Consider the following 55335-nt stretch of genomic DNA (forward strand, 5'->3'; position numbering starts at 1 on the left):
CTGGACCCTCACCCCCACCACCGCATAACGACAGAGGGGCATCCCCACCCGGGGACACCCCTCCACCAACAACAAGATCTTCAGGAGACTTCTAGGCACGCCGGCCGCGGCTGCGGCACTGGCTCCGCCAGTCACACGGCCAGTGGCTCCGCCCGTCGCCCCACCGGTCACACCGGCAGGGGCTCCGCCAGGAACGGCGCCACCGCGGCGACGAACTCCTCGGGCCGGGCACCGTGCACCAGGTGCCCGGCCTCGACGGTGACCAGGCGGCAGTCCGGGATCAGCCGGGCGAGTTCGGCGATCCGCTCCTGGGGGACGGAGCTGGCCGGGCCGCCCGCGACCGCCAGGGTGCGGGCGGTGATCCTCGCCAGCCCGTCCCGCCAGGCCGGGTCGGGGTTGTCCAACTGGGCCTTGACGGCCCGGACCATCGCCCAGTCGAAGTGGACGTCCTCGTCCGGGTCGTCCGGCACCGCACTGGCGGGGCGCGGGTACAGCGCGGGGATCTCCTCCAGGACCAGCCGGCCGATCCGCCGCGGTGCGGCCTGGGCGAGGAGGCAGGCGACGGCGCCGCCCATCGAGTGGCCGACGAGGTCGACGCGGTCCAGTCCGAGGGCGTCGAGGAAGGCCAGCACGTCGTCCCGCATCTCCTCCAGGCCGTACCGGGCGGGCCGGCCGCTGTCGCCGTGGCCGCGCAGGTCGAGGGCGTACACCCGGTGGCCGGGGGCGAGGTCGGGGAGCACGGTGTCCCAGTCGGAGGCGCGCTCGCCGAGGGCGTGCAGGAGCACCAGCGGCGGGCCGTCGGGGCATCCGCTCTCGCGGTAGGCGAGCACCGTCTCGGGCAGGTCCACGGTCTTTACGTCGATCATGGTGACCACCGTACGCGCCGACGACCCGTCAGCGGACGGGTGTTCGCCCTCGGCTCAGCGCCGCGGGCTCGTCCTCGCGCTGCTCCCGGCCCGTGGCGCGGCCGGCCAGGACGGAGGCCAGGACGGCGAGTCCGGCCACCGCCGCGCACACCAGGCTCGTGGTGAGGTAGGCGGAGCGGTGCCCGCCGCCGCCGGCGGTCTGCCGCAGGTAGACGCCGGACAGCGCCGAGACGGCGACGGCTGCCGCGATCCGCTGCGCCATCTGCAGGATCGCCCCGCTCACCCCGGCCGCCTCGGCGGGTGCGTGGCGCAGCACGTAGGCCTGGTTGGTGGAGCCCATCAGACCGATCGAGGCGCCGCCGAGGAACTGCAGCAGCGCCAGCAGCCAGGGCAGCGCGGCGGCGGGCGCCCCGTGCGCGAGGAGTCCGCTCGCCAGCATGGTCAGCGCGGAGCCGGCCATGCCGACGGTGACGGTGCGTCGGCCGAAGCGCTGGACGACCCGCCAGGCCAGCGCCGAGGCGACGCCCATGGCCACGGCCGAGGGCAGCGCGACCAGCGCGGCGCCCATCGGGGACAGCCCGAGGCCGTCCTGGAGGAACATGGTCAGCACCAGCGAAGCCGCGAGCGAGGCGCCGAACTGGGCCATCGCCGTCGCCGTGCCGAGCGCGTACGGGGCGGAGCGGGTGAGCGCCGGGTGGATCAGCGGATGGCCGCCGGTGCGGGCGTAGCGCCGCTGCCACCAGGCGAGCGCGCCGAGCAGCAGGAGCGCCGCGACGGCGAAGGCCAGCCAGCCGGTCCAGCCGGGCGGCCGGACGAAGGGCAGCATCAGGGCGAGGGTGAGCGCGCCGACCAGCAGCAGGCCGACCAGGTCGAGGTCGGCGTGCCTGGTCCTGGGGCGGGGCCTGGGGAGGTGGCGGGCCGCCAGGGCGACGGTGGCCAGGCCGAAGGGCACGTTGAGCAGGAAGGTGAGTCGCCAGCCGTGCTCGGGGCCCGCCGCCGCGAGCACCGCGCCGCCGATCGGCGGTCCGAGGGCGAAGGCCAGGCCGCCGGTGACGGCGTACATGCCGAGGGCGCGGGCCCGGAGTTGGCCCTCGAAGACGTCCTGGAGGGTGCCGATCATCTGGGAGTTGACCAGGCCCGCGCCCGCGCCCTGGAGCAGCCGGGCGGCGATCAGCACCCCGGGCTCGGTGGCGGTCGCGGAGACCAGGCTGACCAGGGTGAAGAGGGCGAGCCCGGTGACGAAGTACCACTTGCGGCCCTTGACGTCGCCGAGCCGGCCGCCGGGGATCAGCGCGAGGCCGAAGGCCAGCGAGTAGCCCGCCACGATCCACTGGAGGTCGGCGGGCCGGGCGTGCAGGCTCTCCCGCAGGGCGGGGACGGAGGTGTTGAGGACGGACTGGTCGAGCAGGGTGGTGAAACCGCCCGCGACGCAGACCAGCAGGACGCGGCGCCCGGCGGCGTCGAAGCGCTCCTTCGTCATCGGGCCGGTGGCGGCGCTCACTGCTCGACCACCACCAGCGCGTATCGGGCCTCGCCGGGGCCGAGGCTGCGGAAGCGGCTCGCCCCGGAGACGTAGCGCAGGCAGTCGCCGGGGCAGAGCCGCTGCGCCTCGCCGTCCACGGTCAGCTCCAACCGCCCTTCGAACAGCCAGAGGTGGTGCTCCCGGCCGGGCACGCAGACCCGGTCGTAGGCGATGTCGGCGCCGGCCGGCAGCCGGCCCTCGACGATCTCCGCCCGCAGCGAGCCGTGCGGCGGCGAGACCGACCGGCGGACGAACCCGGTCGTCCCGTCCCGCCACACCTGCTGCTCCCCGGCCCGCACCAGCGGCGCCGGGCCCGCCTCCACCTCCGCGAGCAGCCGCGACATCGTCCGCCCGTACACGGCGCACAGTCGGCCGAGCAGCGCGGCCGTCGGGCTGACCTCCGCCCGCTCCACCCGCGACAGCGTCGACCGGCTGACCTCCGCCTGTCGCGCCAACTCCTCCAGCGTCCAGCCGCGTTCGAGCCTCAGCTCGGCGAGCCGCTGTGCCAGCCGCTCGTCGGCGGCCGTGTCGATTCCCATATTCGCGATGCTATCCCGGATACGGGAATCGTTCGCCGGAATTTCGGCGGCACCCCGACCGGGCCGTCCGGTCGCGTGTCCGGCGGCCCGTGCGGCCCTCCGTGCAGCCCTCCGTGCAGCCCTCCGTACGGCCCTCCGTCCGCCGGGCCCGGACGGCGGGGATCTTTGTGGCTTCCGCCAGTACGACGCCCTGCCGGCCGTGGGGTTGACTGCCCGACAGAGGCTGCGGCGCACCGGGGAGTTCCCTCCGGGCGGAGCCGCAGCCACGGCCGCGACGGGAGGACCACACGGTGGGTGTGCAGCAGTACGACGAGATCGGTGAGGCGTTCGAGGGGTTCAAGTCCCTGCCGTTGATGCGGTACGGCGAGGTGCCGAGCTTCCTGGGCATGGTCGGGGACGTCAGCGGAAGGTCGGTCCTCGACCTGGCCTGCGGCACCGGCTTCTACAGCAGGGAGCTCAAGCGGCGCGGCGCCACGGACGTCCTCGGGGTCGACATCTCCGTCGAGATGGTCGCCGCGGCCCGGGAGTTCGAGCGGCGCGAGCCGATGGGCGTGCGGTACGAGGTCGGGGACGTCGCCGAACTGCGGCCCTTCGCCCGGCGCTTCGACGTCGCACTGGGCGTGCAGTGCCTCAACTACGCCGAGGACATCGCGACGATGGAGCGGATGTGCCGCGCCGTCCACCGGAGCCTGGTGCCGGGCGGGGAGTTCTTCGTGCTCGCCCAGAACCCCGACTACCGGTTCGACTGTCCGTCCCTGGAGGCGTACGGGTTCCGCTGCGAGCCGACCGGCGAGGAGGTCGAGACGGGCCCGCGGGTGCGGATCACCGCCCTCCTCGACCCGCAGCCGATCAGCATCGTCACCACCGCCCCGCGCCGCGAGGTCCTCGAGGGCAGCCTGCGGGCGGCCGGGTTCGGCGAGTTGGAGTGGGTGCCGCTGCAGGTGTCCGAGGCCGGCTTCCGCGCGTTCGGTGCGGACTTCTGGGCGGACCTGTTCGCGCACCCCCCGCTGGAGTTGCTGCGCTGCCGCGCCTGACGACCGGTCGGGCACTCCGGCGACACGACCGTCCCCCGTGCGGAACCGGCCCTCCAGCCCAGGAGTCTCCTGACTGGGGAGGGCTCGGCCCCGGCGCGCCACTGATCATATGATGTGCGGCGAATCGCGGCCGGTCAGCGGCCGCAGGGCGAGGGGGACGATCGTGTTCGGCATCATCCGACCGTGTAGGCACCGGCTGTCCGAACGGTTGCAGACCTCCTGGATGGCCCACCTGTGCGGGCTCTGCCTCGCACTGCGCGACGACCACGGACAGCTCGCCAGGACCGCCACCAACTACGACGGCCTGATCATCTCCGTCCTGGTCGAGGCCCAAGCCGCCCGGGAGGACTCCTCCTGGCGGCGCACCGCCGGGCCCTGCCCGCTGCGCGGCATGCGGACCGCCTCCGTCGCCAAGGGCGAGGGCGCCCGGCTCGCCGCCGCCGTCTCGCTCACCCTCGCCTCGGTGAAGATCCGCGACCACGTCGAGGACCGCGACGGCGTCTTCGCCCGCCGGCCCGTCGCCGCCGGGGCCCGCGCGGTCACCCGGCGCTGGGACCGGCGGAGCGCGGGCAGCGCCTCGGCCGTCGGCTTCGACACCGGCGTCCTACTCGAAGCGGCCTCCCGGCAGGGCGGACTGGAACGATCGCTGCGGCCCGGCGGATCCGTCCTGCTGGTCACCGAGCCCACCGAGACCGCCACCTCCGCCGCCTTCGCCCACACCGCCGTGATCGCCGGACGCCCCGGCAACGCCGCCCCGCTCGCCGAGGCCGGGCGACTGTTCGGCCGTCTCGCCCACCTCCTCGACGCCGCCGAGGACCAGGCCGCCGACGCCGCCTCCGGCGCCTGGAACCCGCTGACCGCCACCGGCACCGACCGCGCCGAGGCCGAACGGCTCTGCCGCGACGCCGTCCACGGCATCCGGCTCGCACTGCGCGAGGCCGAACTGACCGACCGCGCGCTCGTCCACGTCCTGCTCGCACACGACACGGAGCGCGCCGTGGACCGGGTCTTCGGAGCCCGGCACGCGGCCGAGTGCCGCACGACGGGCGCCGCGCACGGCCCCGGGGGCGAGCACCCGCATGACGCGCCGCCGCGCCAGGCGCCGCCCGGCCAGCACCCGGGCCAGGCGACGATCCCCCCGTGGGTGCCGCAGGGCCCCGGCTTCACCCCGCCCGGCGCGAAGCCGCCGCGCCCGCGCAACCTGCTCGCCGGGTGCGCGGTGTGGGCGCTGATGGCCTGCACCTGCCAGCTGCTCTGCTGCGACCACAACGACCCGTTCAGCCGCCAGCGCCGCGAGGGCTTCTGCCAGCGGAACGACTGCTGCGACTGCTGCGACCCGAGCTGCGGCGACTGCTGCCAGTGCTGCCAGTGCTGCGACGGGTGCGACTGCTGCAGTGGCTGCGACTGCGGGTGCGACTGCTGACGTCGCGTCAGTGTCGCTGGGCCGTCGGCGCTTCAGGCCCGTCACCGCTGCGGGTCCGTCACCGCCTCCCGATCCGCCACCAGCGATTGCTCCAACCTCGCCAGCAACTGCCGGAACCTGTCGGCGTCCTGCTCCGTCATCCGCCCCTCGGGCACCGTTCCCGACCGCTCGGCCACTCCGTCGTCCATGCCCCGACCCTAGGCGGAGACGATCAATGCCCGATAAACGCACCGGGCGCAGCCGTCACGGGCGCACCATCCGCACCGCGCACCGCTTGGCGGGTCCGGGAGTCGGTGGTTCAATGCGTATCGTTAGGAAGGTTTCCTAACGTGCAGTCAAAGGCCGGAGCACGCCCCCCTCCCACCGAGAGGACGACTTCCCCATGGGCCGTAGCACCACCAGGACACTGATCGCCGGGGCGGCGCTCGTCGCCCTCATGCTGCCGCTCGCCTCCGCGCCTGCGGACGCCACCGGACCCGCCGGCGGACCCACCACCCGACCCTCTGCCGGACCCGCTGCCGACCACCCCCGCCAGGCCGCCTTCCAGCACCCCGGCGTACTGGTCGGCGCCCAGCAGATCGCCTTCGCCAAGAGCAAGGTCGACGCCGGCACCGAGCCCTGGAAGTCCGCGTACGCCGACCTGCTGGCGAGCAAGTACGCCTCGCCGGGCTGGAAGCCCAAACCGCGCGCGACCGTCGAGTGCGGCTCCAGCTCGAACCCGAACAACGGCTGCTCCGACGAACGCGACGACTCGATGGCCGCGTACGCCCAGGCCCTGCAGTGGGTGCTGACCCGCGACACCCGCCACGCCGAGAAGGCGATCCAGATCATGGACGCCTGGTCGGCCGTCATCAAGGAGCACACCAACAGCAACGCCCCGCTGCAGACCGGCTGGGCGGGCAACAACTGGGCCCGCGCCGCCGAACTGGTCCGCCACACCGGTGCGGGCTGGCCGACCGCCTCGGCGAACCGCTTCGCCACCATGCTGCGCACCGTCTACGTGCCGGAGCTCACCCCCGGCAGCCCGCGCAAGAACGGCAACTGGGAACTGATCCAGACCGACGCCCTGATGGGCATCGCGGTCTTCCTGGACGACCACGGCCTCTTCGACCAGGCCGCCGACCTGTGGCGCAAGCGCCTGCCCGCGTACGTCTACCTCTCCACCGACGGCGCACTCCCGGTGCCGCCGCCGCGTGCCGGGATCGCGGGCCGGTCGGCGCTGGTCACGTACTGGAACGGCCAGTCCACCTTCGTGGACGGGCTGGCGCAGGAGACCTGCCGGGACTTCGGCCACACCGGCTGGGGTTTGGAAGCGGCCGCCCAGACTGCGGAGACCGCCCGGCTGCAGGGCCTCGACCTGTGGGGCGAGGGGCGCCAACGGCTGGTCAGGGCACTGGAGTTCCACACCGCGTACGAGAACGGCGCGAAGGTGCCCGACTGGCTGTGCGGGGGCTCGGTGAAGACCGGCCTCGGCCCCGCCGTGCAGCTCGCGTACGACGAGTACCACCTGCGCGAGGGCATCGCGATGCCGCAGACCGAGAAGTACGTGGCCGCCCACAGCCCGTTCGGGGCGGACTACTTCATCGGCTGGGAGACGCTGACCCACACCGACGCGCCCTGAGCGGTGACTGCTCCGGCTCCTCACCGAGGCCAGCCTTCCGTCCGCAGAGCAGGCGTTCCGGGAACCACGCCCCCTGACCGTGACTATCCGGCCGGCGCGGCGTCCAGCAGCAGCCGGGCGGCGTCCTTGGCGTCGACGGCGGCCGTCGGGTCGCCGTGGACGGCGGCGGTGGTGATGGCACCCTCGGCGAGCAGCGTCAGGTGGACGGCCGTGGCGGGCGGGGCGCCGGCGGCCTCGGCCAGGCCCGCGAGGTAGCCGCCGAACTGCTCCTTGTGGTGCCGGGCGGCGGCCACGACGGCCGGCGTGGTGGCGCCCAGTTCGCCGAGGGAGTTGACGAACGCGCAGCCCCGGAAGCCCGGTTCGGCGAACCACCGGCCGAGCCAGTCGAACACCGCGAGCACCTGCTCCCGGGGCGTGCCGCCGGTGCGCGAGACGTACACGGCGAGACTCGCCCGCCAGCGGCCGTCGCGGCGCAGCAGGTAGGCCTCGACCAGGTCGCTCTTGGACGGGAAGTGCTGGTACAAGCGGCGCATCGTCATGCCGGAGGCGGCTCGGACGGCGTCCATGCCGACCGACTGGATGCCCTGCCCGTAGAACAGTTCCTCGGCCGCGTCGAGGATGCGGGCCCGCGGGTCTTCGTGCTCCATCTGCCGTGCCCTTTGCGCGAGAACGATAGTTCTCCTATCGTAGCCAGCGAAGTGAGAACGCTCGTTCTCACGAGCGGAACGCCCATTCCCGAGGAGTCCACGCATGGCCGAACAGCGCGACGGACAGCGCCCGCCCCTGCCCCCGTTCACCGAGCAGACCGCCCGGCAGAAGGTCCGGGCCGCCGAGGACGCCTGGAACACCCGCGACCCGAAGCGCGTCGCCCTCGCGTACACGCCCGACAGCCGCTGGCGCAACCGCGCCGAGTTCCTCACCGGCCGCGAGGCGATCGCCGACTTCCTCACCCGCAAGTGGCGCCGCGAACTCGACTACCGCCTGATCAAGGAGCTCTGGGCCTACGACGGCGACCGGATCGCCGTCCGCTTCGCCTACGAGTGGCACGACGACGGCCGGTGGTACCGCTCCTACGGCAACGAGAACTGGGAGTTCGCCCCGGACGGCCTGATGGCCCGGCGGCATGCCTCCATCAACGACCTGCCGATCGCCCCCGGGGAGCGCCTGTTCCACTGGCCGCCCGGCCGCCGCCCCGACGACCACCCGGGGCTCACCGAGCTCGGCCTCTGACGACCACACCGGGGACGGACCGGCGGACCCGGCGGACCGGGAACACAGGGGCTGGCCCGCCGGGTCGACCCCGTCAGCGGGCGGCGGGACGCTGCTTCTCCGCCTCCTGGACCAGCATCACCTTCCGCAGCAGCCCGGACAGCACCCGCCGTTCCTCCTCCGACAGCACGCCCAGCAGCCGCCACTCCTCGCGGCCGACCACGTCGAGGGCTTCCTGCCAGGCGGCACGCCCGGCGTCCGTGAGGACGATGTCGACCTTCCGGCGGTCCTCCGTCGAGGGGGTGCGCACGACAAAGCCCCGCCGCTCCAGGGCCTCCAGCCGGCCGCTGATCGACGCCGGGGCGAGGTTGAGGTCGGCGCGGAGGTCGGAGGGGGCGGCGTGGCCTCCCCGGCCGGCGAGGACGCGCTCACCACCGACGTCGTCCGGGCCGTCGCCCAGGTGCTCGTCGGCCTGGAACTGCTCGGCGGGCACCCCGGCCTGACACCCATCGCGATCGCCTCGGCCGTCGGAGGCATCGCCTCCGCCTTCGCCATGCCCACCGCCTCGCCGCTGATCGCGGCCGTCGTCCCGAGCGAGACGCGGCTACGGGCCAACGCGCTGCTCGGCACCGCCACCGGCGCCGCCCGCCTCGGCGGCCCGGCCCTCGCCGGAGTACTGGTGTACACCGCCGGGCCCGGCTGGGCGTTCGTCCTGGACGGCGCGTCGTTCGTGCTGAGCGCGGCGCTGCTCACCCGGCTCACCGTCCGGCGCGCCCCCGTCGACCACGCTCCTGTCAGCCACGCCCCCGGCAGTGACGATCCCGACGCCCACGCCCCCACCGGACCGCGCTCGCTGCGCCGGGACCTCGCCGAGGGCTGGAGCGAAGTGCGCTCCCGCGACTGGTACTGGACCAGCCTGATCGCCCACGGGGTGTGGAACGGCGCGAGCGCGGTGCTGCTCACCCTCGGGCCGCTGATCGCCGCCACCCGCCTGGGCGGCGACGGCGCCTGGGTCGCGCTGACCCAGGCCGGGGCGATCGGCCTGCTGGTCGGCTCGTTGCTCGCCGGGCGGCTCCGGCCGCGCCGCCCGGTGCTGGTCGGCAACCTCGCTCTGGCGCTGTACGGGCTGCCGCTGCTCGCTCTCGCCGTCCCGACGCCTGCGCCGGTCGCCGTGGCCGCGCAGGCGGTGGCGATGGCCGGACTGGGCTTCCTGAACCCGGTGTGGCAGACGGTGGTCCAGCAGGACATCCCGGCCGGGGCGCTGGCCCGGGTCACCTCGTACGACTGGCTGCTCTCGCTGGCCGCCGCCCCGCTCGGGTACGTCCTGGCGCCGCTGGCCGCCGACGCCTGGGGCAGCCGGGTGCCGCTGCTGGCGGCCGCCGCGCTGGTGACGCTGGTCTGCGCGGGCACGGCGGCGGTGCCCGGGGTCCGCCGCCACGGCGCGCGGCCCGCCACCGCCCCCGAACCCGCAGCCGTACCCGCCGCAGCACCCGCCGCAGCACCCGCCGCAGCACCCGCCGCAGCACCCGCCGCAGCACCCGCCGCAGCACCCGGGCCGGTGGCCGAGCGGCCACCGGCCCGGGCTCAGGCGCGGGCTCGGGTCAAGCCCTGATCGCTGCGGCTCAGTTCCAGATGCCGGTGATGTCACTCGCGGAGGCCGCGTTGCCCGCGTGGCCGGTCGCCCCGGCCAGGTCCTCCACGGTGCGCAGCACGCTGTAGTGGTTGTAGGTGGTGGCGGAGCTGCTGCCGGGCGTCACGTGGGCGCCGTAGACGACGGTCGGGATCCGGTTGCCGGACAGCTTGTTGTCCTCGTCGAAGGTGACGATCAGCAGGCTGTTGTGGCTCTGCGCCCAGGTGGCGTAGGCGCCGAGGTTGTTCTTGACCCAGGTGTCGCCGGTGCCGACCGAGCAGTCGTGCATGTCGCTGCAGAGGTTCGGCACGACGAAGGAGACGTTCGGCAGGGTGCTGTAGTCGGTCGGGAACTGCGCGAAGGTCTTGGCCGAGCTGAGCGGCACGTTGCCGAAGCCGAACCACGGGTTGTGCTTCTGCGCGTAGTTGCCGCTGCTGCAGACGGTGCTGCCCTGGCTGGGCAGGGACTCGTTGTAGCTGGCCCAGGTCTTGCCGGCGGCGATGACCTCGGAGGCGAGGTTGGCGCTCTGGAAGCCCCCGACCGTCACGCAGCTGTCGTCGACGCGGCCCTGGGTGGAGCCTGAGAACAGCGCGTAGTAGTTCGGCTCGCTGGGGTGGGTGATGCCGTAGGACTGGGTGAGGTTGGCGCCGCCCGCCTTCAGCGTGTTGAGGTACGGGGCGCTGCTGCTGCCGATGACCTGGGTGTAGGCGTGGTTCTCCATCACCACGACCACGATGTGGTCGGGCGTGGGCAGGGTGGCCGCCTGGGCGGTGGAGGCGGTCGCCGCCCACAGGCCGGCGGAGGCGGCGACGAGGGCGACGGCGGAGCCGATCGCGGTCGCCGTGCGGCGGGAGCGGGGGTTCAGGGGCTTCGTGGACGAAGTCATGACAAGTCCTAGGGTAGAGAACGGCCCGGTGGGCTGCTCGGGGACGGGTCGGAGACGGTCGGATCAGGACGGTCAGGCAGGAGACGCGCTGCGCCGCCGCCCTAGTAGGGCGTGCCGTTGGCGAAGTCGCCGGCGACGGTGGACTCGATCGTGCCGACCACCCCGGCGTCGGTGGTGATCAGGCCCAGCTCGCGGTTGTGGTTCAGCGAGTTGTCGGAGAAGTTCTCCGAACCGGCGAACGCCTTGGCCGCCGCCGTCCCGTAGTCGGCGACGATCACCTTGGCGTGGACGTACAGGCCGGTGGTCGAGGAGTAGGTGGCGACCCTGCCGCCGGCCGAGGTCACCTGGTCGAAGGAGTCGGCGTACGAGCCCGGGTCCATGCCGACCACGCGCACGGTGACGCCGCGCGCGGCCGCCGCCGCGACGGCGTCCACCAGCGCCGGGTCGCCGAACTCCAGCTGCTCCAGGTCGAGGCTGGTCCGCGCGCCGTTGATCAGGGCCAGCAGCCGGGACTGCGAGTCGGTGGGCGACCAGACCAGGTTGTCGCCGTCGGTGGGCGTGATCGCGGTCTTGGCGTAGTCGGCGGCGAAGACCCGCTCGATCGCGGCGACGTCGTTGGCGTCGGTGTCGACGACGCCGTAGTCGCGGTCGTTCGCGTAGTAGCCGGAGTCCAGGTTGCCGGTCATGATCAGCGACGTGGCGCCGTCCACGGTGACGGTCTTCTGGTGGGTGTAGACGAACGCCGAGGAGGAGTACGTCACACCGGCCCCGGCGGCCCGGAGCGTCGAGTAGGCCGAGCCGTTGACCGAGGTGTGCGCACCGTCCAGGATCACCCGGACCTTGACGCCCGCCCGCTGACGGGCGACCAGGGCGTTGACGGCGGGGGTGTCGCGCAGCTCGTACATGGTGACGTCGACGGACCGGGTCGCGGAGTTGATGAGGTTGTAGACGACGGTGTGGTCCTGGTCGGGGAAGACGACCGCCGTGTACGTGCCGGAGGCCGTGGTGGCGGCGTGGGCGTTCGCGGCCGGCGGTATCAGGGCGGCGGTGGCGAGCAGCAGGGCGCCGGCGCGGCGCGTCAGGGAGGCCAGGGGCATGGGGAAGCTCCATGGTCGGCGACGGGAAGCTGGTGGGGCGGCGGGGAAGCCGGTGCGGGGCGCTGTGAGGGAACGTGCGGGGAGCGGCCCGAACAGCATGGGCTGCGGCCGTCGACGCGGGTAGACGACAGCAGGTAAAACCTTGGCCCCGGAGCGGGAAACGAACGGTGCGGCCGTCGGGCCGGCGCACGCAACGGACGATGCGGGCGAATCGGTTCACGTTGCCATCGGCCGCCCCGGACGGTGATAGTGATCTTCCATCGACGCGGTCCGACGCCGCGTCAGCTCACGAGAGAACCGAGGATCATGGCGAAGATCAGCCTTCTGCGTCCGCTCGCGGTGGCCGCCGCGGGAGTCGTGCTGGTGGCGACCGGTGCCACCCAGGCCGTGGCCGCCGGCCAGAGCGCCGCCGCCGCGCCCGCCTCCGACATCGCCGGCGTGCTCGCCGCCCTGCAGGCCACCACGGGCGCCGGCGCCCCCGGCGCCTTCGCGGTGATCCGCAACCACGGCGACCAGGAGGACGCCCGCTCGCTGACCGTCGGCAAGGCCGACCTCGACGGGACTCCGATGAACTCCTCGTGGAGGTTCCGGGTCGGCAGCAACAGCAAGATGTTCACCTCCGTTCTCGTGATGCAGCTGGCGGAGGAGGGCCGGATCGACCTCGACAAGCCCCTGCGCGACTACCTGCCGGACGGCACCCTGCCGGACGACTGGACGATGACGGGCCGCCAGGTCATGGAGCACCGGGCGGGCATCTACGACCACACCAACGACCTGCTGGAGCAGGCCGGCGAGGAGACCACCAGCGCGTTCGAGGCGCGCATCCGCACCAAGGCGTACGACCCGCGCGACCTGGTGGCGATGTCGGTCAAGCACGGCGTGCAGTACACCCCCGGCAGCCGCTACTCGTACTCCAACACCGACTTCGTGCTGCTGGGCCTGGCGGTCGAGAACCTCACCGGCCGGCCGTACCCGGAGGTGCTGAACGACCGGATCATCCGGCCGCTCGGCCTGCGCAAGACCTCCTTCGTGGTGCCCGACCAGAAGATCCGCGGCGCCCACGTCACCGGCTACCTCACCAACGACGACCGCAGCAAGCCCCTGCTGGACTCCACCGAGCAGACCGGCTCCTGGGTGTGGAGCGCCGGGGCCGTCATCTCCAGCGCCGAGGACCTCGACCGCTTCCTCTCCGCCCTGGTGGCCGGCAGCTCCGGCGGGCTGGTCTCGGACGCGTCGCTGCAGCAGATGACCGCCGCCCTGCCCACGCCCACCGCGAAGATCTCGTACGGCCTGGGCCTGCGCCGCATCTCGCTCTCCTGCGGGGACGTGTTCGGCCACGGCGGCATCGTGCAGGGCTACCAGACCCAGTCGTTCGCGACCCCGGACGGGCGGCGCAGCGTGGTGGTCTTCGCCAACGCTTCCAACAACGGCGCGGTCACCCAGGGCCTGATGAACGCGCTGGAGCCGGCCTTCTGCGGCAAGAAGCCGGCGGTCGCGCCGCGCACGGCCTTCGCGCCGGGTGCGGACGTCCGGAGCACGGGCACCGCGGACGAGTCGGCCGTCCCGGACCAGCTGCCCGTGGTGGAGGACACCCGGATCTGATCCGCGATCCCCGCACGTGCGTGCCCGCTCCCGGCCCGGCCGGCGGCGGGCACGCGTGCGTCAGTGCCTCGGCGGCGCCGGCCGGGGGCCGTCCGCGCTCAGGTCGGTGAGCGCCTCGGTGAGCAGTTCGCGGGCCTCCTCGGCCCGGCCCTGCTCGATCAGCGCGGTGCCGAGCTCGGTCAGGGTCTTGGTCATGCTGTCCGGCCGGCCGACCGCCTCGTAGTGCACCAGCGCCTGCCGGTAGGCCTTCTCGGCGGCCGGCCAGCGCCGCAACGCCGCGCGGTCCAGGCCGAGTTCGTGCGCGGTCATGGCCGCCAGCAGGTGCATCAGCGGCGAGGACCAGCGGTCCACCAGCTCCAGGGCGCCGGCCAGTGCCCGCCGGCGGGTGTCCACCGCCTCCTCGGCCTGGCCGGACTCGCGCAGGCAGTTGGCGGCGCCGCGCAGGGTGACCAGCCGGCCGATCATGGCCGGGCGGCTGTCCACCTCGGCGAAGGCGTCCGCCGCCCGGTGGAAGGCGTCGATCGCCTCCTGGTAGCGGCGCAGGTAGCGCAGCCCGGCGGCGAGGTAGGTGAGCGCCCAGCCCTGCTGCTCCCGGTCACCGACCTCCTTCGCCAACTCCAGCCCCTCGGCGGCGAGTTCGATGCCACGCCGGTAGCGGTGCAGGCAGGTGACGTACGTCCAGGCCAGGTAGTTGACGTGCACCGCCTCGGCCCGCCGGTCGCCGAGCGCGCGGGCCGCGTCCACCGAGAGCTGGAACACCTCCGCCCAGGTGCCCCAGCTCAGCAGCCGGTCGGAGAACCAGTGCATGGCCTCGGCGGTGTCGACCACCTCCTGGTACCGGCCGGCCCGCTGCGCCTGGTGCAGGGCGGCCAGCCACTCCGGGTGCTCGTACTCCAGCCAGCGCGCCGCCTCGGTGAGGCGCTCGGGCCCGGCGCCGGCGGCGTCGGCGTCGTCCTGCTCGCGCTCAGGGTCGAACCGCAGCCCGTAGGCCGCCGCCCGGCCGAGGATCCAGCGCCCGGCCGCGGCCTTGGCGTCGGCCAGTTCCTCCGGTGTCTCGTCGGCGGCCAGCCGCTCGCCCGCGTAGAGCCGCACCAGGTCGTGCAGGCGGTAGCGGTCCGGGGTGGCCGGCTGCACCAGGCCGGCGTCGACGAGCTGCTCGAGGACCAGCTCGGTCCGGGCCGCCGACCGGCCCGCGTAGGCCGCGGCGACGGCCGCCGTGAAGTCCGCCCCCGCCGTCAGCGCGCAGCGCCGCAGGACCAGTTGGGACTCGGCGGGCAGCCGCCGGTAGGACAGTTCGAAGGCCGGGCGGACGGCCAGGTCGCCGGTCTCCAGCAGGTCCAGGCGGTTCTCCTCGGCGGCGAGCTGGCGCACCAGGTGGGCGACCGGCTGCTGCGGCCGGGCGACCAGCCGCTGCCCGGCGATCCGCAGCGCCAGCGGCAGGTAGCCGCAGAGCCGGGCCAGTTCGGCGGTGGCGTCGGGCGCCGCCTCGACCCGCTCGCGGCCGGCGATCCGGGCCAGCAGTCCGGCCGCCTCGGCCGGGGCGAGCACGTCCAGGCTCAGCCGGTGCACCGACTCCAGGCCGGGCAGCACGCTGCGGCTGGTCACGATGGTCACGGCCGGACCGGAGCCCGGCAGCAGCGGGCGCACCTGGCTTTCGTCGGCGGCGTTGTCCAGCACCAGGACCAGCCGCCGCTCGCGCACCAGGGCCCGGTAGAGGCCCGCCCGCTCCTCCGTCCCGGCGGGCACCGCGGCGTCCGCGACCCCGAGGGCGCGCAGCACCTGGCCGAGCGCGTCGCGCGCGGTCAGCGGCTGCGGGGACATCCCGCCGAGGTCGAGGGAGAGCTGGCCGTCGGGGAAGCGCGGGGTCAGGGTGTGGGCGGCGTGCAGGGCGAACGCCGTCTTGCCGAGGCCGGGTTGACCGCTGATCAGCACCACGCGGGGGTGGGTGGGGCAGTCGTCCGAGGCGAGGCCGGCGAGCGCGGCCAGGGCGTCGTCGCGGGCGGTGAAGTCGGCGATGTCGCGCGGCAGGGCGAGGGCGCTCTGGCCGGCGCCGGCGGGCGGCTCGGGCAGCGGATCCCGGGGCGCGGCCTGGGCCGGCGCCGGGGCCTGGCCCGGCCGGACGCCGCGCGGGCGCCCGCACTGCGCGGCCCGGTCCAGCGCGTCGCCCTGCGGCCCGTCCAGCCCGAGGGCGCCGGCCAGTGCGCGGACGGTGCGGCGCTGCGGTCCGCGGGTCCGGCCGCGCTCCATGTCCCCGAGGGCGCGCAGGCTGACTCCGGCGGCCGCGGCGAGCTCCTCCTGGGTCAGGCCGGACGCGACCCGGTGTCCGGTCAGCAGGCGGCTGAACTCGCCCGTGTCCGTGCCCGCCTCGGTGCCGCCGCCAGCCGTCATGCCCCGCCCCCGCTCCGTCGGTCCCGCCAGTTCCGCACTTCTGCCTGGAACCGTGTCCGGCAGACCGTGCCAGGCAGAAGTATGCCGCGCCGGAGGAATTCTTCGTACTCGGCTCCTGGTGAACGCTACCGCCCAGCTCAGACGTAGTGACGAAGTGTCGGGTGCAGCGGTGGCGGGAGGGGCACGCCGGGTCGCGCCGGACAGAACTGCCGATAGTTCCGCCTGCGGTTCCGCCGGCAGTCAGCAGTTTCCCAGCTCGCCCGGCCCCTCGACGGGTGCGGCGGTACGCACGGCCGGCGGTAGGCGCGGGGCGGCCGCCGGCGGTCCGCCGCCGGGTCAGCAGCTCCCCGCCACCAGCGTCTGCGCCTGCTGCCGCGCCTCGGCGCCCTCCACGCTGCGGCCCAGCTCGCACAGCAGGTCGGCGAGCAGGCCGTGCGAGCGGGCTTCCAGCGCCGGGTCGCCGACGGTGCGGCCCAGGGCGACGGCGAGCCGGGCCGAGGAGAGGGCGGCGTCGCGGCGGCCGAGCGCGTGCAGGGCGCGGGCCCGGCTGTGGGCGGCGAGGACGGCCTCCGCCCCGCCGGCACCGGCGGTGGCGGCCCGGACGGCCTCGTCGGCGTGGGCGAGGGCCGGCCCGGCGTCGCCGGCGAGGACCAGGGCGTCGGCGAGGTCGGTGAGCGAGCGGACCAGCAGGTGGCCGGTGGCGGGAGTACGGGCGGCGGCCGCCAGGTCGGTCAGCAGGGGCAGCGCCCGCTCGTAGCGTCCGGCGCGCACCAGCGCGGCGGCCACCCGGCTGCGGCACTGGTGGCGCAGCGCCGGGTCGCCGGCCCGGTCGGCCGCCGCGACGGCGCGGTCCAGGTGCTCGGCCGCGGTGCGGTGCGCCGCGCGGGCGACGTGCAGGACGGCGAGGTCGGTGCCGAGCCGGGCGACGGCCGCCTCGTCGCCGTCCGCGCGCGCGGCGCTCAGCCCGGCCTCGACGACGGCCCGCCAGTGGGTCCGTTCGTGGCCGGTGGTCTCGTACAGCAGGCCGATGCGGTGGGCGAGCTGCCAGGACTGCGCCGTCCGCCCGTACTGCTCGGCGCGGACCACGACGGCCCGCAGCGCGCTCTCCTCGCGGCGGAACCAGGCCGCCGCCCGCTCGCCGCCGCCGGCCGCCGGGCTCTCGGCCGTCCAGTCCGCGGTGGCCTCCAGGTAGTGCGCGATCAGCCGGTCGAGGGCGTCGAACCGTTCGTCGCAGCTGAGTTCGGCGGCCTGCCGGGCGGCGTGGCGGCGCACCAGCTCGCGCCGGGTGTAGCGGCCGGGGGCCGCCTCCTCCAGCAGGTGGACGGCGTCCAGCCCGGCCAGCAGGGTGCGGGTGGTGGCGGGCGGGAGGTCGGCGAGGGCGGCGGCGGTGGCGGTGTCGATCACCGCGCCGGGGTGCAGGCCGAGCAGGGTGAACAGCCGGGCGGCGGCGGGCCGCAGCGTCCGGTACGTCCGGTCCAGCGCGGTGGTGAGGCCGATCGGGCCGCGTGCGGTGCCGGCGCCGGTGCCGGAGAGGGCGGCCAATCCGGTCTCCTCGTCGGCGAGTTCGCGGACGAGGTCGCCCGGGGACCAGTCGGGTCGGGCGGCCAGCCGGGCGGCGGCCAGGCGCAGTGCGAGCGGCAGCCGGTCGCACCGCTCGGCGAGTTCGGCGAGTTCGGCGACGGCCTCGCGGTCGTCGCCCGTCCGGTCCGGGCCGAGGGTGCGGGCGAGCAGCGCGGCGGCGTCCTCGGCGGTGAGCACGCCCAGCGGGAGCGGGACGCCGCCCGCGCGGACCAGCAGGGGGCGCAGCCGGCTCCGGCTGGTGACGACGGTGACGGGCGCCGGTGCCTCCCCGCCGCGCTCGGAGCCGTCCACCCGCCTGGGGCCGCCCGCGGGGTCCGTCAGCGGCGGGTCGGGCAGCAGCGGGGCGATTTGCTCGTACGAGGCGGCGTCGTCCAGCACGACCAGCGTCCGCCGGCCGCGGAGCAGGTCGCGGTAGCGGCGGGAGCGCTCGTCGGTGGAGGCGGGCAGGGCGTCCGGGGCGACGCCGAGGGCGGTGAGGAACTCGGCCAGGACGTCGGCGGGTTCGCGCGGGCCGTCCGGGTCGAAGCCGCGCAGGTCGGCGCGGAGCACGCCGTCCGGGAAGTGCCCGGCGCCGCGCTGCGCCGCCCAGTGCCGGACCAGGGCGGTCTTGCCGACCCCCGCCGGACCGGTGACCAGGACCGGCCGGCCGGACCGAGCTGCGGGCAACGCCGCATCCAGCCCGGCGAGTTCGGCCGTCCGCCCGACGAACCGGCGGTCGGACGCGGCCGGCCGGGCGCTGAACAGGCCACCGGCGCGACGCAGTTCCGGCCCCGGCGGACCGGAGAGCCGGGCCACCGCCCGCTCGTACCGCTCCCGCGCCTCCGTGTGCCGCCCGCTCTGCTCCAGGCAGTGGACCAGCCGGGCGGCCAGCACCTGCCGGGACGGGTGGGCGTCGGCCGCCTCGGCCAGTTCGGCGACCGACTCGCCGCCCCGGCCCGCCCGGAGGAGCCCGTCGGCCAGCCGTTCCAGGGCGTGCAGCCGCAGATCGGTCAGGCCGGGGAGGATCCGCTCGCGCAGCAGCACGGAGCCGCAGTCGACGAGCGCGGGGCCGCGCCACAGGTCCAGCGCGGCGCGCAGCAGCGGCACCGCCGGGTCCTCCGGCGCCCCGCCGGCCCGGCCGGGGGGCTCGGGCCGCAGCACGCCCGCCTCCTCGCAGAGCCGTCCGAAGCGCAGCACGTCGACCCGGTCGGGCTCACCGGCCAGCACGTACCCGGACCCCCGGGTGCCCAACTCCAGGCCCGGCCCGTCCAGCAGTTGGCGCAGGGCCGCGACGTGCCCCTGCAGCGCGGCCCGCGCGGTGGGCGGTGCCGCGCCGTCCCAGACCAGCCCGATCAGCTCCTCGGTGGTCACCGCCTGGTTCAGCCGCACGGCGAGCGCGCTCAGCAGCGCCCGCCGTTTCGGGGCCGAGGGCGTCACGTCCCTGCCACCCTCCCGCCGCACGACCACCGGCCCGAGCAGATCGATGTGCACGCGCCCCTCGCCTTCCCCATCCGCGGGCCCCCCGAACCGTTCGAGGATAGGCCCGACCTGCCCGTTCACGCCGCGACCACCCGGTCGCCCCGGCCGGCCGCCGCGGGCCGCTCGCCGTGGGCGGGGCCGTGCCAGCGGACGCGGAGATTCGCACCGGCCGCGCATCCAGAGGCCGGGCCGGGGGCCGCCAACCGAAGCCCGGCCATGGCGAGTTCCTCCCCCGCCCCCGGCACCGGCCGCTCGAACCGGGCGTGCGGGCGCGTGCCGCGTCTCTCCGTCATGGCCGCACCGTATCGGACGGGTCCGACACGAAGGACCCGCCGCCTGCGGGGATCCCGGACCGGCACTGGCTCGGCCGGGCACCACACGCGACGGCGCAGGCACCACCCGGCCCGGCACGGGCAGCACGGGCGCGAGGCCCCGCGGCGGGCGCCGCAACCGCCGCCCGCCCCGCCCGCGTCCACCGAGGGCAGCGGCGGCGCCGTGTCACGGACCGGACGTATTCGCGCACTACACTGCTTCACCCCGAGGGCCGACCCTCGGGTCCGGCGTGGGGTGAGATGGGGGTACTGGTGCGGATTCGGCTGCTCGGCCCGGTGGAGTTGCGGGTCGAGGCGGACGGTTTCGCCACCTTGGCCGGGGCTCAGCAGCGGGCGATCCTGGCGCTGCTGGCGCTGCGGCTGGGGCGCGTGGTCACCGTCGACCAGTTCTGCGAGGTGCTGTGGGGGGAATGGCCGCCGGCCAGTGCGCGGGCGGCGGTGCAGGGGCACGTCGCCGCACTGCGCAAGGTGCTCGCCTTCACCCCGTTCGAGCTGCACACCCGGGCCTCGGGCTACCTGCTGGCCGGGCCCGCCGACGAGGTGGACGCGCTGCGGTTCGAGGCGCTGACGGCGCGGGCCGCCGAGCACGCCGACCGCGGTGGCGACGCCGAGGCGATCGCCCTGCTGGAGGAGGCGCTGCGGCTGTGGCGCGGCGAGGCGCTGGCCGACCTGCCGGACACCCCGGCGCGCGCGGCCGCGGTGGACCACCTGAAGCAGGCCTGCACCGCCGCCCTGCTCTGCTGGGCCGGACTGCGGCTGCGTCAGGGCACCGGCGCGGCGGCGGTGGCGGTCCTGGAGCAGAACGTCCGGACGGACGGGCTGCGCGAGGAGTTGGTGGCGCTGCTGATGCGCTGCCTGCACCAGGCCGGCCGGCCCGCGGACGCGCTGGCCGCCTACCACCGGGCCCGGCAGCGGCTGGACCGCGAACTGGGGATCCGGCCCGGCCCGGTGCTGCAGGCGGCACTCACCGAGGTGCTGGCCGAGGACCGTCCGGAGCGGCTGCCCGCCGCGCCGCCGGCCGCCGGCCCGCACACGTCCAACAGCGCCCACGGCCCGCACGCGCCCTGCCGGCTCCCCCGCCGGCCCGTGGACTTCGTCGGACGGGAGAGCGAGCTCCGCCGGCTCGACCACGACTGCGGCCCCGACCGCGTCGCGGACGGCCCGGTCCTGGTGGTCGGTCCCGCCGGGGTCGGCAAGAGCACGCTGGTCACCGCCTGGGCGCACCGGGCCGCCGCCCGCTTCCCCGACGGCCGGCTCTACGCCGACCTGCACGGCCTGGCCCCGGCCGGCCCGGCGCGGCCCGACGACGTCCTCGCCGACTTCCTGCACGTGCTCGGCGTCCCGCCCGACGCCGTGCCCGCCGACCGCGCCGCCCGCGCCGCGCTCTACCGGGAACGGACCGACGGCCGACGGCTGTTGGTGGTCCTGGACGACGCCGCCGACGCCGACCAGGTCGCCGACCTGCTGCCCGAGGGGCCCGGCTGCGCCGCCCTCGTCACCAGCCGCGGTTCGCTGGAGGACCTGGTCGCCCTCGACGGCGCCACCCTGCTGCGCCTGGCACCACTGCCCCCGGACGACGCGCTGCTGCTCCTGGAACGCGCCCTGGCCCCCGAGCGGGTGCGCGCCGAGGCGGACGCCGCGGCCCGGCTCGCCCGGCTCTGCGACCACCTGCCGCTCGCCCTGCGGATCGCCGCCGCCCAGCTGGCCGCCCAGCCGGGCTGGACGCTCGCCGGGCTGGCCGCCGAACTCGCCGACGAGGACACCCGGTTGGCCGTCCTGGACGCCGACGACACGCTCGGCCTCAAGGCACAGCTCGATCTGACGTACCATCACCTCTCCGATTCCGCCGCCGAGTTGCTGACCGCGCTGGCCGGCCACCCCGGCGCCGAAGTGGACACCCTGGCGAGCGCCGCCCTGCTGCGCACCGACACCGCCACCGCGCACCGGGCGCTCGGCGAACTGGCCGCGCACCACCTGCTCACCGGCGCCGCCCCCGGCCGCTACGGCCGCACCGACCTGGTCCGCCTGTTCGGCGCCGGCCTGCTCGACGAGAAGCCCGAACCGTACCGGCGCCTGCTGCGCGAACGCCTGGCGGACTACTACCTCGCCGCTCTGAAGCGCTGCGGCACCTTCCTCGACCCCGGCCAGGAGGACGCAGGCCCGCCGGCCCACCGGCCGCAGGCCGTCCCGACCATCGTCGACATCCGCACCGCACTCGACTGGTTCCGCGCCGAGGAGCCCGCGATCCGCGCCCTCGTCGACGCCACCGCCGTCGCCGACCCCGGCCGCGCCTGGCGCCTCGCCCTGGCCTCGGGCGCGCTGTACTACGGCGCCAGCCGCTTCACCGACTGGCTCGCCCGCGCCCGCACCGGCCAGGAGGCCGCCGAGCGCTGCGGCGACCCGGTCGCGGTCGCGCTGCTGCTCAACTGCCGGGCGCAGGCCCTGGTCGCGCTGGAACGCCGGCAGGAGTCGGCGGAGGCGGCGCGCAAGGCGGTGGCCGCCGCCGAGTCGGCGGACGGTCCCGCGGCCACCTCCGCGCGCATCCGGGCGCTCGCCACCCTGGCGCTGGTCACCGCGATGCTCGGCAACTCCGCCGAGGCCGGGCGGCTGGCGGCCTCCGCCACCGCCCTGGCCCTGGAGTCCGGCAACCGCCGCCGCCTGGTCGACGCCAAGGTCCACCAGGGCTGGGTCAGCCTGGCCACCGGCGACCGGGAGGGCGCCCAGCGCCGCTCCCGCGAGGCCCGCGAGCTGCTGCCGCCCACCCCGGTCACCCAGGTCCACCTGTGGTCGATGCTGACCGAGGCGCAGGCCCTCCCGCCGACCGTCCGCGACGACACCGCCGACCTCGCCTGGCACCGACTGCTCGCCGCGTGCGAGGAGGCGGGCCTGCTCTACCTGCACGCGGTCGCCGAACAGTCGTACGCCGCCCACCTGCTGTCCCGCGGCCGGGAGCCCGAAGTCCGGGGCCGGCTGCGCACGGCGCTCGACCGCTTCCGCGCGCACGACCGGCAGGCGGGTTTCCCGAGCGAGTTCACCAGCAGCCTGGAGGAGTCGCTGGACCTGCGCTCGCCCGACCGGTCACCGCGCGGCTGACGCCGCGCCCTTCTCCGCCCCCGCGCCCGCACACCCGCGCTCGACCGGCGCGTACCCGTGCTCGGCCGCCAGGACCGGGCGCAGCGCCCGGATCGCGTAGAAGTTGCGGGACTTGACCGTCCCCGGCGGCACCCCCAGCCGGGCCGAGGCCTCCAGCACCGACCGGTCCTTCAGGTGGAGCTCGACCAGCACCTCGCGGTGGTGCTTCTGCACCCGCCGCAGCGCCAGCGCGATGTCCCGGGCGACCACCACCTGCTCGTACGGGTCCTCGGCGAGCGGCCGGTCCTCCAGCTGCTCGCCGATCACCTCCTTGGCGCGGGCGGCGGCCATCCGGTAGTGGTCGATGGCGATCCGCCGGGCCACCGTGAACAGCCAGGGCCGGCTCTGCTCGGGCCCGGCGCTCAGCGCCTCGGGGTGCTGCCAGGCGCGCAGCAGGGTCTCCTGCAGGATGTCCTCGGCCTTGCCGCGGTCCCCGCCGGTGGCCCGCAGCAGCGCGCGCAGCAGGTAGCCGCCGTGCAGCCGGTGGATCTCGGCGAGCATCTCGGGGTCGAGGGTCGGGCGGGCGGCCGGGGCGGCGGCACCCCCCGCCGTGTCCGACGGGCCCGCGGAGGGCTGGGCGACGGGCGTGGGCTGAGCGACGGACGGCTTCGACACGCGCTACCTCTCAGGTCAGGCAGGGGCACACGGCACGGGCAGGGCACCGCTGGGCGCCGCCGGACATCCCCGGCGGCTACTGCGACAGCACACTGCCGGAGCCCGCCAAGTCCTCACCAACGATCCGCCAACGCCCGAAACGTTGCACGAAAACCGCAACGAGTTTTCCCGTGAGCGACACCGCCGGCTCCGCTCATGCCCGCCCGCCGCTCAGCCGTCGCCCGCCCGCCGCTCAGCCTTCGTTCAGCTCCCGGACCAGGTCCTGCACCCCGTCCTCGCCCCGGTGCTCAATCAGCACCGCGACCCAGGTCGCCAACCGCTCCCGCTCGGCCGCCGACCAGCCGGACGCCGACGGGTGCCCGTCCACCACCAGCGCGGCCGCCACCCCCAGCAGCCCCGGCGCCGACCCCGGCCGCCACCGCCCCCGCGGCGCCGCCCTCAACGCCAGCCGCCGGGCGACCGCGACCACCTCGTCCGCCGCCGCCTTCGGCACGTCCAGCCCGGGCGGCCCCGCGACCTCCGGTGCCCCGGCCCGTACCAGCGCCGCGACGAAGTCCCGTACCTCCGGCTCGTCCGCAACCATCCCGTGCCCCTCCCCCGTCCCGCTCCCGGGACTCGCGCTCGTTCTCGTTCACGTGGCACTCGGCGGGCGCCGGGTGCCACCGAACGACGGTACCGAGCGGTAGCCGGTCCGGCAGAGGCTTTTTCCCCTTCCCGACCCGCTCTACGGGCTCGCCGCCGACGCCGGTTCAGCCGCAGCCGGCCCAGCCACCGGTCCGGCCGCAGTTCAGCCGCGGTGCGGCCACACCCGCCAGAGGTGCAGACCACTGCCACCGAAGCCGCCGGGCCCCGCTGCGGGGCGCGCCGTCACTCGCATCGGCGCCGCGAAGTGGCAGGCGCCGGGGGCCGCACCGAGGCTGGGTCGGGGGTTCCGTCTCAGAGGGGCACGGTGCCGATGTTCGATACCAGCTTTGCGTTCCCGTCCTCCCTGCTGCACCCGGTGGGCGGCGCCCGGGGCCGGGTGGCCGTGGTCGGGTCGGGCGTCGCCGGGCTGGTGTGCGCGTACGAGTTGCAGCGCCGGGGCTTCGACGTCGTCGTGTACGAGCGGGCGAACCGGCCGGGCGGGCGGGTGCGCACCCACCGTTTCTGGGACGGCACGCACGTGGACCTCGGCGCCATGCGCATCCCGGGCAACCACCACTGCGTGCTGCACTACGTCTCCCGGTTCGGGCTGGCGACCCGCCCCTTCGTCAACGCCAATCCGCGCGCCTACTACCACCTGCGCGGCCGACGGGTCCGGGTGCAGGACGTCGCGGCGCTGTTCCCCGCGTACGCGCTGCGCCCGGCCGAGCGGCAGGCGCCGACGCCGGTGCTGGACCACCTGCTCGGCTCGGTGTGGCGCACCCTCACCGTCGAGCAGCAGCGCCGCACCCTGCAGGGCCACTGGGGTGACCCGGCACTGGAGCGGGCAGCCTCCGTGTCGCTGTGGCAGTTCGTCCACGAGCACCTGTCGCAGGACGCCTGGGACCTCATCGGGCACGCCAGCGGTCTCGCCCACTACGAGCAGTCCTCGCTGCTGGAGGTGCTGGTCGACTACTTCGGCCTGTTCCACAGCGGGCAGGTCGAGCTGGTGGACGGGCTGGACGCGCTGGTCCACGCCTTCGTCCGGTCCCTGCGCCCCGGCACGCTCCAGCTCTCCACCCAGGTCGAGGAGTTGGCGCTGACCACGGACGGCGTGCAGATCCGCGGCCGGCGGCTCGGCGGCCGGCTGCGCGACCACGCCGACTACGTGGTCTGCTGCGTCCCGGCGCCCGCACTCGACCTGATCGCCGTCACCCCGGGCCTGCCGCACGCCCAGCGGCACGCCATCCGCGGCATCAGCTACGCGAGCAGCACCAAGACCGTCCTGCACCTGACCCGCCGACGCTGGGAGCTGGCGGACGGCATCCACGGCGGCGGCAGCTTCACCGACCTGCCGATCCAGCAGTGCTGGTACCCGTCGGACAACGCCGTCCTGGCCGAGCACGGCGTCAACGGCAGCGCCGGCCCGCACTGGGCCCCGCGCGACCCGCAGCGCTCCTCCGAGCCGACGGCCCTGCTCGGCGCGTACCTGTGGGGCGCGAACGCCCGCCGCTTCGCCGCACTGCCGACGGCGGACCGGGACGCGCTGGTGCTGGACTGCCTGGAGAAGCTCCACCCGGGCATCACCGCCGACGTGGACGACATCGTGCACTGCAACTGGGACGTGCAGACCGGCATGGGCGGCGGCGCCTTCGCCCACCTGACGCCCGGCGAGCACACCCGCTACCTGAGCGTGCTGGGCTCCCCGCACCCGGCGGGGCGGCCGCGGGTGTTCTTCGCCGGCGAGCACCTGTCCGGCGCCCACGCGTGGTGCCAGGGCGCCGCGCAGTCCGCCCTGGGCGCGGTGAGCGCACTGCTCGACCGGGTGGACCACCCCCGGGCGACCACCCGGGTGGGGGCGCTGTGACCGGCCCGGCTACCGCGTCAGGCGCCAGCACCAGCAGTAGCACCGGCACCGTCGGCACCAACGGCGGCCCGGCGTCGGGCCCTGCCCCCGACCTGGCGCTCGGCCGGGACGAGCTCCTGGCCCCGTTCCGCCCGTCCGCCGCCGAGCAGGTCGGCATCGAGGTCGAGTGCGGCCTGCTCGACCCGGCCACCGGACGGGCCGCCCGCTACTGGGGCCCGAACGGCGTGCTCGCCGTCCTGGAGGCGGTGCTCGCCAAGTGGGGCGGCGAGCGGCAGGAGGACGCCGGCCGGCTGACCGGCGTCCTGCTGCCGGACGGCACCCGGATCACCCTGGAGCACGGCGGCCAGATCGAGTACTCCTCCACGCCGGTCCCCGGCGTGGCCAAGGCCGTGGCCGACATGCGGGCGGCGCTGGAACGCCTCGCCGAACTCGTCGACCGGTTCGGACTGGCCCTGGTGCCCGGCGCCAACCTGCCCTTCGACCGGCTGGAGGACATGGAGTGGGTGCCGATGACCCGGGGCGCCATCATGCGGGACCACTTCGCGGGGCTGGGCGAGGCGGGCAACCGGGCCCGGTACGTCATGGCGCTTTCGCTGTCCACCCAGGTCACGCTGGACCACCTCTCCCCCGAGGACTTCACGCAGAAGCTGCGGACGCAGATGGCCGCGGCCCCGGTCGTCTCCGCCCTGCTCGTCAACTCGCCCATCCAGGAGTCCCGTTCGGAAGGACTGCTGTCCCACCGCTGCTGGGCCTGGCTGCGGATGGACCCGCACCGGTCCGGGGTGCTGCCGCCCGCACTGCGACCCGACGTCACCGTCGAGGACGTCGCCGACTGGGCCCTCGGCGTCCCCCTGATCCACTACCGCACCCCGGACGGCCGCTACCACCCGGCGCCGCCCGGCCGCACCTTCGCCGACCTGCTCCGGCACGGCTACCCGGACGGCTCCAGGCCGACGCCCGCCCACTGGGCCGCCCACCTCGACCAGCTGTGGACCAACACCCGGGTCCGCCACACCCTGGAGCTGCGCGCCGCCGACGGCCCGCCGTACCCGTTCATCCCCGCCGTCCCCGCGCTCTGGACCGGCCTCGGCTACCACCCCGAATCCCGGGCCGCCGTCTGGGAGTTGCTCGGCCACTACACCCTGCGGGACCACCGGGCCGCGCTCGCCGCCCTGCCCGCCCAGGGCCTGGCCGCCCGGCTCGGCGACGTCCCGGTGCGCCCGCTGGCCGCCGAACTGCTCCGCCTCGCCCGGGCCGGCCTGGCCGCCCGCGTCACGGCGGGCCTCGAACCGCCGCACGTCCTCGACTACCTGGACCCGCTGGACGACATCGTCGCCACCGGGCAGACCTTCGCCGAGCAGTGCCTCCGGCGCTGGCACGGCGACCTGCGCGGCGACCCGGCCCGCTACGTCGCCGCGCACCGGGTCTGACCCCCCGGGCCGGCCAGCCCACCGCGGCGTCGGCGCGTTCCAGGCACTCCCGCGGCTCCGCGCTGCTGGGCGGCCGCCAGCTGGCGTGGCAGTTCCACCAGGGCGAGGGGGTTCCCGGCGGCCTCCGTCAGGATCCGGTCCCGGGCGGGCGCCGCGAGCTCGGGGTGGCAGCTGCCCAGCAGCAGGGCGGCGTCCGTCCGGGGCAGGGCCCGTACCTCGACGGCCTCGGCCGACCAGGTCTGCGCGGCCGGCCCGTCCGGGCGGGAGGCGCCGACGATCACCGTCGGCAGGTCGGCGCAGCGCCGGTGGAGGAAGCCGAAGACGGTCGCGCTGGACGAGTCGATCCAGTGCAGGTCGTCCAGGACCAGCAGCACGGACGCGGTCCGTACCGCCTCTTCCAGCAGTGCCAGGGCGGCCGCGCCGACGGCGAAGCCGCTCGGGGTGCCGGAGCGGACGCCGAGTGCGCTCTCCAGGGCGTCCCGCTGGTGGGCGGAGAGCGCGCCGGAGCGCTGGAGCAGCGGCCAGAACGCCTGGTGGAGGGCCCCGAACGCGAGGTCGGTCTCCGCCTCGGCGCCGGTGGCCCGCAGGACGGTGAAGCCGCGCTCGCGTGCCGCGCGCTCCACCCAGGCGAGCAGGGTGCTCTTGCCGACGCCGGCCTCGCCGCGCAGCAGGACCGTGGATCCGCTCGCGCCGTCCTCGGCCTGCACCAGGGCGGCGGTGAGGAGTTCCGTCTCCCGCTGCCGCCCGACCACGGCCCGGGCCGGGCTGTCCTGCACCACTCTTGGCGTCCCCTCGGGTCGGTCCGACGGCCCGGGCCCTCCGGGCACCCAGAGGCTAGCGCCCGCCGGGACCTGCCGTTACCACGCTGGGTGTGGCTCCGACCACACGCGGCGATGCGGGCGGCAGCGGTCCGGTTCCCGCCGCCGGGCCGCCCGCGCCGACGGAACGTGTTCAGACAACTCGAGGCGTTCGCCGGACGTACAACGGGCAGTCATGAGTGGTCCGCCGGAAGGTACCCCGCAGCCGCTGTCCTTGGGGTGCCGTCCTCCACCCTCGTGACATGCAGAGGTCATCCACCCATGGCAGAGCTGAACCGCCGTCGCTTCCTCCAACTCGCGGGCGCCACCGCCGCGTTCACCACGCTGTCGCAGAGCATCGCGCGGGCCGCGGCGATCGCCCCGCAGGGCGCCACCGGCACCCTCCAGGACGTGGAGCACATCGTCGTCCTGATGCAGGAGAACCGTTCCTTCGACCACTACTTCGGGGCCATGAAGGGCGTCCGCGGCTTCGGCGACCCCCGCCCGGTGACGCTGCCCAGCGGCAAGTCGGTGTGGCACCAGACGGACAGCAGCAGGAAGGAGGTGCTGCCGTTCCGCCCCCAGGTGAACGACCTGGGCATGCAGTTCGTCCAGGACCTCAACCACGACTGGGCCGGCAGTCACCGGGCCTTCAACAACGGCAGGTACGACCAGTGGGTGCCCGCCAAGACGGCCACCACCATGGCCTACCTGACCCGCCAGGACATCCCGTTCCACTACGCGCTCGCCGACGCCTTCACCATCTGCGACGCCTACCACTGCTCGTTCATCGGCTCCACCGACCCCAACCGCTACTACCTGTGGACCGGCTTCACCGGCAACGACGGCACCGGCGGCGGCCCGGTCCTCGGCAACCAGGAAGCCGGGTACAGCTGGACGACCTACCCCGAGCGGCTGGAGCAGGCCGGGATCTCCTGGAAGGTCTACCAGGACATCGGGGACGGCCTCGACGCGGCCGGCTCATGGGGCTGGATCAGCGACGCCTACCGCGGCAACTACGGCGACAACTCGCTGCTCTACTTCACCAACTACCGCAACGCCAAGCCCGGCGACCCGCTGTACGACAAGGCCCGCACCGGCACCAACGCCAAGGCCGGCGACGGCCTCTTCGACGCGCTGCGCCGCGACGTGCAGGCCGGCACCCTGCCGCAGGTCTCCTGGATCGCCGCCCCCGAGGCCTTCACCGAACACCCCAACTGGCCCGCGAACTACGGCGCCTGGTACGTCTCCCAGGTCCTGGACGCGCTCACCGCCAACCCCGACGTGTGGGCCCGCACCGCGCTGTTCATCACCTACGACGAGAACGACGGCTTCTTCGACCACGTCGTGCCGCCGTTCCCGCCCTCCTCCGCCGCCCAGGGCCTGTCGACGGTGTCGACCGCGGCCGACTACTTCGCCGGGAACGCCGGCTACGCGGCCGGACCGTACGGCCTCGGCCAACGGGTGCCGATGCTGGTCGTCTCGCCCTGGAGCACCGGCGGCTACACCTGCTCCGAGACCTTCGACCACACCTCGATCATCCGCTTCATGGAGCGCCGCTTCGGCGTGCCGGAGCCCCACATCTCGCCCTGGCGGCGCGCCGTCTGCGGCGACCTGACCTCCGCCTTCGACTTCACCGCGTCCGCCCCGGCGCCCACCGCGCTGCCCTCCACGGCCGGCTACCTCCCGCCGGACCGCAACCGGCACCCGGACTACGTGCCCGCCCCGCCCGCCACCGGCACCATGCCGAAGCAGGAACCCGGCGCCAAGCCCACCCGCCCGCTCAAGTACGCCCCGTACGTGGACGGCACGGCCGACACCGCCACCGGCAAGTACCGGCTCGCCTTCAGCGGCGGCCCGGCGGCCGGTGCCCAGTTCCTGGTGACCTCGGCCAACCGCACCGACGGCCCCTGGACGTACACCGCCGAGGCCGGCAAGTCGATATCGGACGCCTGGAACACCACCTACTCCAAGGGCGTCACCGATCTCACCGTCCACGGCCCCAACGGCTTCCTGCGGCGCTTCCGCAACCCTGGCACGACGGCCGGCCCCGAAGTCACCGCCCGCCACGACCCGAGCACCGGCAGCCTCGCCCTCACCTTCACCAACGCGGGCGCGGCAGACGTCGTCCTCACCGTCACCAACGCCTACGGCGGTTCCCCGCAGACCGTCACCGTCCGCCGGGGCGCGACCGTCCCGTACCGCGTCGACCTCCGCGCCTGCCGCAACTGGTACGACGTGACCGTCACCTCCGGCGCGACCGCCGACTTCGTCCGCCGCCTCGCCGGCCACGTCGAGACCGGCGCCCCCGGCCTCTCCGACCCGGGCCTGATCACCTCCTGACCCCGCGGTACGGGCCCGGCCGGTCGGCTCCGGTCGGCGTCGGCTCCGGTCGGCGTCGGCTCCGGTCGGCGTCGGCTCCGGCCGGTCGGGCCCGCCGCTACGCGACCCGCCAGGCCGGGTCCGTCCCGCAGGTGAACAGGGCCCGCCGCTCCTCCTCCGTCAGGCCGCCCCGGATGCCGTACGGCTCCCGGGTGGCGAGCGCGTGCCGACGGCACTCCACGCGGACGGCGCAGCCCGCGCAGACCGCCTTCGCCGCCCGCCGGTGCTCCTCCAGGGCGGCACCGCCCCCGTCGGCGGGGCGGAGGAAGACGCTGCTGTCGGCGGTGCGGCAGGCCGCCTCCGCGGGCCAGGTCCAGTGCTGCTCCGGTGCTCCGGCACGGCGGGAGATGTCGGCCACTGCGGCCCCTTCCGAACGAGGTGGACGGTGTTCACGCACCCGTCTAACCCCGATCCGCGCCTTCATGCCCCACCGCCCCCGTCCGTCACCCGCTCCCCTTCCTCGCCCCGGCCGCCCCTGGCAGCCCCGGGCAGTCCCGGGCAGCCCCGGCGGACGGCGGCCATTCGGCGCAGCGCCCCCGCAGACCCCGGGCCCCGCCCGTGGCGCCGCGCCTATCGTGGGCGGATGACCGACCGTCGGACCGCTCGGCCCGCCGTCGCCCGATCGGGCTACCTCCTGGCCGCCGTCGCCTTCGCCGTCTGCATGGCGGGCACGACCCTGCCCACGCCCCTCTACGGGCTGTACCAGGAGAAGATCGGCTTCTCCGAGCTGACGGTGACCGTCGTCTTCGCCGTCTACGCCTTCGGTGTCATCGGCGTCCTGCTACTCGTCGGCAACGTCTCCGACACCATCGGGCGCCGCCCCGTCCTGCTCGGCGGCCTGGGGTTCGCGGCCTGCAGCGCCGCCGTCTTCCTGGCCGCGGACAGCGTGCCGCTGCTCTGCCTGGGCCGTCTGCTGTCCGGCTTCTCGGCGGGCCTGTTCACCGGCGCCGGCACCGCGTACGTACTGGAGCTCGCCCCGCCCGGGCGGCGGGACCGCGCGGGCTTCGTCGCGACCGCCGCCAACATGGGCGGCCTCGGCTGCGGCCCGCTGCTGTCGGGCCTGCTCTCCCAGTACGCGCCCGGCCCGCTCGTCCTGCCCTTCGTCGTGCACCTGGCCCTGCTCGCCGTGTCCGTCGCCCTCCTCCTGCTCCTGCCGGAGACCGTCGAAGGGGCCCGCCCGCTGCGCTCCGCCCGGCCCGTCCGGCCCACCCTGCCGCCGGAGGTCCGCCGGGTGTTCACCCCCGCCGCGATCGCCGCGTTCGCGGGCTTCTCGCTCCTGGGCCTCTTCACCTCCGTCAGCCCCGCCTTCCTGAACGGCGGGCTGAACGTCCACAACCGGGCGGTCGTCGGGCTCATCGTCTTCACCGCCTTCTTCGCCTCCACCCTCGGCCAGCTCCTGGTGCCCCGGCTGGGCACCGCCCGGGCGATCCCGCTGGGCTGCCTGGTGCTCATCGCCGGGCTGGCCCTGCTGGCCGCCTCACTCGCCTGGACCGCCGTCGCGCCGCTGGTGCTCAGCGCCCTGGTGGGCGGTGCGGGCCAGGGCATGGGCCTGCGCGGCGCCGTGGGCGAGGTCGCCGCCGCGAGCCCCGCCGAGCACCGCGGGGGCGCCCTCTCCGCGCTCTTCGTGGTCGCCTACTTCGGCATCTCGATCCCGGTGATCGGCGTCGGCCTGCTCACCGGGCCGGTCGGCCTGGCCCACGCCGGCCTGGTCTTCGCCGCCTGCATGGCCGTGCTGGCCGCCGCCTCCGGCGCGTACCTGCTGCGGCAGCCGGGCCCGGACACCCAGACCTGACCGCGCCCCGCCCGGAAGCGCCCTCTGTCCGGACGCGCCCGCCGCCGGCCCGTTTTGCTTCTCGGGGCGGGTACCGATAGACACGGTCCCGACACTGTGCGTGACAACAGGAGGTCCCCATGAGCGTGACCAATCGGTACCGGGACGCCTGGGAGGGCTTCTGGCGCGACGCCCCCGAGGAGCCCGGCTCGGTGATCTGGGACGCCGAACCGGCCGTCACCGCGGCCCGCCACCTCGCGCTGTTCGAGCGCCACCTCACCGCCCCGGAGCTGCCCGTCGTCGACCTCGGCTGCGGCAACGGCACCCAGACCCGCTTCCTCGCCGGCCACTTCGCCCGCGCCGTCGGGGTCGACCTGTCCGCCGCCGCCCTCGACCTCGCCCGCCGCCGCGACCAGGCGCGGCGGGCCGAGTTCGCCCAACTGGACGCCACCGACGCCGACGCCGTCCGGGCGCTCCACGACCGCCTCGGTGACGCCAACGTGTACGTGCGCGGCGTGATCCACCAGAGCGAGCCGGCCGACCGCCGCCCCGTCGCCGAGGCCGTCGCCACGCTGGTCGGCGAGCGCGGCCGGGCCTTCGTCGTCGAACTCTCCGCCGCGGCCAAGGAGGTCCTGACGGGCCTCGCCCGGGATCCCGCCGGACCGCCCCCGAAGCTGGTCCCGGTGTTCGCCCACGGCCTCGCCCCCGCCGAGGTCGCCGACGCCGCCTTCACCGAACTCTTCCGCGAGGCCGGGCTCACCGTCCTCGCCACCGGCGACCTGCCGCTGGCCACCACCGAATCCACCCCCGACGGCCGGCCGATCGACCTGCCCGCCCAGTGGCTGGTCGTGGCCGCGGGCCGGGCCGAGCACGCCTGACCGGCGGCCCCGGCCGTCCGGTGCCCGACGCGGGCCGGGCCCGGGCGGCGGTTACGAGCGGCGGTTACGGGCGGGCCCGGGCGAGGAGCGCCGTGCGGAAGGCGAAGCGGTTCCACGGTGTCCGCGGGTCACGGCCGGTCGCCGTCGCGAGGCGGCGCATCCGGTAGCGGACGGTCTGCGGGTGGACGTGGAGGCGGGCGGCCGCCCGGGCGGCGCCGTCGGAGTACAGGACGGCGTCGAGCGTGCGCAGGGTTTCGTCGTCCTGCGCGAGCCGGCCCAGCACCGAGTCGGCCACCCGCGCGGGATCGGCGTCCGGGTGGCCGGTGACCAGAGCCACCACTTCCAGGTCTCCCCGGTCGAGTACCCGGCGCTCGGCCCGGACGACGGACGGGGCGTGCCGGACGCCGTGGGCGGCGAGGCGGTAGTCGCGCGGCGCGGTGGCGGCGGTGACCCCCGTGAGCAGGGCGCCGGTGAGCTCGTGACCGGCCATCAGCCGGCTCAGCGCCGCCCCGTCGACGGCCTTGACCAGGGCGACCCCGACGCCGTCCATGGTGGTGTGGATCGAGGTGAGTTCGCGGTCCGCCGCCTCGCCCGCGGCCCGCGCGTCCAGCGCGGCGGCGGCCACGGCCGACACGGCCGTGGCGGCCGCCAGGGGCACGGTGGCGGCCGGGGGCGCCGGGGCCACCACCACCAGGTCGAACGACGCCGGGAGTTGGGCGTCGAGCTCGCGCAGGCGCGCCCGCAGGGTGCCGGGGTGGCTCTGCCGGCCGAGCAGCAGGTCGGTGAGCAGCCCGCGGAGCGAGCGCTCCCGGTCCTCGCTGAGGATGCGCCCGGTCGACTCGTAGCCGTCGAAGATCGCCTCGGACGACTGGTCGAGCACCGTCAGCCACACCCGGGCGAGCGCGGCGATGTCCCCGGCGGAGAGGCCGTCGGCGAACCCGTCGCCGATCCGTTCGAAGAAGGCGAGCGCGGCGACGCGGTACGCGCGCAGGACCGCCGCGAGGGGGCGGGCGTCCCGCGCCCGGACCGAGCCGACGCTGCGGAACATCCGGAGGTCGTCGGCCTCCAGGGCCCCGTCCACGGCCCAGAGTTCGAGCACCCTCCGCAGCGTCCACCCGATGATCGAGCGGACTTCGTCGAGCTGGCGGGCGTCGAGGTTGGCGTAGGCCGGGACCTCGCGGGCGACGGCGGCCAGGAACGAGTCGACCACGGCCGTCTCGTCCTTCAGGATCCGGGTCACGGCGCTCCGCCGGTCACCCCGACCGGAGGCAGCAGCGGGAGCGGCGGGCGCGGCGGCGCCCGGCGGGGGCGCCACGCCTTGTGCCGCGGCCACAGTCTTCTTTGTCACCACGTGACAAGACTAGTCCCGGCCGCCCCGCCCGCCGCGCGACCATGGGAGCGCGGAGCCGTCGCGACCGCGCGACGGCGGTGTCCTGCGGGAGAGCCGAATGACGTTCCAGCCAGAGGTCATCGTGGTCGGTGCCGGCCTCGCCGGGTTGGTGGCGGCCCACGAGCTGGCGAAGGCCGGCCGGCGGGTGCTGGTCGTCGAGCAGGAGAACCGGCGGAACCTGGGCGGGCAGGCGTTCTGGTCCCTCGGCGGCCTCTTCTTCGTCGACAGTCCCGAACAGCGCCGCGCCGGGATCAAGGACTCCCTGGAGCTCGCCCGGCAGGACTGGTTCGGCTCGGCGGCCTTCGACCGGCTCGACGACGAGGACGTCTGGGGCCGGCGCTGGGCCGAGGCGTACGTGGCGTGGGCGGCCGGCGGCAAGCGGCGGTACCTGCGCGAGCTCGGCCACCGGGTGGTGCCGCTGGTGGGGTGGGCCGAGCGGGGCGGCGGCTCGGCCACCGGCCACGGCAACTCGGTGCCGCGCTTCCACATCACCTGGGGCACCGGCCCCGGGGTGGTGGAGGCGTTCGCCCGTCCGGTGCTGCGGGCGGAGCGGAGCGGGCTGGTGCGGTTCGCCTTCCGGCACCGGGTCGACGAACTGCTGACGGAGGCGGGGGCCGTGGTCGGCGTACGCGGGTCGGTGCTGGCGCCCGACGACTCCGGGCGCGGCCTGACGTCCTCGCGCGAGGTCGTCGCCTCCTTCGAGGAGCGGGCGGCGGCGGTCGTGGTGACCTCCGGCGGCATCGGGCACAACCACGCGCTGATGCGCGCCAACTGGCCCACCGACCGGATCGGCCCGGCGCCGCGGCACCTGATCTCCGGCGTCCCCGCCCACGTCGACGGCCGCATGCTCGCCATCACCGAGGAGGCGGGCGGGCGCGTCGTCAACCGCGACCGGATGTGGGCCTACACGGAGGGCGTCCACAACTGGGATCCGGTCTGGCCCGACCACGCCATCCGGATCCTGCCCGGCCCGTCCTCGCTGTGGTTCGACGCCGACGGGCGCCGGCTGACCGGTGCCTCCGGAGTGCCGGGCGCGGACTCGATCGGCGCGATGAAGCAGATCCTGGCCACCGGGTACGACTACTCGTGGTTCATCCTGACCCAGTCGATCATCGAGAAGGAGTTCGCGCTCTCCGGATCGGAGCAGAACCCCGACCTGACCGGCCGGGATCTCGGCTTCGCCCTCAGGAGCCGGCTCGCCAAGGGCGCACCCGCCCCGGTGGAGCGCTTCAAGCAGCACGGCGAGGACTTCGTCGTCGCCCGGACCCTGCCCGAGCTGGTCGCGGCCATGAACGCGATCGCCCGCGGCCCGAAGCTCGACGCCGCCGACATCGAGCGGCAGATCGTGGCCCGCGACCGCGAGCTGGCCAACAGGTTCAGCAAGGACGTGCAGGTGATGGCGATCCACAACGCCCGCAGGTCCCTGACCGACCGGATCGCCCGGGTCGCCAGGCCCCACCGGATCCTCGACCCGGCGCACGGCCCGCTCATCGGCGTCCGCCTCAACATCCTGTCCCGCAAGACCCTCGGCGGCCTGCAGACCGACCTGGACTCCCGGGTCCTCGGTCCCGACGGCGCCCCGGTCCCCGGCCTCTACGCCGCCGGCGAGGTCGCCGGCTTCGGCGGCGGGGGCGTGCACGGCTACAACGCCCTGGAGGGCACCTTCCTGGGCGGCTGCATCTTCTCGGGCCGCGCGGCGGGCCTGGCCCTGGCCCGCCGCCCGTAGGCCCGCCGCCCTCGGGCCCGCCGGCGCGGTTCACGGAGCGATTCCGCTCACACCGGTGGCCCCTCCGTGCGGTGGATCGGCTCTGAGCGGGTAACCGAGCGCTGCCGGTGCCCGCCTCTCGGTACCGCCGATCACAGAAATGGGGTCCTGCCGCATGCCCGTCACCGCTTCCCGGTCCACCGCCGTCACCCTGCCCGAAGGCCCGTTCCCCCAGGTGGCCGTCGAAGCCGAGCTGCGCTTCGACACGTCGCTGCCGTACGCGGTGTGCCTGGCCTTCCCCCCGCTCGACGAGGGCGGTGAGGTGCGGTGGGTCTTCGCACGCGAGCTGCTGAACGAGGGGCGCCACGCCCCCGCCGGGTCGGGGGACGTGACCGTCGCCCCCGGGCGGGACGGCCAGGTCCTCGTCACCCTGCGCTCCCCCGGCGGGCGGGCCGTGGTCAGCATCCCGTCGGACGCCGTGACGGCGTTCCTCTTCGATTCCTACGCCGTGGTCCCGGCCGGCACCGAATCCGCCCATCTCGATCTCGACTCCGCCCTCGCCCAGCTGCTCCTGTGACGGTTCAGGCGCGGGCGGTCGGCTCGTTTTCCTGATCGCGCGCCGATGGAGATAGCCTCGCTCCGGTACGTGCGTGCCCGTGGCTGTTGTGTCTCGCCCTGTCGTCCGGGCGGCAGCACAACCGGAGCGGGCCAGGACTGTGCACCAGAGAGGCGATGTTCGATGGCTGGCTCGACACCGACCGACAGTGCCCACCACGCGGGCGGGCCGCTCCCGGCGCCCGCCGGCGAGCCTGAGCTGCGGCTGCTGCTGGCGGGCTTGACGGCCGTACGGGACGGCGATTTCAGCACCGAGCTCCCGGTCGACGCGGACGGGCTGCTGGGCGAGATCGCCACCGTGTTCAACGGCATGGTGGACCAGCTGTCGCACTTCACCTCGGAGGTGACCAGGGTCGCCCGGGAGGTCGGCACCGAGGGCCGGCTCGGCGGCCAGGCCCAGGTGCCGGGCGTCTCGGGCACCTGGGCGGACCTGACCGACTCGGTCAACGCGATGGCGGGCAATCTGACCACCCAGGTGCGGGACATCGCACAGGTGGCCACCGCGGTGGCCAAGGGCGACCTCTCGCAGAAGATCACCGTCGACGCGCGCGGCGAGATCCTGGAGCTGAAGAACACCGTCAACACGATGGTCGACCAGCTGTCCTCGTTCGCCGGCGAGGTCACCCGAGTGGCCCGCGAGGTCGGCACCGAGGGCATCCTCGGCGGCCAGGCCGACGTGAAGGGCGTCTCGGGCACCTGGCGCGACCTGACCGACTCGGTGAACTTCATGGCCGGCAACCTCACCGGCCAGGTCCGCTCGATCGCCCAGGTGGCGACCGCCGTCGCGCGCGGCGACCTGTCGCAGAAGATCACCGTGACCGCCCGGGGCGAGATCCTGGAGCTGAAGACGACCATCAACACGATGGTCGACCAGCTGTCCTCGTTCGCCGGCGAGGTCACCCGAGTGGCCCGCGAAGTGGGCACCGAGGGCCGGCTCGGCGGCCAGGCGGACGTCCGCGACGTCTCCGGCACCTGGCGCGACCTCACCGAGTCCGTCAACGTCATGGCCGACAATCTCACCGCGCAGGTCCGCTCGATCGCCTCGGTGACCACCGCGGTGGCCGAGGGGGACCTGTCGCAGAAGATCCGGGTCGACGCCCGCGGGGAGATCCTGGAGCTGAAGGAGACCATCAACACGATGGTCGACCAGCTCTCCGCCTTCGCCGACGAGGTCACCCGCGTCGCCCGCGAGGTCGGCACCGAGGGCAACCTGGGCGGCCAGGCCACCGTCCGCGGCGTCTCCGGCACCTGGAAGGACCTCACCGACAACGTCAACGTGATGGCCTCCAACCTGACCGGCCAGGTCCGCTCGATGTCCGAGGTGGCAACCGCTGTCGCGCGCGGCGACCTCTCCCGGAAGATCACCGTGGAGGCCAAGGGCGAGGTCGCCGCCCTCGCCGACGCGATCAACACCATGGTGGACACCCTGTCGGTGTTCGCCGACGAGGTCACCCGGGTCGCCCGTGAGGTCGGCACCGAGGGGACGCTGGGCGGCCAGGCCCGGGTGCCCAACGTCGCCGGGACGTGGAAGGACCTCACCGACAACGTCAACTTCATGGCGCACAACCTGACCAGCCAGGTCCGCAACATCGCCCAGGTCACCACGGCCGTCGCCAACGGCGACCTGACCCGCAAGATCGACGTGGACGCGCGCGGCGAGATCCTGGAGCTGAAGACGACCATCAACACGATGGTCGACCAGCTCTCCGCCTTCGCCGACGAGGTCACCCGGGTCGCCCGCGAGGTCGGCACCGAGGGCCGGCTGGGCGGCCAGGCCGAGGTCGAGGGCGTCTCCGGCACCTGGAAGCGGCTCACCGAGAACGTCAACGAGCTGGCCGGCAACCTGACCCGGCAGGTCCGGGCGATCGCCGAGGTCACCAGCGCCGTCGCGGCCGGCGACCACACCCGTTCGATCAGCGTCGACGCCTCCGGCGAGGTCGCCGACCTCAAGGACAACATCAACTTCATGGTGGAGTCCCTGCGCGAGACCACCCGCGCCAACGAGGAACAGGACTGGCTGAAGACCAACCTGGCCCGCTTCTCGGCCCTGATGCAGGGCCGGCGCGACCTCGCGGTCGTCGCCGAGTCCGTCATGGACGAACTCGCCCCGCTGGTCTCGGCGCAGTGCGGCGCCTTCTACCTCGCCGAGGAGGGCCCCGGCGGGACGGTGCTCCAGCTGATCGGCTCCTACGCCTTCCCCGACGGCGAGCGCCCGACCCGGTTCCGCCTGGGCGAGTCGTTCGTCGGCCAGGCCGCCCGCAGCCGGCGCACCATCAGCGTCGACGCCCTCCCGCCCGACTACCTGGCCGCCTCCTCCGGTCTCGGCCGCACCGGGGCGCTGTCCCTGGTGGTGCTGCCCATCGTGGTCGAGGACCAGGTCCTCGGCGTCATCGAACTGGCCGCCGTCCAGCCGTTCACCCAGACCCACCTGGACTTCCTCGACCAGCTCATGGAGACCATCGGCGTCAACGTCAACACCATCATCGCCAACGCCCGCACCGACGAGCTGCTCGGCGAGTCCCAGCGACTCACCGCCGAACTCCAGGTCCGGTCCGCGGAGTTGCAGGCCCGCCAGGAGGAACTGCAGGCCTCCAACGCCGAGTTGGAGGAGAAGGCCGAACTCCTCGCCGCCCAGAACCGCGACATCGAGACCAAGAACCTGGAGATCGAGCAGGCCCGCCAGGAACTGGAGGACCGGGCACACCAGCTGTCCCTCGCCTCCAAGTACAAGTCCGAGTTCCTGGCCAACATGAGCCACGAGCTGCGCACCCCGCTCAACAGCCTGCTCATCCTCGCCCAGCTGCTCGCCCAGAACCCCACCCGGAACCTGACCGCCAAGCAGGTCGAGTACGCCGGCATCATCCACTCCGCCGGCTCCGACCTGCTCCAGCTCATCAACGACATCCTCGACCTCTCCAAGGTCGAGGCCGGGAAGACGGACCTCACCGTCGAGGCGGTCCCGCTGCGCGCGCTGCTCGACTACGTCGAGGCCACCTTCCGCCCGATGACGAGCCAGAAGAACCTCGCCTTCGCCGTGCAGACGGCCAACGGCGTCCCGGCCGAACTCCGCACCGACGACTACCGGCTGCGCCAGGTGCTGCGCAACCTGCTCTCCAACGCCGTCAAGTTCACCGAGCAGGGCCGCGTCGAGCTGCGCATCGAGCCCGCCGACCCGGCCGAACTGCCCCCCGGTGTACGGTCCGACGGCCCGGTGATCGCCTTCCGCGTCACCGACACGGGCATCGGCATCGCCCCGCAGCACCTGGAGAGCGTCTTCGGCGCCTTCCAGCAGGCCGACGGGACCACCAGCCGCAAGTACGGCGGCACCGGGCTCGGACTGTCCATCAGCCGGGAGATCACCTACCTGCTCGGCGGCGCGATCACCGTCAAGAGCACCCTGGGCCGGGGAAGCACCTTCACCCTCTACCTGCCCGTCGACCAGACCGAGGCGATCGAGGTCTCCACCACCGCGGCGCTCGAGGCACCGTCGCCCGGCGCCCCCGAGCAGGCCCAAGGACCGGCCGAAACCGCCCCGGCTCCCGCGGCTCAGCCGCGCCGCCTGCTCATCGTCGAGGCCCGCCCGCACGGCCTCCTCCGCCTGGTCGCCGAGAGCGCCCTCGCGGAGCTGCCCCGGCCACCGCAGCACGGCGTGGAGATCGTCACGGCGGTCGGTGCCCAGGAGGCGGCCGCCACCCTGGCCGCCAGCCCCTGCCACTGCGCCGTCCTGGAGCTGGACCTGCCCGACGGCGCCGCCCTGGAACTCCTGCGGGAGATGCGCGGCGACCCGGCCCTGCAGGCGGTACCGATCCTCGCGCACCGCAGCCGCGGCATCGTCACCGACGACGACCTCCCCGACCGCGACGGCGCCGGCACCCTCGAGGTCATCTCCAGCCTCGACGAACTGCGCGAACGCATCGCCCTGCACATGAGCACCGACAGCCCCGGCGACCTCCCCCAGGCCGCCCGCCGGACGGAATCCGACTGGAGCCCGGACATCGACTCCTCCCTCACCGGCCGGACCGCCCTGGTGGTCGACGACGACGACCGCAACCTCTTCGCGATCACCGGAATCCTGGAACTGCACGGCATGCGGGTCCTCCAGGCCGAAAACGGGCGCGCCGCCCTCGAATCCCTCGCCGCCCACCCCGGGATCGACGTGATCCTCATGGACGTGATGATGCCGGAGATGGACGGGTACACCGCCACCGCCGCGATCCGCGCCATGCCCGAGCACGAGGGGCTGCCGATCATCGCCGTCACCGCCAAGGCCATGATCGGCGACCGGGAGAAGAGCCTGGCCTCCGGAGCCAGCGACTACATCACCAAGCCGGTCGACGCCGACGAGCTGATCGGCCGGATCAAGGGCCACCTCACCGCGCGGTCCACGGCCCCCGCCCCCGGTACGCCGGGCCGTTCCTAGGAGGTCGCCGTGCACCACCCCGTCGATCCGGGGCCGGACAGCCCTGCGCTGCACGAGCCCGCACTGCACGAACCCGTACCGCACGACGCCGTACCGGACCTCCCCGCGGCCGGGGTGCGCCGGATCGGGCCGCAGCGCGACGGCACGGCCCGGGAGCCGGGCCCCGCTCGCCCCGCCGCCGTGTCTGTCCCTGTCCCCGCTGCCATCCCCGCCCCTGTCCCCGACCAGGAGCCCGGCGCGGTGAGCCGGCTCGCCGCCACGGTGGAGCGCCTGCGCGGCGAACTCGCGCAGGCGCACTCCGACGCCGCCGGCCGTTCCCTCGTCGAACTCGCCGTCGGCGTGCTGGTCGAACGGCTGCGCTGCGGGCCGACGGAGGCCTCCCTCCAGTTGACCTCCCTGGCCGAGCAGGCCGGCGTCACCGTCCTCGACCTCGCCGCCGACCTCGTCAACCAGGCGTCCGCCGACCGGATCTCCGCCATCGCCCGCACCTTCCTCGACTCCTCCGCCGACCGCGCCGACCCGGCCGCCCTGCGCCTGCGCACCGCGCAGGCGCACGCCCTGGCCACGACCGACACCGAGGCGGCGGCCCAGTCGATGCTCGACCACGCGCTGCGCCCACTGGGGGCGGTCGCCGTCGCGATCTGGGCCGCGCACCCCGACCAGTCGCTGTCGCTCCGGGGCAGCGCCGGCTTCGGCGATGCGGAGGCCCAGCGCTGGCGGCACGTACCCCCCGGGGTGTTCACCCCCGCCCGTCGGGCCCTCGACGAACGGGCGGCGGTCGCCTGCGCCGACCTGACCGAGGCAGCGGGCCCCACCATCGGCCAGCACGAGTTCACCGGCGGCAGGCTCGCGGTGCCGGCCGGGATCGGCGGCCGCCTGATCGGCGTCCTGGAGGTGTGCTGGCCCGGCCCCCTGCCGCGGCAGACCCGGCCGCTGCAGCGCCAGTTCGAGGCCCTCGCGGAACTGGCCGCCGCCACCCTGGAGACCTGGACGGACCACGGGCCGGACACCGGGACGCCGGACACCGGCGCGCAGGACGCCGAACTGGAGACCCTGCGCCAGATGACCGCGGGCGTCTTCGACCCGTGCCTGGTCCTCCACCTGGCGCCGGGCAGCGGGGAGGCGCCGCTGGAGTTCGTCATCCGCCACGTCAACCCCGCCTTCGTCGACTTCGCCGGCCGGCCCACCAGCGCGGTCCTCGGCGCCCGGCTGCTGGAGGCCTATCCGCTCGCGGCCGAGACCGGAGGGCTCGCCGAGAAGATCGAGCACGTCTTCGCCACCGGGGAGCCGTTCCGCACCCGGAGGATGCGGCTCGCCGCCATGGTCGACGGCGTCCCGCTGCACGCCCGGGGGCAGGTCAGCATCAGCCGGCACGGCGACCACATGCTGGTCATCTGGAGGCTGGAGGACGGCACTTCGCGCGTCGCCCGGCTGCTCCAGCACGCCCAGCGCCTCGGCCGGATCGGCGGTTTCGAGGAGAACCTCCGCAGCCGCCACATCGTCTGGAACGACACCCTGTTCGAGCTCCACGGACTGCCGCCGACCGAGCAGCCGATCCCCCTCGAACGCCTCGCCGAGCACGCCCACCCGGACGACCGCGACGCGATCGCCCGCTTCCTGCGCACCCTCCTGCACCACCAGCGCCCGGCCTCGACCGCCTTCCGCCTCCAGCGCCCCGACGGCGTCACCCGGCACATCCGCGTCGTCGCGGAACCGGTGCCCGACCCGGACAGCAGTCTGCGGATCGTCCGGGGCGCCTACCAGGACATCTCCGCCCAGCACTGGACCGAGGTCGCGCTCGCCGCCACCCGCGACCAACTCGCCCAGAGCGAACAGCAGGCCGCCGAACGCAGCCGCCTCGCCCTCCAGTTGCAGCACGCCATCATGCCGCCCGCCCGGGGCCCGCTGGACCTGCCCGACCTGCGCGTCGCCGTGCGCTACCGCCCGGCGGAGAAGGACCACCTGGTCGGCGGGGACTGGTACGACGCCCTCACGCTGCCCTCGGGGGACGTCCTGCTGTGCGTGGGCGACGTCGCCGGCCACGGCATCGAGGCCGCCACCGGCATGGTGGCCCTGCGCAACGCCCTCCGCGGCCTGGCCGCCACCGGCGCCGGACCGGCCCAGCTGCTGAGCTGGCTCAACAGCGTCACCCACCACCTCACCGACAACGTCACCGCGACCGCGGTCTGCGGACTCTACGAACCGGCGACCTGCCGCCTGCGCTGGGCCCGCGCCGGCCACCTGCCGCCGGTCCTCCTGCGCAAGGGCCGCGCCGAGAGCCTCCCCCAGATCGGGGGCCTCCTGCTCGGCGCGCTCGACCACGCCGACTACGAGGAGCACGAAGTCCAACTCGAAGCGGACGACACCCTGGTGATGTTCACCGACGGGCTCATCGAGCGGCGCGACCAGTCGGTGCACGCCTCCCTCGCCGGCCTGCTCGCCCTGACCGAGGAGGCGCACCGGCCCGCCGACGGCGACGGCCGGACGGACCTGGAGGCGTACCTGGACCACCTGCTGCGCTACAGCGCCTCGGACACCGACGACGACACCTGCCTCGTGGGCGTCTCGGTGAGCGGCGCCCGGCTGGCACCCAGGACGGACCCGGACGGCGCGTGACGGCCCCCCGATCCTTCACCGGATCCACACACGGAACGGCCGTGTGCGTCGGAGGATCACGGGCAACCGGGAACGGTCGCCTCCCGGCTCCGACGGGAGGGGCGCACACGGTGACGCATCGTCAGACAGCGGGTGATTCGGCACCCCGGCGGGCCGTGCGTATGGTCGTGAGGAACTTCGTTGGAGGGGACGAGGAATGCCAACCCAGCAGAACGCCGCAGCTTCCCGGTCGGCACCCGTGACCGCCGCGGACCTGACGGTCCGGGTACGGCAGACGGAGCGCGGGGCCACCGTGTGCAGCCTGGCGGGCGACCTCGACATCGAGAGCCTGGGCCCGGCCAGGACAGCCCTCGAACAGGCCGTCGCCCAGCGCCCGCCGCTCCTGGTGGTCGACCTCGAACACGTGGGATTCTGCGACTCCTCGGGCCTGAACATGCTGCTGAAGACCCGCATGAACGCGTCCGCGGCCGGCCTCCCGTTCCGCCTCGCGGCGCCGTCGGCCGCGGTGGCGAGACTCCTGAGCCTGACGGGCGCCGACACCGTCTTCTCCCTCCACCCCTCCCTCGCCGCGTCGCTCGCGGCGCCCCTGTAGCCGCGTCCTCCGTACGGTTGAAGCCGGGGCCGTCCGCCGGTCTCCCGTAGGGCGACGCCGCCGCGCCCCTGCCGGAGTGCTCCGGCAGGGGCGCGGCCTATCGACGCGTCACCACCGGTACCAGCGGCTCCGGCCGCCGGCCCCGTCGACGCTCCGGACCAGGAAGCCGAGCAGCCACACTGCGAGGACGAAGAGCGCCACCCACCACAGCACCTTCACCGCGAACCCGAGACCGAAGAGCACGACGGCGAGCAGTAGAACGAGCAGAAGAGCACCCATGGAATCTGTCATCTCCTTTTGCGTTGGGGGGTTGTCCATACTGCTGTCCCGGTTCCCGGAATCCATGCCCCTGGAAGGGCCGGGACCGGCCGCTGCCCCGGTGGCGCAGTCGCCTCCGAGGCAGCGGCCCCTGGTCACGGGGCCTGGCTGTCGGCCGCCGGCGGCTCGGGCTCGTCGTCGTCTCCGTCGCCCTTGGCCCGGGCGTCCGGCGGGGTGGGCGCGGTGATGTTCCGCTGCTCCGAGGACCGCTCCCGGGTCTCCTCGTCGACCTCTGGGCGGTCGTTCTCCGCTGGCACGCTCATGATGATCACCCTCTCGTCTTCAGGTGGCGGATTCCCGAGCCGGGGTCCGCCGGTGTCGATGCCTGGCCTCAGGAGGACTTGCCGCGCCCCGTGACGAGGTCGCGGGCGCGGTCGACCAGGCCCGTGCCGGCGGCGAGCAGCTTGCTGTCGGGGGCGTCCGGGTGGGGGCGGGTGGGCGCGAGCTTCTTCGCCCGGCGGACCTGCTCCCCCAGCTCGTCCAGCTGCTCAGCGGAGCAGACCTCGGCCAAGGCCGGGAAGAGGTGCTGTTCCTCGTCCTGGACGTGTGCCGTGACCTCGGCGACGAGGCGGTCGACCAGGACGCCGAAACGTGCGTCGCCGCAGTCCACACCTTCGAGTTCCTTGAGGAGCTTCTCCACGGTCGCGTGGTCGGCTTCCTCCTTGTCGGCGAGTGCGTCACCACCGGGTACGTGGGCGCGCACCGCCGGATACAGGTACTGCTCCTCGGCCACCGAATGCCGGACCAGCTCGATGGTGAACTCGTCGGCCACCTTCCGACGCCGTTCGTCGCCCGCCGGCAACGCCTGGATCCGGGCGAACATCTCCTCCACCTCGCGGTGGTCCGTCATCAGCTCGTTGATCACGTTGCCGCCGTGTCCCATGTCCTGTGCTCCTTCTCCTGGCGATGGTCGGTTGCTGCGTCCGGTCCGAGGACCGGCCCCGCAGGCCACTCGTATCCCCGCGTTCGGCCGAGGTATGCCCGTGGCCTCGGGAGCCACCCGGGCGGGTCGCCGACCGGAGGCCGTGACCTGCGTCCGCCGACCGGCTGGGCCGGATGCCACCGTGCGCGTGCAACGGAGGGCTTCCGGGGCCACCGTGGGGAGATGGACATCGTCGTCGTGCTGGAAGCTGATACGCCGACCAACACTCGGCTCCTGGGGCCCGACCGCCCACCGGCGGACCCCGAGAACGCGCTGCGTCGCGCGCACACCGCCCCCGCGGAAGCCTCGGGCGTCTGCGGCCCGTTCACCCTGTGCGGCCTGGACACCTCCGAGATGACCCTCGCCCCGCACGGGTACGCCGGTGTCGGGCGACCGCAACCCCGCGTCGACTGGCGCACGTGCGGCACCTGCCGGACGGCCGGGGGCAGCCCCGCACCCGGCGCCCCCGGGCCGCTCACCCCGGACCGCGCCAGGGCCCACCTCCGCGCCGCGGCGGCCTCGCCTCCCTGACCAGGCCCCCAGCTCGGAGTTTCGCTTGGAGTTCCGCGCCGAGAGGCCGCTCCCCGGTCGGCAGCTGGTACCGACCGGGGAGCGGCCTCACCTTTCGGCCGGGGTCCTCAGTGTTTGAAGGCGTCCTTGGCCTTCTGGCCGGCCTGGAGCACATCGCCCTTGGTCTGTTCGGCCTTGCCCTTGGCGGTGAGCCGCTCGTTGCCTACGGCCTTGCCGGCAGCCTCCTTCGCCTTGCCCTTCATGGTCTCCGCGGTGTGTGCGATCTTCTTGCCCGCGCTCACGGTGTCCTCCTGCATGAGCTCGACATTCCCCTTGGCGCGTGTGCCCCGCGCGGGGAATTTCATGCGCCGGCCCGCCGAGGGCGCCACGGCGGCGACTGGCTCGGCACCCGCGGGACCAGCGGCGTTTGCCGCACGCTGCTCCGGCAGCCGTCGCCCGGTCGTGTGAAGTCCGGACGACCGGTGGAGGTGGCTCGTTGAAGGGTCATGGCAGACGAGACGGACGACGACCGGAACCAGGCGCCGATGGTGTGGGCGCTGGCCGTACGCGAGGCGGCGCAGGGCCCACCGGTCGCGGAACTGATCCTGGAGGTCGGAGCGGAGCTCCACACCGACCTGGTGGAGGCCGCGGTCGACAGTGGCTTCACGGTCGCCGCCGGGGATCCCCCGGCGACGACCGGCACCATCGAGGTCGCCGACGACCGGGTGGCCTGCCTGACGCTGGTCGGCGGCCGCCAGCGGTGGGAGCCCGGCTCACGGGTCGAGGTGTCCCCCAGCTGGCTGGCGGCGGCCGAGATCCGGGGCGCCGCCGTGGTGATCATCATGCCGCCGCAGACCTGGCCGCCCGGCCTGGTCGAGCTGGAGCCCGGCGCACGCCTCGACGCCTTCACCAGGTCGCTCGACCGGGAACGGGCGGCGGGCCGGGTGCTGCACGGCACGGTCTCGGTGCAGGGCGTGTCCTAGGACCCGCCTTCAGGGGCCCGTCCTCAGGGGCCAGTCTTCAGGGGCGGCGGTAAGCGGCGGTCGCGATCTCGACGAAGGACCGGATCAACGGATTGGTGTCGCCGTCGTTCCACGCCGCCACCACGCGGCTCGGCGCCATGTCGAAGAAGAAGCGAAGACCAACGACGCACGGACCAGCGACGCCCCGACCGACGACGCACCGACCGACGCGGCGCCGGCCGCCTCCGCCGTATCGGTGGTGGGCCCCGGCGACGGCGAGACGATCGTCCTGGGCACCACGCGCATGCGCGTGCTGGAGGACGGCAACCGCACCGGGCACCGTCTCGCGATCGCCGAGTCCGTCCTCGCCCCGCACACCCAGGGGCCGCCGCAGCACCGCCACGCCCGACACGACGAGGGGTTCTACATCCTGTCCGGCACCGTGGAGTTCACCGTCGGGGACGAGCACCACGCCGCCCCCGCCGGCACGTTGGTGATGGTGCCGCCCGGCACCCCGCACACCTTCGCCAACCTGACCGACCAACCCGCCGTCATGCTCAGCACGTTCACCCCCGACCTGTACGTCCAGTACTTCCGGGACCTCCGCGATGTGCTCGCCGCCGGCCGCCCGTTGACGCCCCAGGCCAACCTCGACACGATGAGCCGCTACGCGACCGAACCGGCACCGCGGGCTCACGAGCGGGAGTCATGAGCATCGCCTACTGGGTCGTCGCAGCACCGCTCGCCCTCTTCTACGTCTACGCGGGCGCGATGAAGGTGCTCCGCGACCGGGACCGGCTCCGACCGATGATGGGGTGGGTCGACCGGGTGCCGCTCCCCGCCGTCAGGGCGCTGGGGACGGCCGAAGCGCTCGGCGCGACCAGGCTGGTCCTGCCGCCGCTGACCGGTATCGCCCCCGGGCTGGCCGCTGTCGCAGCCAGCGGCTTCGTCGTCCCGCAGATCGGTGCGGTCGCCGTGCACCTGACCGGAGGGGACCGGCGGATCACGCTCAATGCCGGGCTCCTGGCCGCCGCGGCCGTGGCCGTGGCCGTCCGGCCGGCCATCGGGGCGTGACCGGGCGGCGGGCTGTCGAGCTGACCGGTGGCGTGCGTCAGACGGGTCGTTCGGGGGGCAGGAGGAGATCGGCCCACACGGTCTTGCCGGGGCCTTCGGGGAACGCTCCCCAGTGCAGTGACAGGCGGTCGACGATCACCAGGCCGTATCCGCCGATCTGGCCCGGCCGGTACCCGTCCGGCCCGTCCGGGCGGGGCAGGTCGGTGCCAGGGCAGGGGTCGGTGACGGAGATCCGCAGGCGGGTACGGCGCTGGGCTACGTCCAGCGCGAGGGCGCCGCCCGCGTGCCGGACGGCGTTGCCGAGCAGTTCCGCGGCGACGAGCTGGGCGTCCTGCGCGGCCTGCTCGGCCGCGAGGTGCCAGTCGGCGAGGGCACGGCGGACGAACGCCAGGCCCTCGCTGACGGGCAGCGCGCCCTCGGCGAAGGCCAGCTGCCGGTGGTGGTGCCCCGGTGCGGGATGGGTGTCGGTGTCCATGGCGGCCCCGAACTGCTGCAGATGGATCTCGTGTCTCGACCGGGACGGATACCCGATCACGCCGGGGCCATGCGCTCAGACGGGCGGAGTACGCGGCAGCCGCCGCCGGACGGCTTCCTCGACGGTGGCGTGGACGGGGAACAGCGGGGCGGTGTCGGTGAGTTCCAGCACCCGCACGGTCCGCGGTGAGGGGGCGACCAGCACGAGCGGGATGCCGTCGTCCAGGGCCCGCCGGCGGGCGACGAGGAGCAGGTTGAGGCCGGTGGAGGTGAACAGCTCCACTCCGGCCAGGTCGACCGCGAGCAGGGCCGGGCGCTGGTCGAGCGCAGCGCCCAGTGTCTCGGCGACGACCGGCCCGCTGTCCAGGATCATGTCCCCGGTGAAGGAGCACACGAGGGCGTCGCCGTACCGGACGGTCTCCGACTTCAGGCAGGGAAGCACCGTCATCTCCTCCTTGCTGTCCCCTCGGTGGGCCTCCTCGGTCTCCCCCGCCTCACGGGCCGGGCTGGGCGGGCACCCGCGCCCCGGCGCCGGCGGCGGCGCCCGGCTCCGGCCACGCGGACGCGATGCGCTCCAGGCCCTGCCACAGGTCGAGGGCCTGCTCGCGCAGCCCGACGACGGTGGAGCTGCCCGCCTCGACCGCGCTGAGGTAGGCGTCTATGCCGGTGACGGCGTGGCTCACCTGCCGGCGCAGCGGTTCGATCCGGCAGGGGTCCGCGCCGCTGTCGCCGGGTGCGCCGATCCGTTCGGCGAGGAGGGACCTGAGCCGTTCCAGCGCCTGCCTGTTCATCGGGTCCACGGAACCATCTCCAGACAGCGGGCCGCCGCACGGATCCGGTGCGGGAGCGGCGTGAGCCGGGGTTCTCCACCTTTCACCCGGTCGCCGGACGTGTCAACCATTGCACGAATCACCTGTCGCGCTTCAGCAGTCGTGAAACACGGGTTCTATCGTAGAGAGATGGAGAACGGTACGGCGACTGAGCGGCAGTGGACCTTCCTGACCAACCACGCGCGGGTGCTGGTCCAGATCGCCCGAGACCCCGGCATCCGGGTACGGGACATCGCCACCCGGTGCCTGCTCACCGAACGCGCGGTCCAACGCATCATCGCCGACCTCGAACTGGCCGGGTACCTCAGCCACGAACGCCTCGGCCGCACCAACCACTACAGCGTCGCCACCGGCAAACCACTGCGCCATCCCGCCGACGCCGGCCCCACCATCGCCGAACTCCTCGCCACTCTCCTGCGCTGACGCCCGGACGCACTGACGCGCTGACGCGCCGACACACCGACACGTCGCGGCGGTCAGCTCACGCGCGCGACGGTCAGGATGCGGGTGTGCGTGGGGCGGGCGAGGGCGCGGTGCCGGCCCTCGGCGGTGATCTCCACCAGGAGGTGCCCGTCGCAGCCGGTGTAGAGCGGGTGCCCGGCCGGGCCCAGGCGGCCGGTCGCGGCGACCGGCGAGGTGCTGAGCGTCCCCGACGGGCCGCGCAGCCACAGCAGGTAACCGGACGCGACGGGGCGGGAGGTCGTCGTGGCCATGGTCAGTGACCCGTCCGGGTGAAGCCGGGGATCCGGCCGTCACCCCGGGCGCCGGTGTCGGCGGGCCCCACAGGGCGTCGGGCGGGTGCGGGGGCGCCGACAGCGACCTGCCCCCGAGGACGGACGGCGGAGAACGCCGGTGTCGACCGACCAGGCACGGAGCCACCTCATCACGGCAGACGGCCAGGGGCCCGCTGGGGCCTCCGGCGAACAGGCTGGTCCGACCACCCTGCGGCACCGGCGGCCGATGCGCACTCCGACGCCGGCGCTGCGGCGCGCGGGCCCGGCTGGTCCGGATGCCACCGTGCGGGTGCAGCGGCGCGGCCCTGGGGCCACGTTGAGGAGATGGACACCGTCATCGTGCTCGAACCGGATACGCCGACCAACGTCCGGCTCCTCGGCTCCGACCACACACCGGCAGACCCCGAGACCCCGGTGCGCCGCGCCCACACCGCACCCGCGGAGGCCTCCGGCGCCTGTGGCCCCCTCACGCTGTGCGGGCTGGACACCTCCGACATGACCCTCGCCCCGCAGCGGTCGACCGACCCCGGCCACCCGCGGCCCCCCTGGCAGACGTGCAGCGCGTGCCGCGCCGCCGAAGCGAGCGCCGCGCCTCGCGCCGCCGAGCCGGCAGCCCCGGACCGCGCCGAGGACGACGCCGCCCCCGCGGAGCACTCGACCTCCTGACCCACCGCCCACACCGCCCTACGGCGCAGCGCTCCGCCGCCGCCTGGGCAGCCTGGCCGCGCCCTGCCGCCGACGCCGACCGGTCCGGACGGCGTCGGCGTCGGCGTCGGCCGTCAGGAGGTGCCCTCGGCGGCGTCCTGGGCGGCCACGCGGGCGTACTGCAGGAAGTCGGCGACGGCCGAGGCGGCCAGCGTGGCGGTGACGAGCCTGGTGGCGCGCGGCGCGAAGACGGAGCCGACGGTGCAGGCGGTGGCGACCCACAGGCCGGTGCAGAACGGGCAGGTGACCAGTTCTCCGATCGCCTTGCGGGCGCCCGTGCCGCGGACCTCCTCCTCCAGTTCGGCGGGGCCGGCGGTGCCCTGGAAGCGGGTGAACGGGGCTCGCAGGGGGCTGGTGACGGGGTCCTTGGCGATCAGGCGGGAGAGCTGGTGGGTGGCCAGCGCGGCGAGCGCGACGTCCCACGGGCCCGGGCGCGGCACCTCCCGGTGGCAGGCCCGGGCGAGCGCGGCAGCGCCGAGGACGGCGCCGGAGTAGGCGGCCATGAGGCCGGTGTAGCCGGCGAGCGGACGATCGTCGTCGCCGCCGTAGGTACGGGCTTCGCGGTGCAGCAGTTCGCGCAGGGATGTGGTCATGTCGTCCTCCTCCGGCCGGTGGCGTCGCTCAGGTCCCCCCGTGGCCGGGCAGGAACTCCTGCACCTTGGCCTTGACGCCCTGGCGCACCACCGAGCCGCGGTCGCTGTCGCCCTTCAGCACGGACAGCGCGGCCGCCTTGATCTGGTCCCACGAGGCGTGCGGTGGGATCGGCGGGACCGCCGGATCGGTCCGGAAGTCGATGACGAACGGCCGGTCCGCCGCCAGCGCCTGACGCCACACCGGCTCCACGTCCTCGGGCCGCTCCACCCGCGCGCCGTACAGGCCGAACAGGGTCGCGACGTCCGCGTAGCGGATGTCGGGCAGGCTCTGCGAGGGCTCGAACTGCGGGGCCCCCTGCATCCCGCGCATCTCCCAGGTGACCTGGTTGAGGTCGTGGTTGTTGAGCACCGCGACGACCAGGCGCGGGTCCGACCACTCGCCGTAGTACTTGGCGGCGGTGATGAGCTCGGCGAGGCCGTTCATCTGCATGGCACCGTCGCCGACGATGGCGATCGCGGGCCGGTCGGGGTGGGCGAACTTGGCCCCGATCGCGTACGGCACGCCCGGGCCCATGGTGGCCAGGGTGCCGGACAGCGAGCCGCGCATGGCGCCGCGGAAGCGCAGGTGGCGGGCGTACCAGTTGGCGGCCGAGCCGGAGTCCGCGGCGAGGATCGCGTTGTCGGGCAGCAGCGCGTCGAGCGTGTGGACGACGTACTCGGGGTTGACCGGATCGGCGCTCACCTCGGCTCGCCGCCGCATCACCTCCCACCAGCGCGCGGCGTTGTCCTCCACGGTCTTGCGCCAGACGCCGTCGGTCTTCTGCTCCAGCAGCGGGATCAGCCGGCGCAGCGCCTCGCCGGCGTCGCCGACCAGGTTGACCTCGAACGGGTAGCGCAGCCCGACCATGGACGGGTCGAGGTCGATCTGCACCGCCCTCGCCTTGCCGAACTCGGGCAGGAACTGGCTGTACGGGAAGCTGGATCCCACCACCAGGAGGGTGTCGCAGTCGCGCATCAGCTCGTACGAGGGGCGGGTGCCGAGCAGGCCGATCGACCCGGTGACGTACGGCAGGGTGTCCGGCAGCGCGTCCTTGCCCAGCAGCGCCTTCGCCACCCCGGCGCCGAGCAGGTCGGCGACCCGCTCGACCTCGGCCCGGGCGTGCCGGGCGCCCTGCCCGACCAGCATGGCGACCTTCTCGCCCGCGTTCAGGACCTCCGCCGCCCGGGCCAGGTCCTGCTCGGCCGGTACCGGCGCGTAGTGCGGGAGGCCGAGGCTGGACGGCACCTGCTTGAACGCGTGCGCCGGCGGCTCGTAGTCGAGTTCCTGGACGTCCGCCGGGATGATCACCGCCGTCACCGTCCGACGGGTCGCGGCGATGCGCAGGGCGCGGTCCAGCACGTTGGGCAGTTGGGCGGGGACGGTGACCATCTCGCAGAACTCCGAGGCCACGTCCTTGTAGAGGCTGAGGAGGTCGACTTCCTGCTGGTAGGAGCCGCCCATGGCGCTGCGGTCGGTCTGGCCGACGATCGCCACGACGGGGACGTGGTCGAGCTTGGCGTCGTAGAGCCCGTTGAGCAGGTGGATCGCGCCCGGCCCTGAGGTCGCCGCGCACACCCCGGTGCGGCCGGAGAACTTGGCGTAGCCGACGGCCTCGAACGCGGCCATCTCCTCGTGCCGCGCCTGGACGAAGACCGGCCGGTTGTCGGCCCGGCCCCAGGCCGCGAGCAACCCGTTGATGCCGTCGCCGGGGTAGGCGAAGACGTGCTCGACCTCCCAGTCGCGCAGCCGTTCGAGCACATAGTCGGAAACCTTCATCACCAGCTCCTCCACCACTCGGCACTCACAGGCGTCCTGACCCGCCCGGACACGGATCGGGGCCACAGGCTCGGCTAACCGCTGCGGCCGCGATCAAACCCGCTGCGGCCTGCCGCGCTGCGCCCGTCGTGGCGGCCGTGGCGTGGCTCCGGGCCACCGGGCGTCCCGCCGTCCGAGCATGGGAGCCGCACGCCCCGGCGGCCGTTCGCCGGGACCGGCCGAGACTTCCCCCGAGAAGGGCGCTGAACGCCATGGGCCTCCCGTCGAACCCGACCGTCGCCGGCGCGGCCGGGCTGCTGTTCGCGGCCGTCGCCGCGCTGCCGGCCGCGCACGGCTGGGCACCGTTCGGCTTCGAGCGGGCGGCGATCGACTGGAGCGCCGCGCACCGGCCGCCGGACGCCCGGACGGCCGCCGCTGCCGTCACCTCGCTCGGGTCCGGCGTGGTGCCCTACCTGCTGACCCTGGCCGCCGGAGTCGTCACCGTGCGGACGCGGCCCGCCCCGCGACCCCCGGGCCAGGCCGTCCTGACGGTGGTCGCCCCCGTCCTCTGGCTCGTCGCGGGCCAGTTCCTGCGCCTGGGGCTCGTGCACGCGTTCGCGCGCCCCCGGCCGCCTCGGACGTTCTGGGCGACGAGCGCCTCCGGGTTCTCCTTCCCGTCCGGGCACGCCTTCACCTCGGCGGTCTGCGCCGGTCTGCTGGCCGTCTGCGTCGCCCGCGCCCGCCCGTCGACGGGCCGGGCCACCACCCGCGCCGTCACCACCGGCGCCGTCACCGTCGCCGCCGGGTTCGCGGTCTCGGTCGGCCTCAGCCGGATCTACCTCGGCGTGCACTGGCCGCTGGACGTCCTCGGCGGCTGGCTGCTCGCCGCGATGTGGCTCGCCCTGGGCGCCGCGGTCCTTCGCCCGCCCGGCCGTACGGACCCACGCGCGCGGGGCACCCGGTCGCCCGACGGCCCGCCCGGGACATAGCCGACGGGGCCGTCAGGGCAGGGGGGTGCCGCCGGTCGCGTTGAGGATCTCGGCGGTGATGTAGGAGGACTCCTGGGAGGCGAGGAAGACGTAGGCCGGGGCCATCTCGGCGGGCTGGGCGGCGCGGCCCAGCGGGGACTGCTCGCCGAAGTGCGCGACCTTCTCGTCGTCCATGGTGGCCGGGATCAGCGGTGTCCACACCGGTCCCGGCGCGACGGCGTTGACGCGGACGCCGTCGGGCGCGAGCTGCAGCGCCAGGCCCTGGGTGAAGGCGACGATCGCGGCCTTGCTCATCGCGTAGTCCAGCAGGTGGGGGCTGGGCTTGTAGGCCTGCACGGAGGCGGTGTTGATGATCGAGGCGCCGGGGCGCAGATGGGGCAGGGCGGCACGGGTGGTCCAGAACATGCCGTACAGGTTGGTCCTGATGACCCGGTCGAACTGCTCGGTGGTGATCGCGCGGAGGCCGTCGGGCTGGGACATCTGGTACGCGGCGTTGTTTACGAGGATGTCGAGGCGGCCGAACAGGTCGGTGCAGCGGGTCACCAGCTCGGTGCAGAAGCTCTGGTCGCGCAGGTCGCCGGCGACGGCGAGGGCGCGGCGGCCGGCGTCGACGACCAGGCGGGTGGTCTCCTCGGCGTCGGCCTGCTCCTCGGGCAGGTGGCAGAAGGCGACGTCCGCTCCCTCGCGGGCGAAGGCGAGGGCGACGGCGCGTCCGATTCCGGAGTCGCCGCCGGTGATCAGCGCCACGCGCCCGGTCAGGCGGCCGGTGCCGCGGTAGCTGGTCTCGCCGTGGTCGGGGTCCGGCCGCATGGCCGCAGCGCTGCCGGGGTGCGGCTGGGACTGCTCCGGGAACGGCGGCTGGGGGTGCTGGTCGGTCGGGTCGTGCGGGGTGTGCTGATCGCTCATCACGGCGGTGGTGCTCCTTTCGGGGGGTCCGGGGCCGGGGCGACCGGTGCGGCGGACGGGTTCCCGGGGCGAGTCTGGTGCGGGGCGCCGCCGTCCGCCTCGCGGGTTGCTGCACGCGGGTGGTCCGCACCCCGGGTGCGCTTGCGGATCCGTGACCGCGCCGGGTCGGTGGCCGCGCCGGGTCAGCGGGTGTCGCCTCCGGTGCCCCGGTCTTGGGGGCCGGGCGCGCCGCCCGTACGGGAGCCGCGCCACAGCACGTACCGGGGAAGCACCAGCCAGCCGATGCCGAACCAGAGCGCGGCCACCCCGGTGAGGACCCAGGCCGTGGCGGACAGGTCGGTGGCGGTGCGCAGGAGGAGGAGCAGGGCGGCGGTGATGGTGAGGGCGAGCAGGACCAGTCCGGCGGCGATGAGGCGGCCGGCCACGTGGATGAGCTCGGGCTTCATGCCGCGGCCGGACAGGAGGCGGTGGAAGGCGACGGGGGCGATGAGGGTTCCGGTGGCG

At 74.7% G+C, this 55335-nt stretch carries 52 protein-coding genes (1 of these 52 only partly in view); 24 read left to right on the top strand and 28 right to left on the bottom strand.

All coding sequences use genetic code 11. The annotated features are described in order from the left end of the window. Positions 1-167: 167 nt before the first annotated feature. The 3 genes from AC0B61_RS30565 to AC0B61_RS30575 are packed head-to-tail and all read right to left on the bottom strand — an operon-like array spanning position 168 to position 2927. Entirely contained in the window at positions 168-866 is a 699-nt protein-coding gene (locus tag AC0B61_RS30565) for an alpha/beta fold hydrolase (RefSeq protein ID WP_471744689.1), read from the bottom strand. 28 nt (positions 867-894) lie between these two features. Next, entirely contained in the window at positions 895-2367 is a 1473-nt protein-coding gene (locus AC0B61_RS30570; protein ID WP_471744691.1) for an MFS transporter, read from the bottom strand. After that, positions 2364-2927: a helix-turn-helix domain-containing protein gene (locus tag AC0B61_RS30575; RefSeq protein ID WP_471744693.1), complete on the bottom strand. Its 564-nt coding sequence runs from the start codon at positions 2925-2927 to the stop codon at positions 2364-2366. The genes AC0B61_RS30570 and AC0B61_RS30575 overlap by 4 nt, the downstream gene beginning before the upstream one ends. A gap of 290 nt (positions 2928-3217) precedes the next feature. Here AC0B61_RS30575 and AC0B61_RS30580 point away from each other — a divergent pair, with 290 nt between their 5' ends. Together AC0B61_RS30580 and AC0B61_RS30585 are read left to right on the top strand one after the other, a co-directional pair. After that, positions 3218-3961, top strand: coding sequence for a class I SAM-dependent methyltransferase (locus AC0B61_RS30580; protein WP_471744694.1), 744 nt, complete (start codon positions 3218-3220; stop codon positions 3959-3961). A 163-nt stretch (positions 3962-4124) separates the two neighbouring features. Beyond that, entirely contained in the window at positions 4125-5384 is a 1260-nt protein-coding gene (locus AC0B61_RS30585; RefSeq protein ID WP_471744696.1) for a DUF5685 family protein, read from the top strand. 41 nt (positions 5385-5425) lie between these two features. Here AC0B61_RS30585 and AC0B61_RS30590 read toward each other — a convergent pair whose 3' ends face one another. Further along, positions 5426-5572 (bottom strand): hypothetical protein, encoded by a 147-nt coding sequence (locus AC0B61_RS30590; RefSeq protein WP_471744697.1) that lies wholly within the window; start codon positions 5570-5572, stop codon positions 5426-5428. A gap of 194 nt (positions 5573-5766) precedes the next feature. Here AC0B61_RS30590 and AC0B61_RS30595 point away from each other — a divergent pair, with 194 nt between their 5' ends. Then, positions 5767-7005 carry an alginate lyase family protein gene (locus AC0B61_RS30595; protein ID WP_471744699.1) on the top strand — a complete coding sequence of 413 codons (1239 nt, stop codon included), beginning with the start codon at positions 5767-5769 and terminating at the stop codon, positions 7003-7005. 83 nt (positions 7006-7088) lie between these two features. Here AC0B61_RS30595 and AC0B61_RS30600 read toward each other — a convergent pair whose 3' ends face one another. Continuing rightward, a complete protein-coding gene (locus AC0B61_RS30600) occupies positions 7089-7652 on the bottom strand; it encodes a TetR/AcrR family transcriptional regulator (protein ID WP_471744701.1) in 564 nt (187 codons plus the stop codon). A 103-nt stretch (positions 7653-7755) separates the two neighbouring features. Here AC0B61_RS30600 and AC0B61_RS30605 point away from each other — a divergent pair, with 103 nt between their 5' ends. Further along, a complete protein-coding gene (locus AC0B61_RS30605) occupies positions 7756-8235 on the top strand; it encodes a nuclear transport factor 2 family protein (protein ID WP_471744702.1) in 480 nt (159 codons plus the stop codon). A 73-nt stretch (positions 8236-8308) separates the two neighbouring features. On the opposite strand, the gene AC0B61_RS30610 is transcribed toward AC0B61_RS30605, so the two are convergent. After that, entirely contained in the window at positions 8309-8707 is a 399-nt protein-coding gene (locus AC0B61_RS30610; protein ID WP_471744704.1) for a MarR family winged helix-turn-helix transcriptional regulator, read from the bottom strand. Between AC0B61_RS30610 and AC0B61_RS30615 the strand changes: the two genes are divergently transcribed. Continuing rightward, positions 8675-9826 (top strand): MFS transporter, encoded by a 1152-nt coding sequence (locus tag AC0B61_RS30615; RefSeq protein WP_471744706.1) that lies wholly within the window; start codon positions 8675-8677, stop codon positions 9824-9826. The genes AC0B61_RS30610 and AC0B61_RS30615 overlap by 33 nt on opposite strands. Before the next feature lie 10 nt (positions 9827-9836). Here the strand turns inward: AC0B61_RS30615 and AC0B61_RS30620 are convergent, their stop codons facing one another. Then, positions 9837-10730, bottom strand: coding sequence for an alkaline phosphatase family protein (locus AC0B61_RS30620; RefSeq protein ID WP_471744707.1), 894 nt, complete (start codon positions 10728-10730; stop codon positions 9837-9839). Between the two features lie 101 nt (positions 10731-10831). After that, positions 10832-11827: a phospholipase D-like domain-containing protein gene (locus AC0B61_RS30625; protein WP_471744709.1), complete on the bottom strand. Its 996-nt coding sequence runs from the start codon at positions 11825-11827 to the stop codon at positions 10832-10834. Between the two features lie 306 nt (positions 11828-12133). On the opposite strand from AC0B61_RS30625, the gene AC0B61_RS30630 reads away from it, so the two are divergent. Beyond that, a complete protein-coding gene (locus AC0B61_RS30630; RefSeq protein ID WP_471744711.1) occupies positions 12134-13429 on the top strand; it encodes a serine hydrolase domain-containing protein in 1296 nt (431 codons plus the stop codon). 60 nt (positions 13430-13489) lie between these two features. On the opposite strand, the gene AC0B61_RS30635 is transcribed toward AC0B61_RS30630, so the two are convergent. From AC0B61_RS30635 to AC0B61_RS30645, 3 genes are all read right to left on the bottom strand, one after another. Beyond that, complete coding sequence (locus AC0B61_RS30635) at positions 13490-15817, bottom strand: ATP-binding protein (protein WP_471744713.1); 2328 nt, start codon at positions 15815-15817, stop codon at positions 13490-13492. A gap of 336 nt (positions 15818-16153) precedes the next feature. Then, positions 16154-18868 carry an AfsR/SARP family transcriptional regulator gene (locus tag AC0B61_RS30640; RefSeq protein ID WP_471744715.1) on the bottom strand — a complete coding sequence of 905 codons (2715 nt, stop codon included), beginning with the start codon at positions 18866-18868 and terminating at the stop codon, positions 16154-16156. 65 nt (positions 18869-18933) lie between these two features. Next, the gene (locus AC0B61_RS30645) at positions 18934-19149 is read right to left on the bottom strand and encodes a hypothetical protein (RefSeq protein ID WP_471744717.1); all 216 of its coding nucleotides are present in this window, start codon (positions 19147-19149) and stop codon (positions 18934-18936) included. 291 nt (positions 19150-19440) lie between these two features. Between AC0B61_RS30645 and AC0B61_RS30650 the strand changes: the two genes are divergently transcribed. Then, complete coding sequence (locus AC0B61_RS30650) at positions 19441-22281, top strand: AfsR/SARP family transcriptional regulator (protein ID WP_471744719.1); 2841 nt, start codon at positions 19441-19443, stop codon at positions 22279-22281. On the opposite strand, the gene AC0B61_RS30655 is transcribed toward AC0B61_RS30650, so the two are convergent. Both AC0B61_RS30655 and AC0B61_RS30660 read right to left on the bottom strand, forming a co-directional pair. Next, positions 22267-22935, bottom strand: coding sequence for a sigma-70 family RNA polymerase sigma factor (locus AC0B61_RS30655; RefSeq protein ID WP_471744720.1), 669 nt, complete (start codon positions 22933-22935; stop codon positions 22267-22269). The genes AC0B61_RS30650 and AC0B61_RS30655 overlap by 15 nt on opposite strands. A gap of 232 nt (positions 22936-23167) precedes the next feature. Then, positions 23168-23518: a hypothetical protein gene (locus AC0B61_RS30660; RefSeq protein WP_471744721.1), complete on the bottom strand. Its 351-nt coding sequence runs from the start codon at positions 23516-23518 to the stop codon at positions 23168-23170. Between the two features lie 372 nt (positions 23519-23890). Here AC0B61_RS30660 and AC0B61_RS30665 point away from each other — a divergent pair, with 372 nt between their 5' ends. Continuing rightward, complete coding sequence (locus AC0B61_RS30665) at positions 23891-25423, top strand: flavin monoamine oxidase family protein (RefSeq protein ID WP_471744723.1); 1533 nt, start codon at positions 23891-23893, stop codon at positions 25421-25423. Beyond that, positions 25420-26853: a glutamate-cysteine ligase family protein gene (locus tag AC0B61_RS30670; protein ID WP_471744724.1), complete on the top strand. Its 1434-nt coding sequence runs from the start codon at positions 25420-25422 to the stop codon at positions 26851-26853. The genes AC0B61_RS30665 and AC0B61_RS30670 overlap by 4 nt, the downstream gene beginning before the upstream one ends. Here the strand turns inward: AC0B61_RS30670 and AC0B61_RS30675 are convergent. Further along, on the bottom strand, positions 26829-27632 hold the full coding sequence (locus tag AC0B61_RS30675; RefSeq protein ID WP_471744725.1) for a BREX system ATP-binding domain-containing protein: 804 nt from the start codon (positions 27630-27632) through the stop codon (positions 26829-26831). The genes AC0B61_RS30670 and AC0B61_RS30675 overlap by 25 nt on opposite strands. 300 nt (positions 27633-27932) lie before the next feature. Here AC0B61_RS30675 and AC0B61_RS30680 point away from each other — a divergent pair, with 300 nt between their 5' ends. Then, the gene (locus tag AC0B61_RS30680) at positions 27933-29993 is read left to right on the top strand and encodes a phosphocholine-specific phospholipase C (RefSeq protein ID WP_471744727.1); all 2061 of its coding nucleotides are present in this window, start codon (positions 27933-27935) and stop codon (positions 29991-29993) included. A 97-nt stretch (positions 29994-30090) separates the two neighbouring features. Here the strand turns inward: AC0B61_RS30680 and AC0B61_RS30685 are convergent, their stop codons facing one another. Next, entirely contained in the window at positions 30091-30390 is a 300-nt protein-coding gene (locus AC0B61_RS30685; RefSeq protein ID WP_471744729.1) for a WhiB family transcriptional regulator, read from the bottom strand. Between the two features lie 225 nt (positions 30391-30615). On the opposite strand from AC0B61_RS30685, the gene AC0B61_RS30690 reads away from it, so the two are divergent. Further along, positions 30616-31824 carry an MFS transporter gene (locus tag AC0B61_RS30690; RefSeq protein WP_471744731.1) on the top strand — a complete coding sequence of 403 codons (1209 nt, stop codon included), beginning with the start codon at positions 30616-30618 and terminating at the stop codon, positions 31822-31824. A 119-nt stretch (positions 31825-31943) separates the two neighbouring features. Further along, positions 31944-32681, top strand: coding sequence for a class I SAM-dependent methyltransferase (locus AC0B61_RS30695; RefSeq protein WP_471744733.1), 738 nt, complete (start codon positions 31944-31946; stop codon positions 32679-32681). A gap of 64 nt (positions 32682-32745) precedes the next feature. Here AC0B61_RS30695 and AC0B61_RS30700 read toward each other — a convergent pair whose 3' ends face one another. Further along, positions 32746-33921 (bottom strand): RsbRD N-terminal domain-containing protein, encoded by a 1176-nt coding sequence (locus AC0B61_RS30700; protein WP_471744734.1) that lies wholly within the window; start codon positions 33919-33921, stop codon positions 32746-32748. Positions 33922-34129: 208 nt separating this feature from the next. Between AC0B61_RS30700 and AC0B61_RS30705 the strand changes: the two genes are divergently transcribed. From AC0B61_RS30705 to AC0B61_RS30725, 5 genes are all read left to right on the top strand, one after another. After that, positions 34130-35797, top strand: coding sequence for an FAD-binding dehydrogenase (locus AC0B61_RS30705; RefSeq protein ID WP_471744735.1), 1668 nt, complete (start codon positions 34130-34132; stop codon positions 35795-35797). Positions 35798-35951: 154 nt separating this feature from the next. Further along, positions 35952-36353: an SsgA family sporulation/cell division regulator gene (locus tag AC0B61_RS30710; RefSeq protein WP_471744736.1), complete on the top strand. Its 402-nt coding sequence runs from the start codon at positions 35952-35954 to the stop codon at positions 36351-36353. Positions 36354-36515: 162 nt separating this feature from the next. Continuing rightward, positions 36516-40811: a HAMP domain-containing protein gene (locus AC0B61_RS30715; RefSeq protein WP_471744738.1), complete on the top strand. Its 4296-nt coding sequence runs from the start codon at positions 36516-36518 to the stop codon at positions 40809-40811. A gap of 114 nt (positions 40812-40925) precedes the next feature. Beyond that, on the top strand, positions 40926-43427 hold the full coding sequence (locus AC0B61_RS30720; RefSeq protein ID WP_471744809.1) for a SpoIIE family protein phosphatase: 2502 nt from the start codon (positions 40926-40928) through the stop codon (positions 43425-43427). Between the two features lie 238 nt (positions 43428-43665). Next, positions 43666-44019 carry an STAS domain-containing protein gene (locus AC0B61_RS30725; RefSeq protein WP_471744740.1) on the top strand — a complete coding sequence of 118 codons (354 nt, stop codon included), beginning with the start codon at positions 43666-43668 and terminating at the stop codon, positions 44017-44019. A gap of 108 nt (positions 44020-44127) precedes the next feature. Here the strand turns inward: AC0B61_RS30725 and AC0B61_RS30730 are convergent, their stop codons facing one another. From AC0B61_RS30730 to AC0B61_RS30740, 3 genes are all read right to left on the bottom strand, one after another. After that, the gene (locus tag AC0B61_RS30730; protein ID WP_471744742.1) at positions 44128-44298 is read right to left on the bottom strand and encodes a hydrophobic protein; all 171 of its coding nucleotides are present in this window, start codon (positions 44296-44298) and stop codon (positions 44128-44130) included. A 134-nt stretch (positions 44299-44432) separates the two neighbouring features. Then, on the bottom strand, positions 44433-44600 hold the full coding sequence (locus AC0B61_RS30735; protein WP_471744743.1) for a hypothetical protein: 168 nt from the start codon (positions 44598-44600) through the stop codon (positions 44433-44435). Between the two features lie 68 nt (positions 44601-44668). Further along, positions 44669-45220 carry a hemerythrin domain-containing protein gene (locus tag AC0B61_RS30740; protein WP_471744745.1) on the bottom strand — a complete coding sequence of 184 codons (552 nt, stop codon included), beginning with the start codon at positions 45218-45220 and terminating at the stop codon, positions 44669-44671. A gap of 222 nt (positions 45221-45442) precedes the next feature. Here AC0B61_RS30740 and AC0B61_RS30745 point away from each other — a divergent pair, with 222 nt between their 5' ends. Beyond that, positions 45443-45790, top strand: a complete 348-nt coding sequence (locus AC0B61_RS30745; protein ID WP_471744747.1) for a hypothetical protein — start codon at positions 45443-45445, stop codon at positions 45788-45790. Positions 45791-45897: 107 nt separating this feature from the next. Here the strand turns inward: AC0B61_RS30745 and AC0B61_RS30750 are convergent, their stop codons facing one another. Further along, the gene (locus tag AC0B61_RS30750) at positions 45898-46086 is read right to left on the bottom strand and encodes a CsbD family protein (RefSeq protein WP_471744748.1); all 189 of its coding nucleotides are present in this window, start codon (positions 46084-46086) and stop codon (positions 45898-45900) included. Between the two features lie 189 nt (positions 46087-46275). Here AC0B61_RS30750 and AC0B61_RS30755 point away from each other — a divergent pair, with 189 nt between their 5' ends. From AC0B61_RS30755 to AC0B61_RS30765, 3 genes are all read left to right on the top strand, one after another. After that, complete coding sequence (locus tag AC0B61_RS30755) at positions 46276-46752, top strand: hypothetical protein (RefSeq protein WP_471744749.1); 477 nt, start codon at positions 46276-46278, stop codon at positions 46750-46752. A gap of 235 nt (positions 46753-46987) precedes the next feature. Beyond that, positions 46988-47443: a cupin domain-containing protein gene (locus tag AC0B61_RS30760; RefSeq protein WP_471744750.1), complete on the top strand. Its 456-nt coding sequence runs from the start codon at positions 46988-46990 to the stop codon at positions 47441-47443. Then, a complete protein-coding gene (locus tag AC0B61_RS30765; RefSeq protein WP_471744751.1) occupies positions 47440-47805 on the top strand; it encodes a DoxX family protein in 366 nt (121 codons plus the stop codon). Before AC0B61_RS30760 ends, AC0B61_RS30765 begins: the two co-directional genes overlap by 4 nt. A gap of 37 nt (positions 47806-47842) precedes the next feature. On the opposite strand, the gene AC0B61_RS30770 is transcribed toward AC0B61_RS30765, so the two are convergent. The 3 genes from AC0B61_RS30770 to AC0B61_RS30780 form a co-directional block, all read right to left on the bottom strand. Further along, positions 47843-48280 (bottom strand): ATP-binding protein, encoded by a 438-nt coding sequence (locus AC0B61_RS30770; protein ID WP_471744753.1) that lies wholly within the window; start codon positions 48278-48280, stop codon positions 47843-47845. 75 nt (positions 48281-48355) lie between these two features. After that, a complete protein-coding gene (locus AC0B61_RS30775; protein WP_471744755.1) occupies positions 48356-48727 on the bottom strand; it encodes an STAS domain-containing protein in 372 nt (123 codons plus the stop codon). 46 nt (positions 48728-48773) lie between these two features. Then, on the bottom strand, positions 48774-49070 hold the full coding sequence (locus AC0B61_RS30780; protein ID WP_471744756.1) for a hypothetical protein: 297 nt from the start codon (positions 49068-49070) through the stop codon (positions 48774-48776). Between the two features lie 168 nt (positions 49071-49238). On the opposite strand from AC0B61_RS30780, the gene AC0B61_RS30785 reads away from it, so the two are divergent. Beyond that, positions 49239-49532, top strand: a complete 294-nt coding sequence (locus AC0B61_RS30785) for a helix-turn-helix transcriptional regulator (RefSeq protein WP_471744758.1) — start codon at positions 49239-49241, stop codon at positions 49530-49532. 53 nt (positions 49533-49585) lie between these two features. Here AC0B61_RS30785 and AC0B61_RS30790 read toward each other — a convergent pair whose 3' ends face one another. Then, positions 49586-49822: a DUF6296 family protein gene (locus AC0B61_RS30790; protein ID WP_471744760.1), complete on the bottom strand. Its 237-nt coding sequence runs from the start codon at positions 49820-49822 to the stop codon at positions 49586-49588. Positions 49823-50167: 345 nt separating this feature from the next. On the opposite strand from AC0B61_RS30790, the gene AC0B61_RS30795 reads away from it, so the two are divergent. After that, on the top strand, positions 50168-50509 hold the full coding sequence (locus AC0B61_RS30795; RefSeq protein ID WP_471744761.1) for a hypothetical protein: 342 nt from the start codon (positions 50168-50170) through the stop codon (positions 50507-50509). Positions 50510-50622: 113 nt separating this feature from the next. On the opposite strand, the gene AC0B61_RS30800 is transcribed toward AC0B61_RS30795, so the two are convergent. Together AC0B61_RS30800 and AC0B61_RS30805 are read right to left on the bottom strand one after the other, a co-directional pair. Further along, entirely contained in the window at positions 50623-51141 is a 519-nt protein-coding gene (locus tag AC0B61_RS30800; RefSeq protein ID WP_471744762.1) for a DUF1360 domain-containing protein, read from the bottom strand. A 28-nt stretch (positions 51142-51169) separates the two neighbouring features. Next, complete coding sequence (locus AC0B61_RS30805) at positions 51170-52957, bottom strand: thiamine pyrophosphate-requiring protein (protein ID WP_471744764.1); 1788 nt, start codon at positions 52955-52957, stop codon at positions 51170-51172. 251 nt (positions 52958-53208) lie between these two features. Between AC0B61_RS30805 and AC0B61_RS30810 the strand changes: the two genes are divergently transcribed. After that, positions 53209-53925, top strand: coding sequence for a phosphatase PAP2 family protein (locus AC0B61_RS30810; protein ID WP_471744765.1), 717 nt, complete (start codon positions 53209-53211; stop codon positions 53923-53925). Positions 53926-53937: 12 nt separating this feature from the next. Here AC0B61_RS30810 and AC0B61_RS30815 read toward each other — a convergent pair whose 3' ends face one another. Both AC0B61_RS30815 and AC0B61_RS30820 read right to left on the bottom strand, forming a co-directional pair. Further along, positions 53938-54831, bottom strand: a complete 894-nt coding sequence (locus AC0B61_RS30815) for an SDR family oxidoreductase (protein ID WP_471744766.1) — start codon at positions 54829-54831, stop codon at positions 53938-53940. Between the two features lie 182 nt (positions 54832-55013). Then, positions 55014-55335, bottom strand: partial view of a DUF6328 family protein gene (locus AC0B61_RS30820; RefSeq protein ID WP_471744768.1) — the 3' portion only. Its footprint extends 221 nt past the window's final position; the window shows 322 of its 543 coding nt (coding positions 222-543); its start codon lies off the right edge, out of view; it ends in the stop codon at positions 55014-55016.

The sequence above is a fragment of the Kitasatospora sp. NPDC023385 genome, from assembly GCF_055664045.1.

Excerpts from the sequence above, each read along its gene's own strand:
- AC0B61_RS30735 (WP_471744743.1), bottom strand. The coding sequence starts at position 44,600 with ATGAGCGTGCCAGCGGAGAACGACCGCCCAGAGGTCGACGAGGAGACC.
- AC0B61_RS30775 (WP_471744755.1), bottom strand. The coding sequence starts at position 48,727 with ATGACGGTGCTTCCCTGCCTGAAGTCGGAGACCGTCCGGTACGGCGAC.
- AC0B61_RS30740 (WP_471744745.1), bottom strand. The coding sequence starts at position 45,220 with ATGGGACACGGCGGCAACGTGATCAACGAGCTGATGACGGACCACCGC.
- AC0B61_RS30750 (WP_471744748.1), bottom strand. The coding sequence starts at position 46,086 with ATGCAGGAGGACACCGTGAGCGCGGGCAAGAAGATCGCACACACCGCG.
- AC0B61_RS30645 (WP_471744717.1), bottom strand. The coding sequence starts at position 19,149 with ATGACGGAGAGACGCGGCACGCGCCCGCACGCCCGGTTCGAGCGGCCG.
- AC0B61_RS30790 (WP_471744760.1), bottom strand. The coding sequence starts at position 49,822 with ATGGCCACGACGACCTCCCGCCCCGTCGCGTCCGGTTACCTGCTGTGG.
- AC0B61_RS30665 (WP_471744723.1), top strand. The coding sequence starts at position 23,891 with ATGTTCGATACCAGCTTTGCGTTCCCGTCCTCCCTGCTGCACCCGGTG.
- AC0B61_RS30745 (WP_471744747.1), top strand. The coding sequence starts at position 45,443 with ATGGACATCGTCGTCGTGCTGGAAGCTGATACGCCGACCAACACTCGG.
- AC0B61_RS30780 (WP_471744756.1), bottom strand. The coding sequence starts at position 49,070 with ATGAACAGGCAGGCGCTGGAACGGCTCAGGTCCCTCCTCGCCGAACGG.
- AC0B61_RS30755 (WP_471744749.1), top strand. The coding sequence starts at position 46,276 with ATGGCAGACGAGACGGACGACGACCGGAACCAGGCGCCGATGGTGTGG.
- AC0B61_RS30680 (WP_471744727.1), top strand. The coding sequence starts at position 27,933 with ATGGCAGAGCTGAACCGCCGTCGCTTCCTCCAACTCGCGGGCGCCACC.
- AC0B61_RS30620 (WP_471744707.1), bottom strand. The coding sequence starts at position 10,730 with ATGACTTCGTCCACGAAGCCCCTGAACCCCCGCTCCCGCCGCACGGCG.
- AC0B61_RS30595 (WP_471744699.1), top strand. The coding sequence starts at position 5,767 with ATGGGCCGTAGCACCACCAGGACACTGATCGCCGGGGCGGCGCTCGTC.
- AC0B61_RS30815 (WP_471744766.1), bottom strand. The coding sequence starts at position 54,831 with ATGAGCGATCAGCACACCCCGCACGACCCGACCGACCAGCACCCCCAG.
- AC0B61_RS30660 (WP_471744721.1), bottom strand. The coding sequence starts at position 23,518 with ATGGTTGCGGACGAGCCGGAGGTACGGGACTTCGTCGCGGCGCTGGTA.
- AC0B61_RS30705 (WP_471744735.1), top strand. The coding sequence starts at position 34,130 with ATGACGTTCCAGCCAGAGGTCATCGTGGTCGGTGCCGGCCTCGCCGGG.
- AC0B61_RS30805 (WP_471744764.1), bottom strand. The coding sequence starts at position 52,957 with ATGAAGGTTTCCGACTATGTGCTCGAACGGCTGCGCGACTGGGAGGTC.
- AC0B61_RS30565 (WP_471744689.1), bottom strand. The coding sequence starts at position 866 with ATGATCGACGTAAAGACCGTGGACCTGCCCGAGACGGTGCTCGCCTAC.
- AC0B61_RS30625 (WP_471744709.1), bottom strand. The coding sequence starts at position 11,827 with ATGCCCCTGGCCTCCCTGACGCGCCGCGCCGGCGCCCTGCTGCTCGCC.
- AC0B61_RS30710 (WP_471744736.1), top strand. The coding sequence starts at position 35,952 with ATGCCCGTCACCGCTTCCCGGTCCACCGCCGTCACCCTGCCCGAAGGC.
- AC0B61_RS30590 (WP_471744697.1), bottom strand. The coding sequence starts at position 5,572 with ATGGACGACGGAGTGGCCGAGCGGTCGGGAACGGTGCCCGAGGGGCGG.
- AC0B61_RS30600 (WP_471744701.1), bottom strand. The coding sequence starts at position 7,652 with ATGGAGCACGAAGACCCGCGGGCCCGCATCCTCGACGCGGCCGAGGAA.
- AC0B61_RS30630 (WP_471744711.1), top strand. The coding sequence starts at position 12,134 with ATGGCGAAGATCAGCCTTCTGCGTCCGCTCGCGGTGGCCGCCGCGGGA.
- AC0B61_RS30770 (WP_471744753.1), bottom strand. The coding sequence starts at position 48,280 with ATGGACACCGACACCCATCCCGCACCGGGGCACCACCACCGGCAGCTG.
- AC0B61_RS30810 (WP_471744765.1), top strand. The coding sequence starts at position 53,209 with ATGGGCCTCCCGTCGAACCCGACCGTCGCCGGCGCGGCCGGGCTGCTG.
- AC0B61_RS30635 (WP_471744713.1), bottom strand. The coding sequence starts at position 15,817 with ATGACGGCTGGCGGCGGCACCGAGGCGGGCACGGACACGGGCGAGTTC.
- AC0B61_RS30765 (WP_471744751.1), top strand. The coding sequence starts at position 47,440 with ATGAGCATCGCCTACTGGGTCGTCGCAGCACCGCTCGCCCTCTTCTAC.
- AC0B61_RS30605 (WP_471744702.1), top strand. The coding sequence starts at position 7,756 with ATGGCCGAACAGCGCGACGGACAGCGCCCGCCCCTGCCCCCGTTCACC.
- AC0B61_RS30575 (WP_471744693.1), bottom strand. The coding sequence starts at position 2,927 with ATGGGAATCGACACGGCCGCCGACGAGCGGCTGGCACAGCGGCTCGCC.
- AC0B61_RS30800 (WP_471744762.1), bottom strand. The coding sequence starts at position 51,141 with ATGACCACATCCCTGCGCGAACTGCTGCACCGCGAAGCCCGTACCTAC.
- AC0B61_RS30730 (WP_471744742.1), bottom strand. The coding sequence starts at position 44,298 with ATGGGTGCTCTTCTGCTCGTTCTACTGCTCGCCGTCGTGCTCTTCGGT.
- AC0B61_RS30690 (WP_471744731.1), top strand. The coding sequence starts at position 30,616 with ATGACCGACCGTCGGACCGCTCGGCCCGCCGTCGCCCGATCGGGCTAC.
- AC0B61_RS30785 (WP_471744758.1), top strand. The coding sequence starts at position 49,239 with ATGGAGAACGGTACGGCGACTGAGCGGCAGTGGACCTTCCTGACCAAC.
- AC0B61_RS30715 (WP_471744738.1), top strand. The coding sequence starts at position 36,516 with ATGGCTGGCTCGACACCGACCGACAGTGCCCACCACGCGGGCGGGCCG.
- AC0B61_RS30795 (WP_471744761.1), top strand. The coding sequence starts at position 50,168 with ATGGACACCGTCATCGTGCTCGAACCGGATACGCCGACCAACGTCCGG.
- AC0B61_RS30695 (WP_471744733.1), top strand. The coding sequence starts at position 31,944 with ATGAGCGTGACCAATCGGTACCGGGACGCCTGGGAGGGCTTCTGGCGC.